The organism is Paenibacillus sp. FSL H8-0283, from assembly GCF_045040675.1.
GTDB lineage: Bacteria > Bacillota > Bacilli > Paenibacillales > Paenibacillaceae > Paenibacillus > Paenibacillus amylolyticus.
In genome coordinates this window covers 461,373-519,043 of record NZ_CP150295.1, presented here as the reverse complement: position 1 = coordinate 519,043, position 57,671 = coordinate 461,373, and the positions used below count along the sequence as shown (strand labels likewise).

At 47.1% G+C, this 57,671-nt stretch carries 57 protein-coding genes and 1 riboswitch (1 of these 58 only partly in view); of the genes, 23 read left to right on the top strand and 34 right to left on the bottom strand.

The window, feature by feature from the left end; genetic code table 11:
• From MHI52_RS02505 to serS, 3 genes are all read right to left on the bottom strand, one after another.
• A protein-coding gene (locus MHI52_RS02505) for a GrpB family protein (RefSeq protein ID WP_405158376.1) crosses the window boundary here: on the bottom strand, nt 1-230 show its 5' portion. It extends 322 nt beyond the left edge of the window; only the first 230 of its 552 coding nucleotides appear in the window; the start codon lies at nt 228-230; the stop codon falls past the left edge of the window.
• Nucleotides 231-616: 386 nt separating this feature from the next.
• Entirely contained in the window at nt 617-1,723 is a 1,107-nt protein-coding gene (locus tag MHI52_RS02500; RefSeq protein ID WP_405158375.1) for an Ig-like domain-containing protein, read from the bottom strand.
• Nucleotides 1,724-2,140: 417 nt separating this feature from the next.
• The gene (gene serS, locus MHI52_RS02495; RefSeq protein ID WP_405158374.1) at nt 2,141-3,439 is read right to left on the bottom strand and encodes a serine--tRNA ligase; all 1,299 of its coding nucleotides are present in this window, start codon (nt 3,437-3,439) and stop codon (nt 2,141-2,143) included.
• A 387-nt stretch (nt 3,440-3,826) separates the two neighbouring features.
• Between serS and MHI52_RS02490 the strand changes: the two genes are divergently transcribed.
• Nucleotides 3,827-5,062 (top strand): MFS transporter, encoded by a 1,236-nt coding sequence (locus MHI52_RS02490; RefSeq protein ID WP_405158373.1) that lies wholly within the window; start codon nt 3,827-3,829, stop codon nt 5,060-5,062.
• Between the two features lie 166 nt (nt 5,063-5,228).
• On the opposite strand, the gene MHI52_RS02485 is transcribed toward MHI52_RS02490, so the two are convergent.
• The 3 genes from MHI52_RS02485 to MHI52_RS02475 all read right to left on the bottom strand — a co-directional run bounded on the left by MHI52_RS02485 (nt 5,229) and on the right by MHI52_RS02475 (nt 7,294).
• Nucleotides 5,229-6,092 carry an IS3 family transposase gene (locus tag MHI52_RS02485; RefSeq protein ID WP_339189383.1) on the bottom strand — a complete coding sequence of 288 codons (864 nt, stop codon included), beginning with the start codon at nt 6,090-6,092 and terminating at the stop codon, nt 5,229-5,231.
• An 11-nt stretch (nt 6,093-6,103) separates the two neighbouring features.
• A complete protein-coding gene (locus MHI52_RS02480; protein ID WP_074094933.1) occupies nt 6,104-6,421 on the bottom strand; it encodes a transposase in 318 nt (105 codons plus the stop codon).
• Between the two features lie 363 nt (nt 6,422-6,784).
• Nucleotides 6,785-7,294 carry a hypothetical protein gene (locus MHI52_RS02475; RefSeq protein ID WP_405158372.1) on the bottom strand — a complete coding sequence of 170 codons (510 nt, stop codon included), beginning with the start codon at nt 7,292-7,294 and terminating at the stop codon, nt 6,785-6,787.
• A 174-nt stretch (nt 7,295-7,468) separates the two neighbouring features.
• Between MHI52_RS02475 and MHI52_RS02470 the strand changes: the two genes are divergently transcribed.
• From MHI52_RS02470 to MHI52_RS02440, 7 genes are all read left to right on the top strand, one after another.
• Entirely contained in the window at nt 7,469-7,855 is a 387-nt protein-coding gene (locus MHI52_RS02470; RefSeq protein WP_076319528.1) for a VOC family protein, read from the top strand.
• Between the two features lie 17 nt (nt 7,856-7,872).
• A complete protein-coding gene (locus tag MHI52_RS02465; RefSeq protein ID WP_339285226.1) occupies nt 7,873-8,628 on the top strand; it encodes an NAD(P)-dependent oxidoreductase in 756 nt (251 codons plus the stop codon).
• Nucleotides 8,629-8,771: 143 nt separating this feature from the next.
• Nucleotides 8,772-8,884, top strand: a riboswitch (TPP riboswitch).
• 307 nt (nt 8,885-9,191) lie between these two features.
• A complete protein-coding gene (locus MHI52_RS02460; RefSeq protein WP_405158371.1) occupies nt 9,192-10,232 on the top strand; it encodes an ABC transporter substrate-binding protein in 1,041 nt (346 codons plus the stop codon).
• Between the two features lie 224 nt (nt 10,233-10,456).
• Nucleotides 10,457-10,747: a thiamine-binding protein gene (locus tag MHI52_RS02455; RefSeq protein ID WP_017690996.1), complete on the top strand. Its 291-nt coding sequence runs from the start codon at nt 10,457-10,459 to the stop codon at nt 10,745-10,747.
• On the top strand, nt 10,747-11,505 hold the full coding sequence (locus MHI52_RS02450; RefSeq protein WP_036616724.1) for an ABC transporter permease: 759 nt from the start codon (nt 10,747-10,749) through the stop codon (nt 11,503-11,505). Before MHI52_RS02455 ends, MHI52_RS02450 begins: the two co-directional genes overlap by 1 nt.
• 37 nt (nt 11,506-11,542) lie before the next feature.
• Nucleotides 11,543-12,451: an ABC transporter ATP-binding protein gene (locus MHI52_RS02445; RefSeq protein ID WP_405158370.1), complete on the top strand. Its 909-nt coding sequence runs from the start codon at nt 11,543-11,545 to the stop codon at nt 12,449-12,451.
• A 105-nt stretch (nt 12,452-12,556) separates the two neighbouring features.
• Complete coding sequence (locus MHI52_RS02440; RefSeq protein ID WP_315370563.1) at nt 12,557-13,363, top strand: TatD family hydrolase; 807 nt, start codon at nt 12,557-12,559, stop codon at nt 13,361-13,363.
• 316 nt (nt 13,364-13,679) lie between these two features.
• Here MHI52_RS02440 and nfsA read toward each other — a convergent pair whose 3' ends face one another.
• The 15 genes from nfsA to MHI52_RS02365 form a co-directional block, all read right to left on the bottom strand.
• Entirely contained in the window at nt 13,680-14,423 is a 744-nt protein-coding gene (gene nfsA / locus MHI52_RS02435) for an oxygen-insensitive NADPH nitroreductase (protein WP_405158369.1), read from the bottom strand.
• On the bottom strand, nt 14,416-15,015 hold the full coding sequence (locus tag MHI52_RS02430; protein WP_076319536.1) for a TetR family transcriptional regulator: 600 nt from the start codon (nt 15,013-15,015) through the stop codon (nt 14,416-14,418). Before MHI52_RS02430 ends, nfsA begins: the two co-directional genes overlap by 8 nt.
• 155 nt (nt 15,016-15,170) lie before the next feature.
• Nucleotides 15,171-16,331, bottom strand: coding sequence for a YhgE/Pip domain-containing protein (locus MHI52_RS02425; RefSeq protein WP_036673157.1), 1,161 nt, complete (start codon nt 16,329-16,331; stop codon nt 15,171-15,173).
• A gap of 353 nt (nt 16,332-16,684) precedes the next feature.
• Complete coding sequence (locus MHI52_RS02420) at nt 16,685-19,198, bottom strand: heavy metal translocating P-type ATPase (RefSeq protein ID WP_405158368.1); 2,514 nt, start codon at nt 19,196-19,198, stop codon at nt 16,685-16,687.
• A 179-nt stretch (nt 19,199-19,377) separates the two neighbouring features.
• A complete protein-coding gene (locus tag MHI52_RS02415) occupies nt 19,378-19,578 on the bottom strand; it encodes a copper ion binding protein (protein WP_017691004.1) in 201 nt (66 codons plus the stop codon).
• Between the two features lie 59 nt (nt 19,579-19,637).
• The gene (locus tag MHI52_RS02410; RefSeq protein WP_256720182.1) at nt 19,638-20,036 is read right to left on the bottom strand and encodes a metal-sensitive transcriptional regulator; all 399 of its coding nucleotides are present in this window, start codon (nt 20,034-20,036) and stop codon (nt 19,638-19,640) included.
• 123 nt (nt 20,037-20,159) lie between these two features.
• The gene (locus MHI52_RS02405) at nt 20,160-20,648 is read right to left on the bottom strand and encodes a GNAT family N-acetyltransferase (RefSeq protein WP_076253884.1); all 489 of its coding nucleotides are present in this window, start codon (nt 20,646-20,648) and stop codon (nt 20,160-20,162) included.
• Nucleotides 20,649-20,771: 123 nt separating this feature from the next.
• Nucleotides 20,772-20,957, bottom strand: a complete 186-nt coding sequence (locus tag MHI52_RS02400; RefSeq protein WP_036616704.1) for a hypothetical protein — start codon at nt 20,955-20,957, stop codon at nt 20,772-20,774.
• Nucleotides 20,958-21,088: 131 nt separating this feature from the next.
• Nucleotides 21,089-21,700 carry a hypothetical protein gene (locus MHI52_RS02395; RefSeq protein WP_076253885.1) on the bottom strand — a complete coding sequence of 204 codons (612 nt, stop codon included), beginning with the start codon at nt 21,698-21,700 and terminating at the stop codon, nt 21,089-21,091.
• Between the two features lie 207 nt (nt 21,701-21,907).
• Entirely contained in the window at nt 21,908-22,666 is a 759-nt protein-coding gene (locus MHI52_RS02390; RefSeq protein ID WP_127551668.1) for a nucleoside phosphorylase, read from the bottom strand.
• 1 nt (nt 22,667) lies between these two features.
• Entirely contained in the window at nt 22,668-23,339 is a 672-nt protein-coding gene (locus MHI52_RS02385) for a sulfite oxidase-like oxidoreductase (RefSeq protein ID WP_017691010.1), read from the bottom strand.
• Between the two features lie 46 nt (nt 23,340-23,385).
• A complete protein-coding gene (locus MHI52_RS02380; protein WP_017691011.1) occupies nt 23,386-24,309 on the bottom strand; it encodes an ABC transporter permease in 924 nt (307 codons plus the stop codon).
• Nucleotides 24,293-25,360, bottom strand: coding sequence for an ABC transporter permease (locus MHI52_RS02375; protein WP_036616697.1), 1,068 nt, complete (start codon nt 25,358-25,360; stop codon nt 24,293-24,295). Before MHI52_RS02375 ends, MHI52_RS02380 begins: the two co-directional genes overlap by 17 nt.
• Nucleotides 25,357-26,856 (bottom strand): ABC transporter ATP-binding protein, encoded by a 1,500-nt coding sequence (locus MHI52_RS02370; RefSeq protein ID WP_076253887.1) that lies wholly within the window; start codon nt 26,854-26,856, stop codon nt 25,357-25,359. Before MHI52_RS02370 ends, MHI52_RS02375 begins: the two co-directional genes overlap by 4 nt.
• A 114-nt stretch (nt 26,857-26,970) precedes the next feature.
• Nucleotides 26,971-28,002 carry a BMP family protein gene (locus MHI52_RS02365; RefSeq protein ID WP_036616691.1) on the bottom strand — a complete coding sequence of 344 codons (1,032 nt, stop codon included), beginning with the start codon at nt 28,000-28,002 and terminating at the stop codon, nt 26,971-26,973.
• Nucleotides 28,003-28,278: 276 nt separating this feature from the next.
• Here MHI52_RS02365 and MHI52_RS02360 point away from each other — a divergent pair, with 276 nt between their 5' ends.
• The 3 genes from MHI52_RS02360 (at nt 28,279) to MHI52_RS02350 (ending at nt 32,675) form a co-directional block, all read left to right on the top strand.
• The gene (locus tag MHI52_RS02360) at nt 28,279-29,700 is read left to right on the top strand and encodes a hypothetical protein (RefSeq protein ID WP_083685038.1); all 1,422 of its coding nucleotides are present in this window, start codon (nt 28,279-28,281) and stop codon (nt 29,698-29,700) included.
• 241 nt (nt 29,701-29,941) lie between these two features.
• Entirely contained in the window at nt 29,942-30,532 is a 591-nt protein-coding gene (locus tag MHI52_RS02355) for a DUF5317 domain-containing protein (protein ID WP_036616686.1), read from the top strand.
• A 310-nt stretch (nt 30,533-30,842) separates the two neighbouring features.
• A complete protein-coding gene (locus MHI52_RS02350; RefSeq protein WP_051447443.1) occupies nt 30,843-32,675 on the top strand; it encodes a diguanylate cyclase in 1,833 nt (610 codons plus the stop codon).
• A 133-nt stretch (nt 32,676-32,808) separates the two neighbouring features.
• On the opposite strand, the gene MHI52_RS02345 is transcribed toward MHI52_RS02350, so the two are convergent.
• Nucleotides 32,809-32,976: a hypothetical protein gene (locus tag MHI52_RS02345; RefSeq protein ID WP_017691019.1), complete on the bottom strand. Its 168-nt coding sequence runs from the start codon at nt 32,974-32,976 to the stop codon at nt 32,809-32,811.
• Nucleotides 32,977-33,281: 305 nt separating this feature from the next.
• Between MHI52_RS02345 and MHI52_RS02340 the strand changes: the two genes are divergently transcribed.
• The 4 genes from MHI52_RS02340 to MHI52_RS02325 all read left to right on the top strand — a co-directional run bounded on the left by MHI52_RS02340 (nt 33,282) and on the right by MHI52_RS02325 (nt 37,893).
• On the top strand, nt 33,282-34,112 hold the full coding sequence (locus MHI52_RS02340; RefSeq protein ID WP_405158367.1) for a sensor histidine kinase: 831 nt from the start codon (nt 33,282-33,284) through the stop codon (nt 34,110-34,112).
• 1 nt (nt 34,113) lies between these two features.
• The gene (locus MHI52_RS02335; protein ID WP_405158366.1) at nt 34,114-34,770 is read left to right on the top strand and encodes a response regulator; all 657 of its coding nucleotides are present in this window, start codon (nt 34,114-34,116) and stop codon (nt 34,768-34,770) included.
• Between the two features lie 207 nt (nt 34,771-34,977).
• On the top strand, nt 34,978-36,693 hold the full coding sequence (locus MHI52_RS02330; RefSeq protein ID WP_340983648.1) for a copper resistance protein CopC: 1,716 nt from the start codon (nt 34,978-34,980) through the stop codon (nt 36,691-36,693).
• Between the two features lie 423 nt (nt 36,694-37,116).
• Nucleotides 37,117-37,893: a YcnI family protein gene (locus tag MHI52_RS02325; protein ID WP_340983649.1), complete on the top strand. Its 777-nt coding sequence runs from the start codon at nt 37,117-37,119 to the stop codon at nt 37,891-37,893.
• Nucleotides 37,894-38,120: 227 nt separating this feature from the next.
• Here MHI52_RS02325 and MHI52_RS02320 read toward each other — a convergent pair whose 3' ends face one another.
• The 9 genes from MHI52_RS02320 to MHI52_RS02280 all read right to left on the bottom strand — a co-directional run bounded on the left by MHI52_RS02320 (nt 38,121) and on the right by MHI52_RS02280 (nt 48,736).
• Nucleotides 38,121-38,393: a hypothetical protein gene (locus MHI52_RS02320; protein ID WP_017691024.1), complete on the bottom strand. Its 273-nt coding sequence runs from the start codon at nt 38,391-38,393 to the stop codon at nt 38,121-38,123.
• A 56-nt stretch (nt 38,394-38,449) separates the two neighbouring features.
• A complete protein-coding gene (locus MHI52_RS02315) occupies nt 38,450-39,739 on the bottom strand; it encodes a hypothetical protein (RefSeq protein WP_405158365.1) in 1,290 nt (429 codons plus the stop codon).
• A gap of 31 nt (nt 39,740-39,770) precedes the next feature.
• Entirely contained in the window at nt 39,771-40,052 is a 282-nt protein-coding gene (locus MHI52_RS02310) for a hypothetical protein (protein ID WP_036616676.1), read from the bottom strand.
• 397 nt (nt 40,053-40,449) lie between these two features.
• The gene (locus MHI52_RS02305; protein ID WP_405158364.1) at nt 40,450-42,666 is read right to left on the bottom strand and encodes a peptidase domain-containing ABC transporter; all 2,217 of its coding nucleotides are present in this window, start codon (nt 42,664-42,666) and stop codon (nt 40,450-40,452) included.
• A complete protein-coding gene (locus tag MHI52_RS02300; RefSeq protein ID WP_405158363.1) occupies nt 42,659-45,850 on the bottom strand; it encodes a type 2 lanthipeptide synthetase LanM family protein in 3,192 nt (1,063 codons plus the stop codon). Before MHI52_RS02300 ends, MHI52_RS02305 begins: the two co-directional genes overlap by 8 nt.
• A complete protein-coding gene (locus MHI52_RS02295) occupies nt 45,798-46,076 on the bottom strand; it encodes a hypothetical protein (protein WP_405158362.1) in 279 nt (92 codons plus the stop codon). Before MHI52_RS02295 ends, MHI52_RS02300 begins: the two co-directional genes overlap by 53 nt.
• A gap of 104 nt (nt 46,077-46,180) precedes the next feature.
• Nucleotides 46,181-46,363 (bottom strand): type A2 lanthipeptide, encoded by a 183-nt coding sequence (locus MHI52_RS02290; protein WP_036616672.1) that lies wholly within the window; start codon nt 46,361-46,363, stop codon nt 46,181-46,183.
• 277 nt (nt 46,364-46,640) lie between these two features.
• Nucleotides 46,641-48,023, bottom strand: coding sequence for a sensor histidine kinase (locus tag MHI52_RS02285; protein WP_405158361.1), 1,383 nt, complete (start codon nt 48,021-48,023; stop codon nt 46,641-46,643).
• Nucleotides 48,023-48,736 (bottom strand): response regulator transcription factor, encoded by a 714-nt coding sequence (locus MHI52_RS02280; RefSeq protein WP_036616668.1) that lies wholly within the window; start codon nt 48,734-48,736, stop codon nt 48,023-48,025. Before MHI52_RS02280 ends, MHI52_RS02285 begins: the two co-directional genes overlap by 1 nt.
• 138 nt (nt 48,737-48,874) lie before the next feature.
• Between MHI52_RS02280 and MHI52_RS02275 the strand changes: the two genes are divergently transcribed.
• Genes MHI52_RS02275 through MHI52_RS02260 form a run of 4 tightly spaced genes read left to right on the top strand, consistent with a single transcriptional unit; the run spans nt 48,875 to nt 51,686 of the window.
• Entirely contained in the window at nt 48,875-49,810 is a 936-nt protein-coding gene (locus MHI52_RS02275; RefSeq protein ID WP_405158360.1) for an ABC transporter ATP-binding protein, read from the top strand.
• Nucleotides 49,810-50,559 (top strand): ABC transporter permease, encoded by a 750-nt coding sequence (locus tag MHI52_RS02270; RefSeq protein ID WP_036673138.1) that lies wholly within the window; start codon nt 49,810-49,812, stop codon nt 50,557-50,559. Before MHI52_RS02275 ends, MHI52_RS02270 begins: the two co-directional genes overlap by 1 nt.
• A gap of 12 nt (nt 50,560-50,571) precedes the next feature.
• Complete coding sequence (locus MHI52_RS02265) at nt 50,572-51,303, top strand: ABC transporter permease (RefSeq protein ID WP_036673135.1); 732 nt, start codon at nt 50,572-50,574, stop codon at nt 51,301-51,303.
• A gap of 29 nt (nt 51,304-51,332) precedes the next feature.
• Entirely contained in the window at nt 51,333-51,686 is a 354-nt protein-coding gene (locus MHI52_RS02260; RefSeq protein WP_036616662.1) for a YxeA family protein, read from the top strand.
• Between the two features lie 85 nt (nt 51,687-51,771).
• On the opposite strand, the gene MHI52_RS02255 is transcribed toward MHI52_RS02260, so the two are convergent.
• Both MHI52_RS02255 and MHI52_RS02250 read right to left on the bottom strand, forming a co-directional pair.
• Nucleotides 51,772-53,028 carry a DUF445 domain-containing protein gene (locus tag MHI52_RS02255; RefSeq protein ID WP_076253896.1) on the bottom strand — a complete coding sequence of 419 codons (1,257 nt, stop codon included), beginning with the start codon at nt 53,026-53,028 and terminating at the stop codon, nt 51,772-51,774.
• Nucleotides 53,021-53,149: a hypothetical protein gene (locus tag MHI52_RS02250; protein ID WP_256720184.1), complete on the bottom strand. Its 129-nt coding sequence runs from the start codon at nt 53,147-53,149 to the stop codon at nt 53,021-53,023. The genes MHI52_RS02255 and MHI52_RS02250 overlap by 8 nt, the downstream gene beginning before the upstream one ends.
• A 211-nt stretch (nt 53,150-53,360) precedes the next feature.
• On the opposite strand from MHI52_RS02250, the gene MHI52_RS02245 reads away from it, so the two are divergent.
• The 3 genes from MHI52_RS02245 (at nt 53,361) to MHI52_RS02235 (ending at nt 55,828) form a co-directional block, all read left to right on the top strand.
• Nucleotides 53,361-54,188 (top strand): aldo/keto reductase, encoded by an 828-nt coding sequence (locus MHI52_RS02245; RefSeq protein WP_036616658.1) that lies wholly within the window; start codon nt 53,361-53,363, stop codon nt 54,186-54,188.
• A 273-nt stretch (nt 54,189-54,461) separates the two neighbouring features.
• On the top strand, nt 54,462-54,980 hold the full coding sequence (locus MHI52_RS02240) for a sigma-70 family RNA polymerase sigma factor (protein WP_127547996.1): 519 nt from the start codon (nt 54,462-54,464) through the stop codon (nt 54,978-54,980).
• Nucleotides 54,977-55,828 carry a hypothetical protein gene (locus tag MHI52_RS02235; RefSeq protein WP_405158359.1) on the top strand — a complete coding sequence of 284 codons (852 nt, stop codon included), beginning with the start codon at nt 54,977-54,979 and terminating at the stop codon, nt 55,826-55,828. Before MHI52_RS02240 ends, MHI52_RS02235 begins: the two co-directional genes overlap by 4 nt.
• Nucleotides 55,829-55,979: 151 nt before the next feature.
• Here the strand turns inward: MHI52_RS02235 and MHI52_RS02230 are convergent, their stop codons facing one another.
• On the bottom strand, nt 55,980-56,441 hold the full coding sequence (locus tag MHI52_RS02230) for a cupin domain-containing protein (protein ID WP_017691032.1): 462 nt from the start codon (nt 56,439-56,441) through the stop codon (nt 55,980-55,982).
• 257 nt (nt 56,442-56,698) lie between these two features.
• Between MHI52_RS02230 and MHI52_RS02225 the strand changes: the two genes are divergently transcribed.
• On the top strand, nt 56,699-57,550 hold the full coding sequence (locus MHI52_RS02225) for an AraC family transcriptional regulator (RefSeq protein WP_036616653.1): 852 nt from the start codon (nt 56,699-56,701) through the stop codon (nt 57,548-57,550).
• Nucleotides 57,551-57,671 lie beyond the last annotated feature (121 nt).

Here is a 57,671-nt window from a genome sequence, read left to right as displayed (position 1 = left end):
TCCCATGACTGTACCTCTGCCATCAGATCAATAATGGGCTTGGCGGGTAACCCTGGAATGGACGTGCTTCCGATATGTTCGAATTGATGAATATTAAACTGCTCTAGAAGACGTTTGAGTTGCCGGATTTCATCCTGAGCCTGCGCATCCCAATTGGGATTGGCCGGAGCAATCTCTACCGACTCTGTCGCCCAGGCAGGCCAATTTTCCGGTTGCATTGGATCTTTCATTCAGGTATCTCCTCTTCACCATGACATTTCAAATGGTAGCCTTCTCTGTATTTTTCATAGGTGCGTTGCTTCATGCGCTTAATCGTAGTACTCCGTTGAAATGTAAGTATGGAACTTAGGGATAGAAAAAGATATTTCAGGTAAGCCAGATCACTAGAGTTAGAGTCTGAGCTTATAATCGAAGCTTTCATATTCATCCCATCCAATCCCCTTATATAGTTGTTGAAGCAGAAGGCATTTCAGATACATATTTCTATATATCCAAAAAAGGAGCGTATGTCTACGCCCCTTGGTTGTCTGTTACCTTGATGATATTGATGATTTTAACGATGTCATGTACTGAAACTAATTTTTGGATCATGCAAGATGCTTTATTATATGAAGATTTATTTTACCGTAACAGGGATCGTCACTTTTTTATTGCCCCATTTGGCCGTGATGGACGTTTTCCCTTTGCCTACAGCCACAATCTTGCCATTTGTAACTGTCGCTACGCCCGGCTTTGTGCTGCTCCACACCGCACTGTTGGTCACAACAGTGGTTTTGCCCGTATCATACTGTGCCATCACACTCAGCGTTGTGCTTCCCTGTGGGGACAAAACCAGTTTTTTCTGGCCTGTAATCAACTTTTTGAGCAAAGGTACAACGGTAACCTCTGCCTTTATTGTCTGATTTTGATAAGTTCCTGTCAAGGTGGCTTGTCCCTCGGTCAGCGTCTTAACGGTTCCATTTTTCACGATAGCTACATTTGTATTGGAAGAGGTCCATACGATCTGTTTCGAAAGGTTGATCGTTTTGCCATTTGCGTAGGTCCCGATGACCTTCAACGCCTTGGACTTCTTGATGTTCAGCTGCATTGTGGCAGGAGTGACTTCAACTTTGGTAATCTCGTCCGTCACAGCAACGGGAACTTTCACAATCGTTGTTCCGTACTTGCCTTGCAGCAATACTCTGCCAGGTGTAACGCCTTTGATTTTACCGTTTTCCAGCACAGCCGAAGAAGTGGATACGGACCACACAATCTCAGACGTCACATCCTCTTCCTTACCATTCGCACGGGTAATGCTTACTTTCGGAAGGGTGCTTTCACTGCCTTTAACAAAACTGTAGGATTTCGGTGAAGCTTTGATGCTTTTGATCTTCTCCTGCACTTGGACAACCAACTGGGCTTTAGCCCCGTCTACTTCTGCAAAAATCGTTGCTTCGCCCGCGGCCACAGCCTTGACTTTGCCTTTCACCATCGTCGCAACCGCTGCATTACTGGTGGACCAAGTCACGCCTTCGGTAACATCCTGCTTGTTATCAAAACCTTCTACCGTTGCCATCACCTGAAGCGCAGCTGTTTCGGAAACACTCATCTTCTGCGGGCTGCTATTGGTTATTTCAATCGATTTCACGTCACCAGTAGCCGCCAAGGCCAACGAAGGGACCAGTACGGTTAATGCCATAATTAGAGCAAATGTGCCTCGAAGCGCCAGTTTGATTCTATTCATTTTTAATTCCCAACTCCCATAATCCAATATTTTACTTCTATTATATTATATCGGATACGAATTGCATAAAGTTGAATAACGTGAGTGAGAGTCTTGGAACAATTCATGATTTTCATTGTATAATATGGGAAGGCCGCGCCCTTGAATCTGGACAAATTGAAATCATTAACGAGCGTGAATGGAAGCTGCGTTAACATTTAAGAAATAATTTTATTTACTTACATAAACGAAGAAAATTCTGATTAAGAAAGCTATATCTTAGGTCCGAGCACTAACCATCAGTTATATTTGGCACAACATAGTAGGAGATCGGTTCGTTAAATAGTGTTATCGTTGAAAAGGGGATGTCCATCGTCACATACAACATGACGTGTGGAACATCCCCTTTTTGAATTACTAAAGCGTTACCTAACCTCTCTACTTCACTTCGTCCTGCTCTGGCAAAATCAAGCTCTCGGCCCCGCCCATATAGGGCCGCAGGGCTGCCGGAATGCGAATGCTTCCATCCTCCTGCTGATGATTCTCAAGCAAAGGTATCAGGATACGCGGCGATGCCACCGCCGTATTATTCAAGGTGTGACAGTAGACCAACTTGCCTTCGGCATCGAGGCAACGAATATTCGAACGGCGCGCCTGAAAATCATGCAGATTCGACGACGAATGCGTTTCTCCATATGCACCGCGGCTTGGCATCCAGGTCTCGATGTCATACTGTTTGTACGTTTTCTGCGACATATCTCCGGTACATACAGCGACAACACGATACGGCAGTTCCAGTAATTGCAGCAATTCTTCGGCGTGTCCCGTAATCTCTTGCAGCATGCGCTCCGATTCTTCTGCATCAGGGGCACAGAGAATGACCTGCTCAACTTTGGCAAATTGGTGCACACGATACAATCCGCGTACATCCCGTCCGCCGGAGCCAACTTCACTGCGGAAACACGTCGATACCGCAGCCAGCTTCACAGGCTCTTGAACATCAACAATCTCATCCGCATAATACGAGACCAGCGGCACTTCAGAAGTTCCCACCAGCCACTTGTTCTCCCCTTCGAGTTCATAGACCTGATCTCGACCGGTTGGGAAGAATCCGGTGTTCACCAGCGCATCCTCCCTGACCATCAGCGGAACCTCCATCGGTGTGAAGCCGTGCTTCAGCAGCAAATCAAGCGCAAGTTGCTGTACTGCTCGATGTAATAACAGGCCAGCGCCTTTTAATACATAACTTCGCGTACCGCCAATCTTAACTCCACGGGGAATATCGATGAGATCATGCAACTCCCCAAGTTCCACGTGATCTTTGATGTTATACTCGAACGTTGGCACCTCTCCCACACGTCGCAGCTCTACATTGTCTGCGTCCGACAAGCCATTGGGGGTATCCGGGGATACGATATTGGGTACCAGCCATTGCAGCTTGGTTACTTCCTCCTGCACAGGGGCGAGCCTCGCTTCCACCTGTTCCAACTGTTCATTGATCTGTTTCACCTGAGCCCGCAAACCCTCGGCCTGTTCCCGATTCCCGGCTTGCATGAGTCTGCCAATATCAGTAGATAACGTATTGCGCAACCTGCGACCTTCTTCAATTTCCCGCAAAAGTGTTCTACGTTCTTCATCCCGCTCTAACAATGTGCGAATGTTGATCTTGATTTTTTTCCCGTCTGCTGCGGCCTGAACCTCTTCTGCATGTGCACGAATCCACTTCATTTCTAACATGGTCACCGTCTCCTTTGGCTGTAAAAATACAAAGAGCGCCCTCATCCCTTGGGACGAGGAGCGCTCTGCTCGCGGTGCCACCCAACTTGCTGAATCAGGATATCCTGCTTCCAGCCTCTTGGTCCGCGATAACGGGCGGTTCCGGTTAACTTGGGGAAATATCGCTCCCCTGGCGAAAACGCCTCCGAGTTGGATGCTCTTCAACGGCATGGTCCGATCTGTAATTGTTGGTCTCAGTATATACGAACGCCGGACCAGATTGCAACCTTCTGTATCGATCAGGAATTCATGGCACAACTTAACATGTCCTGTTATGATAGACTTTGTCTTCAAGATTGCGCTTTATTGTGATCCTCAATTTATGTATATAAGTAGAAGGGGTTCTTTATGAAAAAATTACTTTGGATCGGATGTCTGTCCTATTTCCTGATTGGACTTGCCCACGTTGTGCTCGGTTCCATTCTACCGGTTGCACTTGAACATTACGGCAAAGATTATAGCCAAGGCGGAACGCTGATCTTTGCTCAATTTGCCGGATTCTTGGGTGGTGTATTGTTATCTCCATGGCTGAACAGACGCTTTGGTAAACGGGGAGGCCTGTTAATCGCCACAGCGTTGCTCTGTATTGCAGAATTATCCTACATGCTGCTGCCACCATGGGGCTGGATGTTCGTCATCGCACCTGCTGCCGGCTTTGGATTCGGAATGGTTGAAGCTGTTATTGGCACCATTATCATCGCTGCAATTAAAGACAATACAGCCGTTGCCATGAGTCGACTGGAAGTGTTATTCGGGATTGGAGCGATGGTCATGCCGCTCATTGCCAGCGGTCTGATTGCTGCCGGATACTGGCGCCTTTCCTTTCTCGTTGTTGCGATCTGCGCAGCGCTGACCTTTGTTTTCTGGGCGAAAGGATCATTCGGTGAACTCGATAAGTTTCTGGAGCGACAGAGTTCAAATCATGCTTCCGTAAATACGCACTCTGGTGGGACATCGGGTGAGATGCATCCCGCATCTGCAAGTACATCCAGTCCAACCTATCAAAGCCGTAACAGGACTCTTCTGGTATTATTCGTCCTGTTCTTCTTCCTATATGTTGGCACAGAGATGAGTCTTGCGAACTTCATGCCGGCGATTCTGATTGAGAAAATGAACATGAAGGAAGCCGGAGCAGCCCTTAGTGTCACCTGTTTCTGGATTGCCATGTCCGTGGGACGGCTCTTCGCCGGGTATATCGCAGAGAAATTCCAATACCGCGTATATGTCCTGTACAGTTGTCTTGCATCTGTTCTCTTGTTAATGGTATTTCCATTTACAAACCAAATCTGGTCTGCATTTCTCATCATCTTACTGCTTGGACTTGCGATGTCAGGGATATTCTCCATTGCCCTTGTCTTCGCCAGTAAACTGCTGCCCGGAACAGAGGAATCCACACCCAGCATTTTAATTGCCTCAGGTGGGGTTGGCGGTGCCATTCTGCCTTTGACTACGGGATGGAGTCTTGATCATCTGGCCGTTAATCAGTCTGCATGGATGCTTGCGATCTTTGCAGTTGGCCTGCTTGTCATTAGCGTAATCACGTATCAATGGCAGAACAAACATGTGGTGGATCCAGCGACTTAACAGTTATGTTTCGATGCAGTCCTGAGAATTAGAATCAGAAATAGAATACCTATTATAGAGATTGAGATGTCCACCGCCATGACCTGACGGTGGACATTTTGTTGTAGCGTTATTCTGTGCTAACGAACCTAGCACAGGCTATGGACCTATGTCAAAAAAGTAGACACTACGCTGCGGATTTGTCCGTAAAATTCATCGCAAAACGAGCAGGGGAAAGATACCCTAGTGCGCCATGCATTCGCTTGCGGTTGTAATAGAACTCAATGTACTGGTAGATGGCAGTATAAGCCTCTTCCGGCGTCTTAAAACGAGGGTTGCAGTAAATGAGTTCCTTCTTTAAAATACTGTGCCATGACTCAATACAGGCGTTATCATAACAGTTTCCTCGGCGGCTCATGCTTGATTCCATTCCGTATGATTTTAGTTGCTCCACGTATTCTTTTGACGTGTATTGAGAGCCGCGATCTGAGTGATGGAGTAATCCCCGAGCGGGGCGTTTGGCCTTATAAGCTTCCTCCAGTGCACCCATCACCAAACTGGTTTCCATATGGTTATATAGACGCCAGCCTACAATTTCACGTGTGCACAAATCCAGAACGCTGGCGAGATATAGACGACCTCCTCGGCAAGGAATGTAGGTGATGTCGGTAACCCATACCTTATTCGGTTTGGACGTTTTAAATTGCTGATTCAGCGTATTTGGCGCAAGGGGATGGTCGTGTTTGGAATCCGTCGTCTGAACGCGATATTTGGGCATGACCACAGAACGTAGATTCATTTGACGCATGTATATACTGACGGTACGTGAAGAGATTCGCAGCCCTTCTAAATGGAGCAGATACGTAATTTTAGGGCTTCCACACCGCATCTGGTGGTCGTAAAAATGATAGCGAATACGCTTCATGACCTCGTCTTTACGGTTCTGCCGCATGCTGGTTCGGTCCATTCGCCATTTGTAATATCCGCTCCGTGATACTTGAAAGGTTCTGCACATCTTCTCCAAAGAAAACTCGGAGCGATGATCTTCCACAAACTGAAATCTTAGCTCTTTGGTTTGCTGAAGATGTGCACTGCTTTTTTTACAATCGCCAGTTCTTCTTGTGTATCCGCAAGCGTGTGATCTTTCTCTTGAAGCAACCGGCGCATCTCTTGAAGCTCTGCTTCCAGTTCCTTCACTCGATCTACGCTGGCAACAGGCTCATGTTTTAGTTCGCGGTACTTACTCATCCATTGGTGCAACGTACTTTTTGGAATGTTGAGTTCTTCTGCCAAATCTCCAAGTGTCTTCGTCTGCTCTTGAATGAATTTGACCGTTTGTTTTTTGAATTCTTCGTTATATCGTTGCCGCTGTTCTCCCATGTGGACACCTCCGTTAGTCTTATTATCCTTCCGTCCGTTAACGGGTGTCCACTTTTTATTCTAGCTCCACTATCCCCCTCCATTTCCGCATGTTTGAAATCTAACGAATCCTAGAGACGTTATTATAGATAATTAGCTTCAATTAAATGTCTCGTTGGAGGTTTTTTGCATAATAACACCGCTGAGATTCGTTAGGTTTTCATTCCCTTAGAAACTGGCCTAATAAGGTGTCCTCGATTCGTTAGCGCTGTAATATGGCGGCAGTGCCCTATCTTTGCCTCTCTCATCACCTTTCATTAAAGGTGAGAATAATATCTATTCATTTGCACAAGATTGCCCAGGAAATACTTAGGGCCAGCCGAATCACACACTTTTGTTAACGACAGGCATTACGGGCCCGTTATCCTTGATGAATTTACCGAATACATATCGTACGATTGGCCCCAAAATAATCAACTGATATGGAAGCGCCAGGCTGAAGTTACGAGCGATTGTATGAAGGTACGTACGGAGTACGGATGCCCCACTTAATTGATCCGCGAGATATGCCGAGATCATTCCATACATGGACATGATCAGAACCATGCCAATCACCATGAAAAATGAAATGACGAGCACACCTAAAATCTTATTGGACTTGTCGAAGGGCAAGGAGAATGCAATCTTTCTCGCCACAGGTCCAACAATGAAAGACTCCACCAGAAACGCGATGACAAAACATAATATGAATTGAAGCAGTATCTCAAGCGGGGACATCTTGCCGAGTAACCCACTGTGCCATAGATTGAAGAACATCATGACCAAGACCATTCCTGTACACATCATTAATCCCAAAATAATCTGTTCCTTCTTGCTTGTTGGCAATTCTCTCATCCTCTCTGTTTACCTTCGTAATTATAGAGATGAGGAAACCCTTCACATAAGTGAACATTTTGTGAACAATTATGATTTTTCCAACTTAAAATTGGATTTGACAACCATGTAGTACAGCTCTATGCTATCCCTTAAAATGGTAGAAACATTCACTACATAAGGAGGTTTTTGATTGTGAGTTTTCAAAAGCGCATTGACCACGTCGGCATTGCCGTTCGTGATCTGGAGACCACGCTGCGTTTCTACACGGAGATCGTTGGTCTTGAATTGAAAGACCGGGTGACCCATACCAACGGTATCATTCAGCTCGCCTTCCTTGGCTTCAATGGAAGTAATGAGACTGAGATTGAGTTAATTCAAGGATACAGCGACAAGCTGCCTTCTGAAGGTACGGTGCACCATTTTGCGATCCACGTGGATGATCTTGATTCTGAGTACAAACGCATTCAATCCACCGAAGCCGAATTTATCGACGGAGAGATTATCACACTGCCTAACGGTTACCGCTATTTCTTCATCTATGGACCTGAAAAGGAATGGATTGAGTTCTTCCAGCGCTAAGAATTGGAGCTGATTTCATGAACATTTTAATTACTGGCGCAGCCGGAAAAATTGGACGTGACTTGTCCCAACACTTGTCAGAAGCATTTCGCCTGCGACTAACGGATTTAAATATCGACAGACTGCATACGTATCAAGGGACCAGCCATGAGATCATGACACTGGATGTGACAGACCCCGAAGCCTGTCAGCGTGCTTGCGAAGGCATGGATGTGGTTGTACATCTGGCTGGAGATCCTTCCCCGAATGCCGGATTTTATGAATCGTTGTTGGACATCAATATCAAAGGCACATTTAATGTATTCCGTGCAGCTAAAGACCAAAGTGTACGAAGAGTCATTCTTGCAAGCAGTGCACAGACGATTGAGGGGTATCCCATTGATGCTCAAGTCTATCCGGACATGCCCACACGCCCACGGAATTTGTACGGGGTTAGCAAATGTTTTGGAGAATCGCTCGCTTCCTATTTTGCGTATACCGAAGGTTTACAAAGTGTAGCAATACGTATAGGTGCATATGATGATTTTCAACCGGACGGACCCGTGCTGGAGGCAAGGGATATGAGCGCGTATATTAGTCCGGCTGACTTGTGTGATTTGATGTTCAAAGCAATTACAACTACCGATCTGGAACCCTTCACCATACTGCATGGGATCTCGAATAATCGGTTTAAACGATTAAATCTGGAAACCACTCAGAAACAGGTAGGTTATGACCCAAAATCCGATGCTTTTGCACTCAGTCAGATTGCCTTATATGATTCCCCACGATAATTATTGAAAATAACACATCCAAACAGGCTGTTATACATATGTATAACGGCCTGTTTATAACTTATACGTGTCCCTATCCAGTTCATGACTGGACAGGTCCTACCCTCTGGCCTATAATTACACCTAGTAATGCCCGTAACTTCATAGTTTCCCAGGGGAGTCGGAATTGGCCGGCTGAGAGTGTATCCCACCAAGATACTAACCCTTAGACCTGATCTGGATCATGCCAGCGTAGGAATCGGAGTATATCGAAATGGCACAGCCCTATGGCTGAACGCCACCTCTCTAACGCCTGCACGCGTCCCGGAATACGGGGCGCTTTTTTTGTTACTATCAGAAAGTATAAGTTTTGAAGCATCACCTTCCTGATATTGCAAGAAGAACTGCCGCTAAGCGCAGTCTGGCTTCCTTGAATGACATCGATGGACGTTTTACTTGTTCAAAAATAACGTCATCCGGATCTCAACTGGTATAAATCTGTCGATTTATGCAAGATGATTGGATATGAAGCCAAGGAGTACCCCGTGCCAACCGGCCGGACATACCGAAGGAGAGAACCACAGATGAAATGGCGTAAAACGATGGGATTGTTGCTCTTATGCGTGCTTATGGTGACTGTAGCCGCATGTGGTGGCAAAGAAGCTGCCCCAGCTGGGCAGAACGGCAACACAAATACGGAAAGCAGCAACGAAGGTGACACTGCCGCCCTGAAAGATATTAAAGTGGTGCTCGACTGGACACCAAATACGAATCATACAGGCCTGTATGCAGCTGTAGATCAAGGTTTTTATAAAGCCGAAGGCTTGAACGTGGAGATTGTACAACCAGGTGCCGGTGGCGCAGATACAATGGTTGCCTCAAATGAAGTGCCTTTTGGCGTAAGTTATCAGGAGAGTGTAACTCAAGCCCGCACACAGGGTGTTCCACTCGTCTCCATCGCAGCAGTTATTCAGCATAATACATCCGGGTTCGCTGCTCCGGCAGATCGGAATATCAAGTCACCGAAAGATTTTGAAGGTAAAACCTATGGCGGTTGGGGTTCCCCAGTCGAAGAAGCCGTGATGCAATCCATTATGGAAGGCGACGGAGCCGATGTATCCAAAGTGAAAAACATTAATATGGGTGACGCCGACTTTTTCACCGCAGTAAAACGGGACATTGATTTTGCGTGGATTTTCTACGCCTGGACAGGTATTGAAGCCGAACTGCGCGGGGAGCCCATCGACATGTTATATGTGAAGGATTATTCAGATGCATTGGATTACTACACACCTGTCCTTGTAACAAACGAGCAAACGATCCAAAACGACCCTGAGTTGGTGAAAGCATTCCTGAAAGCCACCTCCGAAGGGTATCAATACGCAATTGATCATCCCGAAGACGCAGCCAACATTCTGATCAAGGCCGTACCGGATCTGGATAAGGAATTGGTACTGGCAAGCCAGAAATGGCTTAGTCCAAAGTACACAGATGACGCCCCGCGCTGGGGTGAGCAAAAACAGGAAGTGTGGCAGAACTACACCGACTGGATGTTTAGCAAAAAACTGCTGGATGAACAGATCGATGTGAGCAAGGCATATACGAACGAGTTCTTACCCCAATAAAATTTCTCATATAAAACGAACTTAAATTTTACACGAGGACGGAGAGGACAGAAATAACGTAAAAAAGCGAAGCGGTCGCCTTTATCACCGGATTTTCCCTTTAGAGAAAGGGAATCAAAAAAATCTGGGGATAACAGCGATTGGAAGGTTATTCTGTCATCGAAGTGGCAAGTGTAACAGTCATTAGTTCATTTTATATATCACGAAAGGAGCCGTGATCTCTCATGGCAAGCACACTACTTAGCATTCAAGTTATTCCCAAAACGCCAAATGGCGAGAACTCTTATCCTTACGTTGATCGCGCCATTGAAGTTATTCAGCAATCTGGCCTGAAATATCAGGTGAACGCGCTCGACACCACAATGGAGGGGGAACTGGAGGAACTGTTGGAAGTTGTACGTAAAATGCACGAGGTACTTGTGGAGGCTGGCAGCCCAAGCATCATCTCCCAGATCAAAATCGCCCATAGCCCTACTGGCTTCAGCATGGATACCCTGACGGAGAAGTATCGCTAATGCCTGCCTATTTCAAAAGTGTATGGCCGCCCATTGTGGCGGTTATTCTCTTTATAGCGATATGGCAGGGAGCCGTCTCCCTCTTCCATATTGAGAAATGGATGCTGCCTGCACCGTCCGACATCGCCCGCGAAGCCGCAACCCAGGCCGAACGACTTGGCATGCATGCTTCCGCAACCATTCAGTTAACGCTGATTGGATTCGCCGCTGGAACAGCGGTTGGATTACTGATTGCGATGGTGCTGCATTTAGTCCCTTTTCTCAAGTCAGCCCTGTATCCTTTACTTATTCTTAGTCAAAATATCCCAACCATCGCGCTCGCGCCGCTCCTGTTAATCTGGTTTGGATTCGGGCTGTTGCCCAAGCTGATTACGATCATCCTGGTCTGCTTCTTCCCCGTTGCAGTGGCGGCCATGGACGGCTTGACCCGTACAGATGCAGCGATGATGAACTATATGCGCATGGCTGGTGCGAAACGTCATCAGATCTTCTGGAAGCTGGAGCTTCCCCATGCGCTGCCATCCGTGTTCTCCGGTGTCAAAATCGCCGCTACCTATAGCGTGATGGGCGCCATCATCGCCGAATGGATTGGTGCAGACAAGGGTATTGGTTATTATATGATGTTGCAAAAGTCGGCTTATCGTACGGATCGCCTATTCGTAGCGATCATGATTATTGTCGCGCTCAGCTTGCTGCTCTTCCTGTTCATTGCCCTGCTGGAGAAGCTGCTCGTGCGCTGGCGGCCACAGAAGCGGTAGTAAAGAAGTAATCTGTATATTAGGAAGTGATGACCATATGAATCTGCAACAGGATGAACAAGTCCAGCCTGGACGAGGAGCAAGTGTAATGGAGCCAACGCACGGTGAAAAGTTAAACTCGGCTACGCCTAATCGACCTGCCAATACGACTCCAGCTCCGGTTCCACCTGCACTGGACGTTGTTAATGTTCATGCATCATTCCGTGAACGGCGGAGCAGGTTACCGGTTCTGAACGGCCTGTCCCTGACTGTGGAGCAAGGCGAGTTTGTCGCTATCGTTGGACCATCCGGCTGTGGCAAAAGCACCCTGTTCCACATCATCGGCGGTCTGCTGAAGCCACAGGAAGGCCAAGTGCTTATGAACGGTCATGATGTGACAGGCCAACGTGGCAAGATCAGTTATATGCCACAACAGCCCGCTCTTTTCCCATGGCGTACCATTGAAGATAATGTACTACTTGCTGGTGAAGTAGCTTCAAGCGCTCCTCCTCGGGCTGAAGCACTTGCGGAAGCTCGTAAGTGGTTAAGCAGCGTGGGTCTTGCCGGGTTTGAGCAGGCCTACCCTCATATGCTGTCGGGCGGAATGCAGCAGCGTGCTGCATTTTTGCGTGCCCTGCTCAGTCCGCAGGAACTCATGCTGTTGGACGAACCTTTCAGCGCACTGGATGCACTGACACGTAGCGACATGCAACGCTGGCTGCTCGATATCTGGGAACAGAACCGCCGCTCGGTGCTGTTCATCACCCACAATATCGAAGAAGCATTGCTACTTGCAGATCGGGTCTATGTATTATCCAACCGACCTGCAACGGTGTTGCACGAGGTACATGTTCCTTTTGATCGCCCAAGACGAGAAGAAATTACGGAGGAATCCGCTTTTCTGGAGCGTAAACGGCAGATTGCTCAGTGGATGCGAGAAGAGCAGCAGAAAGCCCGCCTATCATAATAGCGCGGGTTTTTAAGTTATTATTTTCCTTTAATGGGTGATCCGCCTTAAGAAATTCTGCGTAACATAGTTAGAATATAACTGAACACAAGGAGGAATTCCCTCGTGCATTCTCAAGCTTTTGCACCATTAATTGATGCTCATATTCACTTCGATCAGTATACCCCTGACGAACAACGCGAGATGCTGCTATCGTTTCCGTCTCAGCAGGTCGAAGCAGTCATTGCCGTGTCCATGAATCTCGCTTCGGCCAAGACCAATCTGGAGCTTGCAAAACAACATCCACGTAACATCTATCCGGCCTTCGGTTTCCATCCGGAACAGGAACTGCCGTCCATTGCAGAAATGGACCTCTTCTTCCAATGGATCGAGAAGCATATGGGACAAGCCACAGCCATAGGAGAAGTTGGCCTTCCCTATTACAATCGTCAGGAAGCGGAGCAGGCAGGGCAACGCTTCGATCAGAGCGGGTACATTGAACTGCTTGAACGTTTCATCCAACTTGCCAAAAAGCATAACAAACCACTTGTCCTTCATGCGGTATACGATGATGCGGATATCGTCTGTGATTTGCTGGAGCAATATCAGTTCCGACGTGCTCATTTCCATTGGTTCAAAGGTTCTCGCCAAACCGTAAGGCGCATGGCGGACAACGGTTATTTCATTTCCTTCACGCCGGATATTCGGTATGAAGAAGAGATTCGTGAACTCGCCCGGCAATATCCATCGGAACAAGTGATGGCCGAGACCGACGGACCTTGGCCCTTCGAAGGACCGTTTCAGGGACGAATGACACACCCTGCCATGACCAGACAGGTCATCCAGGCATGGAGTGAGATCACTGGCATGGGAACCGAGCGGGCCGCCCGTCTTTTTTATCAGAACACAAAGCGTTTCTATGGCTTAACTTAAGTAAATAAGGTAACAGCAAGTACTCTCGCTTGCCCTGCCAGCACAACACAAAGAAGCCAGTCGGCTTCGCCCCGACTGACTTCTAGTCTACTATATATATCAGTTGAACTAAATTTTTAAACAGGAACGTAGAGGACAGAAATAACCTGAGGAAGCAGAGCGGTCGCCTAAAAGCTTTCTGAAAGAAAGCTACTTCGGAAGCATACGCTATCACTAGATTTTCACCTCACAAAAATTGGATCAAAAAATCTGGGGATAACAGCGATCAGAAGGTTGTTCTGTCATCGGAGTGGCAAGTGTAACACTTCAGTTCAACTTAACGCTTCAAGAATCCTTTGCCTTCCAGGAACGGTCTCACTTGCAACCGAGTCGGCTCAGTCAAGCGCTTCGCCATCAGTTCGGACCATGGAGTTGTTCGTTCACCGTTAGTCCGTGCTTTCATGTACGCCGTCGTTGTCTCATCATACTGCTCAACACCTTTGATGCTCTGCTCGGCATTATAACGATTACGATGCAGAACTGCATTAAGTGGCAGACGCGGGCGAATTCCCGTTTCCTGATCTGCAACACCAATACACATGCCATACACCGGATATACCCCTTCCGGCAATTCCAACAGCTCAGCAACTTCCTCAATCCGGGTACGAAGCCCGCCAATATATACGATTCCGAACCCTAGTGACTCCGCTGCAAGAGCGGCGTTCTGGGAAGCCAGAGCAGCATCAATCGTGGCTACCATAAAATTCTCGGTTGAATCGGCATACGATTCCTTCTTAGGAAGATGACGTTTCGCAGCATCACTCAGCCGATACAGATCAGCACACCATACGAGAAACACCGGACATTCATTGACATAGGCCTGGTTGCCTGCCAATTCAGCCAGCTTGGCTTTTTGCTCTAAGTCAGTCACAGCAATTACGGTATATGCTTGCACACTACTTGAAGAGGAAGCCATCTGCCCTGCAGATACAATGGCTGCAAGCTGCTCATCACTTACCGGGTCTGGCTTGAATTTGCGTACAGAGCGGTGTTTCATCATCAAATCAATGGTTTCATTCATGGCTGTTCACTCCCAATCCTCGTAGTACGAACTCAATTGTCTGCTCAGCAAGCTCGTCTGTATTCATATCCTGATAATCAAAGCCAAATCGTGAATTCTTGGCCCGTTTGTGCGCCAAAGCCACACCCATAACCTGAAGCATCGCATAAGATACGGACTCGACCTGGAACAATCCCTGGTCTTTTCCTTCTTGCAGCAGGTCCCTCACTCGGGTCCATACAGGGTCTAGAAAACGAAATACGGTTGCTGTACGATGTGTACGCAGTGTAATTTCAAGCTGCACAATATCGCTCATCTCCCGATCCGTCATCGTGAACTTCACAACTTCACCAATAATTCGTCGGATACCTTCCACAGGCGAGGACATGGACTCTTCAGCCAGCGCGTTCATCATATGCCCAGGGAAGAAATGCTCAAATAATGCTTCGAACACCTTTTCTTTGCCGCCAAAATGATAAGACACCAGCGACACATTGGCACCTGCCTCATCACATATTTGACGAACACTCGTCCCGTCATACCCCTGCTGTGCAAAAAGCTTCTTGGCTGCAAGCAATATCCTCGTTTTGATATCCAACTCCGGTTCAGTCATTCCGTCCCGCTCCCTCTTGTCCGTTCATCTCATTCGCTCCAGCTCAAGGACTGCAGCCAGCGAATCATCTGTCTATTATATTACACCAAGCACCCCGATGAAAATCATCGGGGTGCTTGTCCTATCCTATAAAGCAATGGTATACATCTGCTGTATTAGTTGTTTGCTTGAGCAGGGCTTGGAGCCATAGCTGGCATACGTTGTTTTTTCAACAACGTCACGACCAGTGACAACGCAACGGCAACCAACAGTACAATCACGATAGAGCCCGCAGCAGACTGAACTCCTGGGCCTCCCAACTGCACGCTCAGAATACCCTGAACGGCGTATGTTGCAGGCAGGTACTGCCCAATGCCGCTATAGAAGCTGTTCAGTAATTCACGCGGTACCATTGCGCCGGAGGATACCAGTTGCAAGGACAGTGAGATGATGTTGAACAGACTTCCTGCTGGTCCGAAGCAGATCAAGAAGAACTGGGAGAAGAACATGAACGTGCACAGGAAGAGCGCCTGGAACAACCAGAATGCAACGAATCCTTGTGCAATCTGTCCTCCCAGTGCCACGATCAATGATGATCCCAGCAAGGAAACAACCAATGCAGAACCCACGTTAATGACTACTCTCGCGCCAAACAAAGTCAAGCGGGAATAGGTAGATGACAGCATACCCATGGCTGTCTGGAGGTTCATCCCCATGATCATGGCACCTACATAGGAAGCCAGTACCATCATCATCGGCACCATCTGATTATTCATCCCGTTAACCGGGTTGATGGACGTTGTCGTTCCTTCCACTCGGGTAGTCAGGTTTGTAGCGGCTTCAGCAGCCTGATCGGCAGGCGCACCTGAAGCGGTTAACACCGTCTGTACTCCTTGTGCTGTAGCTTGTTTGTTAATCGTGTTTGTCACACTTTGTGATACACCTTGCATCATGCTTTTGATCGTAACCGGGTTCGCTTCATTAATGGTGTATTTAATCTCGGCGGTTGAGCCAGCCGTCTGAAGCAATTCGTTAAACCCAGCCGGGATATCCAGCACCATGTGTACTTGGTGATGATTCAGCTGATCCAAAGCTTCAGCCGCACTTAGATTGGATACGGTATGGAAAGGCAGTGTTCCTGCGAGCGAATCTGCGATTCCTTTGGACATTTCTCCGTCCTCGTTCACAATCGCAACCGTCAATTCTTTCGCACGGTCATTTACTCCAGAATATGCGGTCATCCAGATCACGCTAAAGATCACTTGGAACATAAGTGCTGTTACGATCCCTACAATCACTGGCGGTTTTTTAAACAATGTACGTAAAGCCTGTAACATAAAAGGTGTCCTCCATTACTCAAATAGTTCTAATTTGATTTAAACAGTTGTTTGAATCAAACGATCGTTTAAATTTTATGTGAATATGTCCATATTGTCAACTCATTTTTTGAAAAATTCAGAAAACGTAAGCTTTATTCATGAATACAATTGATCCATTTTCACAAAAGTGCATTATGCTTTCCTTTCTCCGTAGAAAAGAACATCTAATACCAACGATTCAGACTTACTTTCTGGCGTCTAAACTGTATTTTTCTCACCAAAAAACACGGTCCGCCGCAGCGAACCGCGTATTTATTCATGCTCACTTCGTTGACAATGAGGCGTTGAATATATCTCCAAACAAAGGTCGGTCAGTCATTTCTCTTCAGCTTCATGCGTTGCAGACGTAGCGAATTCAGGACAACCGACACGGAGCTGAACGCCATCGCCGCCCCTGCCAGCCATGGAGCCAAGAAGCCAACTGCCGCAATAGGAATACCAATAACGTTGTATCCGAGTGCCCAGAACAAGTTTTGTTTGATGTTCCCCATCGTGCGCCGGCTCATCTCAATGGCATCTGCAATACTGTTCAGATCACCACGCATCAACGTAATATCCGCCGCTTCCATCGCTACATCCGTTCCTGTTCCGATCGCCATCCCAATATCCGCTGTAGCGAGTGCCGGAGCATCATTAATGCCGTCACCTACCATCGCAACTTTCAGGCCACTCTCCTGAAGTTTCTTCACTTCCGCAGCTTTACCCTCCGGCAGAACCTCAGCCAGTACTTTACCGATCCCTGCCTGTTCAGCTACAGCGCGAGCTGTTCGCTCATTGTCTCCCGTAATCATGATGACATCGATCCCCATCGCCTGAAGACGACCGATGGCTTCACGAGAGGTATCCTTGATGGTGTCAGCCACAGCCACGATCCCTGCCCACTGACCATCTACCGCTACCAGCATCGCTGTACGCCCTTGTTCCTCCAGACGGTTCATCTGCTGAACGGTTTCCTCAGAGACATTCACCTGTGCATCTGCAAGCAAACGACGCGTGCCGACCAGAATCTCCTGCCCTTTTACTGAAGCTCGCACGCCGTATCCCGGTATGTTCTCGAACTTCTCTGTTGGGGTTAACTCCAGACCTTTGGCACGGATACCAGCAACAATCGCCTCTGCCAGTGGATGCTCTGAACTCTGTTCGGCCGCTCCCACTCGCTCAAGCAGATCAGATTCCGTCCAATTCGGAGCCGTGACAACATCCGTAAGCACCGGTTTACCTTGGGTTACTGTACCTGTTTTGTCGAGCACCACGGTCTGAATCTGTTGTGCCGACTCCAGATGTTCGCCGCCCTTGAACAGAATGCCATATTCAGCCGCACGTCCTGATCCAGCCATGACAGAAGTCGGCGTTGCCAGCCCTAGTGCACATGGACAAGCAATGACAAGCACGGCAATCGCTTTTTCAAGGGAACCGGCGAAGTCACCCGGACTTGCAAACAGATACCAAATCAGGAATGTCAGCGTAGCTATGCCGACAACAATCGGAACAAAAATGCCTGAAATGACATCTGCGATCCGCTGGATCGGTGCTTTGGAGCCCTGAGCTTGCTCGACTACTTTAATAATCTGGGACAAAGCCGTGTCCGAGCCCACTCGGGTCGCACGCAGTCGTAATACCCCGTTTTTGTTCAGCGTAGCACCTGTAACGGGATCTCCTGGCTTTTTATCCACGGGAAGGCTCTCTCCACTAAGCATGGATTCATCTACTGAGGATTGCCCTTCTTCAACGATACCATCCACCGGGATGCTATCACCCGGCTTCACCAGAACCAAGTCACCCACCGCAACATATGCGGCAGGAACCATAACTTCCTGTCCATCACGGATGACACGGGCTTCACGTGGAGCCAGTTCAATCAGGCTTTTGATCGCCTGTGAAGAGCGACCTTTCGCCACAGCTTCGAACCATTTTCCAAGTAGAATTAACGTAATCAGAATTGCACTTGTCTCATAATAGAGTTCTACCGAAGGCATGGCGGCTGTGCTCGTTCCCATTGCCCCATGATCCATGGTTGTAGAAGGTAAGTACCCACTGGATAACGTCAGATAGAGACTGTAAAAAAACGCTGCACTGGTACCCAATGCGACGAGAACGTCCATATTGGCACTGCGGTTACGTAAGGCTTTGTACGCCCCCACATAGAATTGCCATCCAATCACGAACTGTACCGGCGTTGCCAGCAGTAGCTGGAACCAAGGGTTCATGAATAGTTCGGGGACATAGATTCCGGATGTGAACGAGAAATGCCCCACCATTGCCCACAGCAAAGGAATCGATAACAACGCAGATATCATCCATTTCCACTTTTTGCGTTGCAGCTCACGTTCACGAACCGATGTGGTCTCTTCTTGTGTCAATTGTAGTTTAGCACCGTAGCCCATCTGCTTGATCTTGGCGGTAATATCCGAAGGTTTCAATGTACCAGCGGCATATTCGATATGCCCTGTTTCCAGCGCCAGATTCACATTCGCCTGAGATACCCCAGGTAGTCGGGAAAGACCTTTTTCAATCCGGGCAGAACAGGCAGCACACGTCATACCTGTGATGTTCAGATCAACCGATTCTGACACCGTACCGTAGCCCAATGCTTCCACCTTATCTCGCAACGCATTCACGTTGGTTGTCTTTGGATCATAAGATACGGTTGCCTGTTCGATGGCCAGATTCACATTGGCCTGCTGCACCCCTTCCATGCGGGACAATCCCTTCTCCACTCGTGTCGAACATGCAGCACAGGTCATCCCCGTGATGTGCAGTGTTGTCTTTAGTCCTGGTGCGTCTGCCATAGGTGGCATTGGTGTGGGTTCGGACGATCTATCCATTGGTTTATTCGTTGAGTTATCCATCATGTCAGCTCCTTTCATGTCAATTCAATTTATTGTTTTATACCCCCAAGGGGTATATACCAGACAGAAAATTAGGCTTAAACCTGACTCTTGGGAAAAGGTACTCTGACCTCTTTTTCGCCCATGAGCATGTTCGGTTTAAGCCTGTGATCCCTTTAGACTACATCGTATCCCTGATCTTCAATCGCAGCTTTGATCTGATCCACGTTCACCGTCTGCTCATCATATTCCACAGCTACTGTTCCCGCTGCCAGATCAACCTTACCACTCGCACCGGTATTCTTCACAGCTTCTTCAACTGATTTCACGCAGTGATTGCAAGACATTCCCGTAACGTTCAATGTAACATTAGACATTGTAAATTCCTCCTTGGGGTATATTAAAATGATAACTTTATTTGGTAAATAATTTCAGATTACTTCATTAACTTCCGCATCGTAACCAGCAGTTCATCCACAACCTCATGTTCACCAGCCTGAATACGCTCAACGATACAGCTCTTCATATGGCCTTCAAGCAAAAGTTTACCTACTGAATTAAGAGCAGACTGAGCCGCCGCAATCTGCGTCAGCACATCATCACAGTACGTATCCTTCTCGATCAATCCCTTGATCCCGCGAATCTGACCTTCCACACGGTTCAAACGAGAAACCAGGTTACTCTTCATCTCCTGCGAATGGTGACTCTTGCGCACATGCTTCCCATCACTGCCCTCGGCATGACAGGATACCTCTTCTTGGACTGTAGCCAAAGCTTCCGTTGAATCTGACTTGGAGGATTGCAAAGGTTCCTCGGGATGGCTCTGATGATCCATCATGAACACCCCTTTTCTTTCGTTCTTTTCTAAGAGTAACATACCCCATGGGGGTATTCAAGAGTATTCTGATATTTTGATAAAAATGGATGAATCCATCCTAATTAAATAGAGCGATGCATCTTACAAGGTATACTCCATCCTGCTACTGCGGACAACAAGACCCATCTGTTCATAGAAAGCCTGTGCCCCAGAGTTAAACGTCGACACGGACAATTCCACGCTATCTGCCTGAAGCTCTCTCCCTAACTCGATGAATGCTTGTAGTAACTGTTTACCTGTTCCTTGGCCCCGATGTTTGTTATCCACTACAAGTTCATGGATGTATAACATCTTGCGATCCACCATCAATGAGTTATCTTGAATGACACTTAACTGCGCACTCCCGTAACCCAGAATCAAACCCGTTTCGGAAGACTCGGCAACATATAGGTAACGCTTGTCCGTTTCCAGCAGTTCGATGAACTCCTTTTTCTCCATTCTAGTCTCCAACGCTCTGTATAGATCCGGCCGCGCCTCGACATGCATCTGGTGCAGCTCATCCATCAACAATGACACGCCAGAGTAGTCCCTCATTTCTGCCTTTCGGATGTTAATCGTACCTGTACTCATCCCAATCACTCTTTCGTCTACTGAATTTTACATTATTATACAACCAAAAAGCAGATACCATAAGGGTACCTGCTTCGCTTAATTTATTTTCATTCCACAAAGCGAATATGATGCTCATGTTGTTTATTTTTTCGAAGAAGTATTTCCTTCATTAAAAGCAACAGGTGATGGCTTCGCTGCCCATTCGTCCGCCTGCGGCTCAATGTCTACTCCGCTCAAAATCTTCTTTTTCTCCATCAAGGAATCCCCGTCTTCATCCAGCTTGTTGCGAATTTCCGCCTCGTCCTGAGGTTGATTGTTCTGTGTCATCATAGAGTCCTCCCTTTTTTCGTATTCATGTTGATGTTCCTTTATATAACGTGCCCACTTTCTGCATTATCATTCTCTTCGAGGATCAGGCCTTCCCCAAGTTAAGCTAAATCTATCTCTAAACCCTTTCGTTAATCGAAATCAACCTGTTTATCCAAAATGATTTCCTCTACTTTGTATTCCATCTCTGGTATTGAGGGAATCAAGGAGAATCGAACGTTTTCCAGAGAAGAAGGAAGAGCAGGAATCACTCGGAAACTAATTTGCGTCTCCCCACCTCCTCCACGACTGCCATGTCTCATGGTGATATGTCTCTGTTCGCTGAATATTTCCAGAGCCAAATGTGGAACCATTTGTATACGCTCAGCTTCATTCCCCTTATATTGAATCTCCACATAAACGAGGCTTTCGCCTTCATATTGCATCGAATGCGTGATCATATACTCACACGAATCTTTGATCATTTTCTTCATAATCGGCACCACACTCGTCAATTGAAGAGGTTCACTTGGAAAGTAGTGTCTTTGCGGCATCGGTTGCACGCTACGGAGAACATATCGGATATCTTCCTCCTTCATATCCAGTAAGCTCACCCATTCATCGATGGTATTTTGAGGGGGTTGGTATTGGACTGCTCCGGTTATGTCCTTTCTGGCTGCAACCAGTTTCAAAAGTTGCTCATCAATCCGCTGTACCTCATCGCTGTATTCATTAGGAATTTCACGTAATTCACTCCAGCCCATATTTAATCACTCTCCTAATTTAATGACATGCCATGCAAATACAATTCGCCACTGTACCTGCATCCCCCTCTTAAAAAGGAAAGGACGCCCCTTGGGTCATATTCATGACCTTACGGGACGCCCTTTTTATATTGTCCACCTCAAATGGACATCATCTACTGTTTTGCTTGTAACAATGAGCAAAAATGTATACTTGCCTTAACCAACCTACGCCTGATCTTGGCGAGCAAGCGCGGCTAGTGCGCGTAGCGCTGCATTAATCTCGCGCTCCACCGCTTGTCCAACCGCATCCGTATGCGGATCATACTCGGCTGCCAGGTCACTGTCCGCGAATCCATCGATCGCGACAATGGCTCCGGCGCGAGCGCCACGCAAGGTACTGACGATGTAGAGCGCCGCAATTTCCATCTCAGCCGCAAGTGCTCCAGCCTGCTTGTACTTGCGGTGTGGAATCTCTTCCACGCCTGCAAAGAATGCATCCAGTGTTACGGTAATACCAACGCCCACTTTGCCTGCAAAGGTTGCAGCATCCGCGCTTTCTTGCTCACGAGCAGCTTCGATCAACGCTTGTGTCACCCCAATGTCCGCTACCGCTGGAAAACCATCCGGCACCAGTTGGCGAGTCAACCCGTCCGTACGAACAGCGGCTGTACTCACAAGCACACTGCCTGCCGGATAATCCGCTGTATACGATCCCGCTGTACCTACACGAATCAGAGTTGTTACACCCGCCCGAATCAGTTCCTCGAAACACACAGCTGCTCCAGGCGAACCTACACCATGACTGACCACAGCGATCTGTACCCCTTCATACAATCCAACAAATGTACGATACTCCCGACTGAACGCCAGTTCTCTCGCCTGCTCCAGTTTACGGGAAATCTTCTCCGCACGTGCCGGATCACCACAGACGATGGCATATGCCGGCATGTCTTCCGAATGAATCTGCAAAATAGGCATCAACATATCAATCAAACTCCTTCTTCGTCCACTCGTCTTCCGGAATCGGCAGATCTTCACCCGAGAAGCGTTGTTCCTTGAACGGATCGGCAAAATGGTGGAAACCATTCACTTCCCAGAATCCGTTACGGTCTTCTGTCATAAACTCCAGACCACGTATCCACTTGGCACTCTTCCAGAAGTAAAGTTGTGGCACAACCATACGCAGTGGAAAACCATGCTTGGGAGTAAGTGGCTCACCGTTATATTTGAATGCAAGCAATACATCATCATGCATCAATTCTTCGAGCGGTACATTTGTTTCATAATCATGATCTGCATGGATCATGACGTATTTTGCCTCTGGCTTAACCCCCAGAAGTTTCACAAAATCGGAGAAGCGTATACCTTCCCAGGGCGTATCGAATTTCGACCAACGGGTAACACAGTGAATATCACTCACCGTGTTCACCTGTGGCATCGCCTGCAACTCAGCCAGGGAGAACACCTTTTCCTCTTCCACTTCGCCGAATACCTTCAGGTCCCAGGTGGACAGGTCATATTCCGGCACTTCCCCTTCATGCAGAATCGGGAATTTCTCCGTCAGCATCTGTCCTGGCGGCAGCCGATCTCCGTGATCGTTACCTGTTTTGGGTGCCGGGGTTTTACTTTTTTTCAAACGTTCAGCCTTGTTATGCAAGTGGAATTCCTCCTTCTTTTACTGTCTCTAACATAGACATTCAGAATTAACGCGAGCTTCCGCCCGCTTTCAGTGCATCCTGTGCATAGGTACGGTCTTTGAAAAAGAACATCGCGACCAGCGTCACAATATACGGCAGCATCAACGTGAAATGCGTTGGCAGGGAGAATCCTTGCAGACGAATACTCAATGCTTCCATGAAACCAAACAGTACACTGGAGCCCATCACGCCAAGCGGATTCGCTTGTCCTAACATTGTTGCCACCAGCGCTATAAAACCACGACCAGCAGTCATGCCTTCGGTAAACATCGTCACCTGACCGAGCGACAACTGTGCTCCAGCCAGAGCGCACAACACACCGCACATCAGAACGGCACCATACTGGATGCCACGTACCTTGATCCCGATGCTCTGTGCTGCAATCGGGTTCTCACCGACGGAGCGCAGGCGGAAGCCGGATACACTTTTGAACAGATAAAATTGTAGTGCAATCACGAGCACAATACCGAGGTAAACCAGCGGACTATGTCCCGATATTACATCGCCGACCCACGGAATGTCCTTAATCAGCGGAATATCCCACTTGGGAAGTCCCACCATGTCTTTGTCGTAGTATGCACCTTTTACATCAAAAATCGCACGCAATGCAAAGGTCGTCACCCCCGCAGCCAGGAAGTTAAGCGAGATCCCGACCACGATGGCGTTGGCTTTCAGATTAATGCTTATAAAGGCAAAGAGCGCCGAGAATAACATCACAATTATAATGGAAAAGAGTACCGCCAGCAGCACATTGCCAAACAGATAATTACCGACAATAGCGGAGAACGCACCGATCAACACCAGTCCTTCGAGACCCACGTTAAACAGACCGACACGAGAACATAAAGCCCCACCGAGCGCTGCAAGCAGGATTGGAGTCATAATCCGCAAGGTTGAGCCAAACATGGCTGCATCAAACAGTTGTTGCATTGGACTTTTTCTCCTTTCTCCGCTTCAGGAATGAATAACCGATCTGAGCTGATACAAATAACGTCAATACCGCCTGGATGACACTGCCAACCTCCAGCGGCACATCCGTGTTCCGTTCCATCCCCATGGCACCCGTCTGTAGCGCAGCCAGCAAAATAGCCGCTACAGCTGTACCGAGTGGATGCGAGCGGGCAAGCAACGTGGCCATAATGCCGCTCCATGCGTAACTTGCCGATGACAATGAGCCATCAAGGAAACGGTACTGTGTACCGAGCACTTCCCCCGCACCCGCGAGTCCAGCAAGTCCACCACTGATGACCATGGACAGCATCATCATGCGAATGCGGCGAACACCACCGTAGGTTGCAAAGGACGGGTTGCTGCCGAGCATGCGGATCTCGTAACCGGTCACCGTTTTATGCGTGAACCAGTAGATCAGAATGGCCGCTACAATGGCAATAATGAAGCCTGCATGCAGCCCCATGCCCTGGAACAACTTCGGCAACCAGATACTCTGGTCAATCATGGGTGTCTGAGCCATTGCTGCAGATCCTGTGCGGTCCTTAAATGGATAGGAGACCATGTAGCCCCCGAAATAAATGGCAATATAGTTAAGTAGTAAGGTTGTGATCAACAAGTTCATCCCGAAGCGTGCATCCAGCCAGCCTGCAAACAGGGACCAGATTCCCCCAGCAATAATACCTGCCACAATCGCAGCAATACACACAAACCAGCCTGGCCCTGGCAGATAGAGCGCCGTGAGCGCGGCACTAAGCCCGCCAAGAATCATCTGGCCTTCGGCTCCCATATTGAAGAATCCGGCACGGAATGCCAATGCTACGCCAAGCCCCGCCAAGATGATTGGTGTGGAACGAGCCAACGTATTGGTGAAGAAGTAGAAGTTGCCGAAGGCCCCTTTCCACATCTCCGCATACGTATCCACCACATTACCGCCAACGATCAGAATTGCCACAGCCCCTGCAATCAGACCGATGAATACGGCAAGCAGCGGCTGCACGAGTCCGCGAAGTGTTTCTTTTACCCGATTCATATCCGCTCTTTCCCTCCTGCCATTAACAAGCTGATCTGTTCCTCAGTTGCTTCCTCTGCTCTCAGTTCTCCGGCAATTTCGCCTTCATACATGACAATAATCCGATCAGATAATTGCAAAATTTCGGACAACTCCGATGAAATGAGCAGAATACCCGCGCCCTCGCTACGTTTGCGCAGCAATTCAGCATGGATTGTCTCCATCGCTCCGATATCCACACCACGAGTCGGTTCGGCTGCAATCAGAAACGGTGTATCCTGTGCAAATTCACGGGCAGCAATCAGCTTCTGCAAGTTTCCTCCAGACAGAAACTGTGCCTTGGTCTCCGCAGAACCCGTCTTGATGCTGAACTGTTGGATCCAACTCTCTACCATTATTCTTGCTGCTTTGGCTTTGATAATACCGCGTGACTGCAAGCGATGATGGTGTCCCATCAGCCCGTTCTCGCGAACACTCGCATCCTTGGCCGCTCCCCACATGTAACGATCTTCCGGGATATGAGCAAGTCCATGCTCCCGAATGCGCCGTACCGGCCAGTTGGTTGTATCCTGCCCGGAGAGTACAACGCGACCACTATCCGCCTTACGCAGTCCAGCAATGACCTGAATCAGTTCCGACTGGCCGTTACCTGAGATGCCTGCTATGCCAACGACCTCACCTTTACGAACTTCCATATGGATGTCCTTGAGCGCCGAACGATCCTTCGCTCCGGACAGATTAACCCCTTCCACCTGAAGCACCGCTTCCGCTGGTACCGATGGTTGCTTGTCCATACGCACAAGTTCACGACCAACCATCAGACGGGACAATTCCTCCACATGTGTATCTTTGGCTTCCAACGTACCTGTCACCTGACCATCCCGAAGCACCGTGATCCGGTCTGCTACATCCATGACTTCTTGCAGCTTGTGCGTGATCAGTACAAAGGTTTTGCCCAGCTTGGCGAGCGATTTCATGTTCGCCAGCAGTTCCTTCACTTCCAGCGGTGTCAGTACCGCCGAAGGTTCATCCAATATAATGATGTCTGCGCCCTGATGTAGCACCTTGAGAATTTCAACTCGCTGCTGCATGCCAAGTGGGCACTCGGACACTTTTTTCCATGGGTCAACCGGCATGCCATATTGTCTGCCAAGCTCGTTCACCTGAGCCGCTGCTTTTTTGCGGTCAAATGCGCATGCCTTAGCCGGTTCGCGTCCAATCACGATGTTCTCCGCCACCGTAAAGGAAGGGAACAGCATGAAATGCTGATGCACCATACCGATGCCACTTGCCATCGCCTGGGACGGCGTGGCAAAGCTCACCTCACGTCCACGGACTTTGATTGTGCCTGACGTGGGCTGTTCCATACCATACAGCATACGCATCAAGGTTGTTTTACCGGCCCCGTTCTCACCGACAAGGGCATGAATCTCTCCCTCACGCAAATTAAAACGGATGTCACGATTAGCGGTGAAGCTGCCGTATTTCTTCGTAATCTGCTCCATCTCCAACAGCATATCTTGCGTTCGCTCCTCTCGGTCTCGGTCATTTAATAGCAGCAAAACCGGCTGCCTGATCGGGCAGCCGGCTGATCATTTCCATCACTCATTCATTGAAAAGAACATTCAAAACTATTGTTGCAATGGATCTTTGACTACGATTTTGCCGGATACGATATCATCCTTGATTGCTTTAACCTTGTCGATCACTTCTTGTCCGACAAAAGCATTCAATGGAGATTCGCTGTCACGTGTAACGTACGTCAGGCCTACACCGTCTTCTTTCAAACCGTAGTTAACTGCGCCTGCTTTGAAGTTGCCTTCTACAAAATCTTTCACAGTCTCATAAGCAACCGTATCGGTTGACTTCAATTGAGACAATACGATATGTTCCGGGTCTTCAACAGTACGGTCCGTATCCTGACCGGAAGTGTAGAAGCCTTTTTCTTTGGCTGCTTCGAACACGCCGAGATCACCTACAGCGGATGCGCCAGCGATGAAGTCAGCGCCTTTGCCGAATTGTACCAGCGCCAATTCTTTTGCTTTGGCTGGGTCATTAAATCCACCTACATAGTTCACGAGGAATTCTGCACCCGGATTCACGGATTCCAATCCAGCTTTGAAACCTTCCGTATATTTCTTGATCAATGGTACATCCATTGCTGCGATCATGCCGACTTTGTCTGTTTTGGTGGACAATCCAGCAGCTGCACCGAGCAGGTACGCCCCTTCATATTCACGGAAACCAACGCTACGAACGTTAGGAAGATCAACGGTTGTATCTACAATCGCAAAGGACTTGTCCGGATTCTCTGCTGCGACTTTCTTCAATGCATCTTCTGCCTGGAAAGTTGCTGTAATAATCAGATCATAATTCTCGGCAACCGCAGCACGCAGATTTTGTTCAAATGCTGCCGGGTCTGTCGATTCAATCGTCTTGGTATCTACTTTGAATTCTTCGCCTGCTTTTTTGAAACCTTCATCCATCTGTACAAAGAAAGGGTTAACCCCTATTTTTTCGGGAAGTACGAGGGCCATCCGAAGAGATTTCTCCGAATCACTGCCTTGGGCGGATTGTTCGTCTTTGGAAGCCGAATTCCCACAAGCTGCCAACAAAATAGCCAACATGATGATCGATAAGACGAACGATAAACCTCTTTTCATTTTGAAAATACCCCTTTTCAACATTCTTTTTTCTTATCCTAGCGGATACTGTCGATCCTTGTCAATAAATCTTTGAGCGTATACACTCAAATAGAATATAATTGACAATTCGCTTTCTACCAAGCTTTGGAAACCGTTCTGTATCAAGCTTTTTTTCGTTGACATCCAGCGCGTCTCCGTGCTAAAGTCAATCCAATTATTCTATTCTTATAGGAATTGTCAGAATTATGACCCAAAGCTGATTATTTTCCAACCCATTTTAAGGAGGCTATTCATTTGAAAAAAATCACCCAAATCACTTTGGCGGCCCTACTCGCCGCTCCGGTAACACTCGGCAGCCTTAGCTTGCCCGCTTCCACTTCTGCAGCATCTGCAACTCCGGCTAAACCCGCCACCTCACAAAGTGTCAAAGGACCGGTAGCTCAGGCGCCAGTTGCCTATACGGAAAGCGCAGCGGATTTTGCTCAATTCTTGCAAGCGAAATACAACATTCAATTGCCGCAACAGATTACCAAAGGTGATTTCATTCAAGCCATTGCAGCCATCACGGAAGCAACTCAAGCAAGTGACAGTGAAGCCAAAGCTCCTGTCTTTACCGATCTGTCTTCTGGTGATTCTTCATATGATGCTGCCGTATCCTTATACAATAATGGGGTTCTTACGGGTACAGAAGTACGTGCCAAGGATCAACTGAGCACTTATGCAGCGGTCTTCATCGCGGTGAAAGCAGCCGGATTCAAGGAACTGGCTTATACTTATCCTGCAGAGAAAACAGCCAAAGCGCTTGCCAAAGCTGGCATTAGCCCAAACCGTGTTCAGGGACAAGCCGCACAGGAGCTGGCTGCTGCGATCGATACAGGCCTGATTCCTGAAAGCCTATACCCCGCTCTCCTTAAGGGTGGCGTAGCAAGTAAAGATTTCGCTAATACTTTGCTTGGACGTGTACTGGTCAGTCAAGGGAAATACAAACATGAGATTGGGCGTTCCGGCGATGCGGACATCTATTCCAAATTGTATGCTGCATATCGCACAGCGGATCTGATCGAATCACCTGAGCTGAGAAAGATTGTGGATCAGGCGCTGCGAGATGATCTCGTAACAGGTTACAATCTGAAGGATAGCCGCTTTGATTCCAACTTTATCGATGAACTGACACTTACCTACGGCCACGATAATATTCAACATGCTGTACAGTTGGTTGGTTTGCTGCGTAGCGAAGGTATTGATGCTGATGTGCAATTCCAGCCGAAGACATCTGCCTTCATTTATTTGAAGGAATGGGGCGAGCCGAAGGAAACGCCAGACTATAAAGTGACACAGATCGAGAACGGTAACTATATTGCTTCTGCGAAGGAATATGATATTCAGTTCGAGTTCAACAATGTGGCAGACAAAGTTCGCTTCAACGACATTGTGCTGAAATATGCCAAAAAGAATAGTGACAGTACATCTCCACTGATTCTCAGCTCCTGGTGGCAACCGCTGTATTATTCACCAACCGCATTGGCGAACTACCCTGTCATTTCCAATAATAAGATCGCGCTTGGCAATTACTATGCTCAGTCCTTCTCTCTGAAAGAAAATGCCAAATCCATTCGGGAAGGTTTCCTGAAACTGGCACCTGATGCGGACATTACGACGTATGACTTCTGGGTGGACCAGCCTTTCTTCAACTATCTGAACGGTGGATCTGAATAAAATAAATTCCGTCTTCAACCGAATTAAAGCTCGTATTTTGGCACCATAAGTAGCCGTCCTTACCGAATTTTACAGGGGTTCGACCCCTAGATTCGTAAAGGCGGTTTTTTGTTCAGCATTTTGCAAATTTCTTCTACAAAATCATTTTTCTCATGCAGGAATTACCAATATAAGGTCGAATCCTTTATGTACACAAACACGCAATCATATTGCATATCTCCGCACGAACAGGAGTTACTCCATGGTATATGACGGTATTCTACTAGGCTTGATCGTTGGATTTTTTCGGGGCGGGTTGCGGCATGGGCTCAACCAGTTTGCAGCACTCAAGCTGCGAAGTGGCTGGATTTTCCCTGTATTGCTACTAATCCAGTTCTTTATTTTCTATCTCCAGGAACGATTCGAATGGGTGGCATCCATTAATGGATATCTCTTTGCTGCCGTCTACATTACAGGGCTCGCTTTCCTGTGGCTCAACAGACACCATACCGGTTTCATGCTCATCTGGATTGGGGTATTTCTCAATTTTGCCGTTATGGCTGTAAACGGTGGGCGCATGCCTGTTTCTGTGGAAGCCTCCGCTGTACTGGGCCCCTACTATGTAGACATGCTCAGGGAAGGCGGCGCCGTATCAAAGCATTTTATGATGGATGCATCTACAAATCTGCCTTTTCTCGGTGATATCATCCCACTCTCCAGCCCTTATCCACGGACTCAGGTCATCAGCATCGGTGATGTGGTCATGAATATTGGCATATTCCTTTTTATTCAATACATGATGGTGAATCGGGACAAAAAGGCTGTGCAACCTGCTAAAACTCATCAGGCTTGAAGAAAACAGGTAGACTCCAAGGAAGGGAGGTCTTCTCCATGAAAAAATTTGAAGGTGTGAAATATTCCCGCATTGTCATCAACGCAATCATCGTGGCTTCTGTCGTTGTAGCATTAACTTCGGGATACAAGCTGGGCGGCTAGTATCCATACCGCCAAACAAGACAAACAGGCTGCCAGCGGCCTGTTTTTTCTGTCTGGATTTTTGGCAGGCAACTTGGTATGTTATACATCTATATAGTATATCCCTATAGAAGAAAACCAACTATATACACATCAAGAGTAGACTAAACTCAAGCAGGAGATTTTTTATGAACTTTATTCGTAACCTTATCCATAAGGCAGATCGAAGCAGTATGTATGTTATTTTGCTTAGTTGTACCGGGATCGGTGTTTTTTTATACATGAACAAGTGGTCTTACCTTCATCTAACCACGGCGGATTGGGTTATGGTCTACACCATGCTGGGTGCGGCGTTAATTCTGGATTATTTCACGTTCCAGATTCCACCCAAAGGTAATCAGCAATCCATGGATTCATCGGTATACCTTGCCTGTATATTCATGTTTGGCGGAGCTTTCAGTTTATCTGTACTGCTACCTGTCTCCATCATTTTGTTAATCAAAGAGCGCAAGCTCACCTGGTGGAAACATATTGTCAATTTCAGCATCTACAGTATCATGATTACGGGAGCAGCAGCCGTGTTTGAGTGGACTGGCGGGCAATCGGGAACTCTGGACGACTATAACTTGATTCCTTATTTTGCAGCACTCGCAGCCTACTTCATCATCAACACAATCACACTTGGCTTATTCTTTCATTTCTCAACAAAGGATGCATTACAGCAGATGAAGCGGGCATTCGTTACCGAATCCCTGCTGGTTTATCTGTGTACGCTGATTCTGGCGCTGGTCCTGACAATTCTGGTTGTGCACAATGGCGTACTTGGCCTGTTGTTGTATCTGAGTCTTAGCATTCTGCTCTCCCATGCATTCAGGCAGTTGTTCGTGATGTATCAGACGATTGAGGAAAAGGCCAACACGGATCAACGTACGGGTCTGTTCAACCATAGCTATTTCGAAAGCATGTTAGAAAGCGAACTGACTAACGCTCGAACGCAGGGCACACCGCTATGTCTGGGGCTTATTGATATTGATGATTTCAAAAAGTATAACGATCGGTTTGGCCACCTTCAAGGTGACAGTCTGCTAGCCCTGCTGGGGGATTTTCTAATGCGAAAGACGGAAGGCACACCTGTTACCGCCTTTCGTTATGGAGGAGAAGAGTTCACTTTGCTCATGCCAGGCATGGAGTTGGACGAATCCTACAGGTTCATGAACAAGCTGCGTAAACAACTGAACGACACGCCGTTTGAAGGCGTTGAAGTGTTTCCACACGGTTGTCTCTCCTTCTCTGCTGGCGTCGCGCCCTATCAGGTGGATATGTATAACAAATCCCAGCTTGTGGATCAGGCGGATAAAGCACTATATTATGCGAAGAAACAGGGCAAGAACAACGTGCACCGCCACGGCAGCAATGATGGCATGGAACACGAGATTGATCTGGTACAGGACGTTCGTGACATCGAACAGCAGCTCAATCTGTTCAGATACAAAGATATGGATACGTTTAAACATTCCAAACGGGTCTACAAATATGCACTGGATATCAGTGAATTGCTCGCACTGGACAATGCGGAAAAACGTCGCTTCGTGCTGGGAGCACTGATTCATGACATCGGCAAACTGGAGATTCCTTGGTCCATTTTGAACAAAAAGGACAAGCTCACCGCAGAAGAATGGGAAACGATCAAAGGACATGTCACCTGGGGCAAAAAAATGGTGATCACGAACGATCGCTTCGCCGATCTGATCCCGTATATTGAACTTCACCACGAGCGCTATGATGGCAAAGGCTATCCTTACGGCCTGAAGGGTAACGAGATTCCCCGGCTCTGCCGGATGCTGACCGTGATTGACTCCTTTGATGCCATGACGACAGAGCGGCCGTATCAGGAAACCAAGAACGTGGAAGAAGCCATTCGGGAGCTACGCTCATGTTCGGGTTCACAGTTTGATCCGGAGCTTGCCGAGTTGTTCATTCAATATATTGAGAAAAGAACCGCTCAGCAACAGTTGCAGTAAAATAAACAGAACTTCTTCTATAAGCCCAGAAAAAGTAAAAGCGCTATCCCCGGTCTGATCGGAGATAGCGCCATTTTCATTTTCATGGAATGAATCGTACACCAGACAACTTCATTCTCGTGCAGATTCTACATTAAGATTTGGTATTCAGCTCATGTGAGGTCTGATGCAGCTCTTTAATCATCTGCTGCAAAAACATGTTGTCTTGGCGACTGATACCGTGCTGATTGTCTTGAACAAGCATCTGATGAATGTTCTTTTTGAGCAATTCACTGCGACGTTCCAATACTTCTTGACTCATGTTGTTGCTTCACTCCTTAACATGTTTTGTAATGAATTCACGTTCTATATTAAGTATAGAGGACCTTCTCCGATAGGGAAAACGGACTCAGCCCCCCTCAGCTGGTCACACCAACCCTCACCTAGCGTGACAATATTTCACCCCTTGTCATTCTTAGATATCCTTCTAAATACTCCCTGATCCTCCCCAGCTTTCTCCAAAGACACAGACTAGGGTCTTGGACAAGCTTGCGTTATAATGGTCCCATCCCTGTATAAATAAAGTACCTAATTAAGCTAATCCTAGATCAAAGGAGTTCTGCATTCATGTCCTATAAACAAATTAAATGGATGATTCTGCTGATCCCCACATTCACGGTTGGCATCTGGGAATACATTCGCCATCAGTTTCTGATGCCATACCTTTCGATGGATGCTGGAAACTGGTTAACACCCGTCATCGTTTACCTCGTCAGCGTGACACTGCTCAGCCGATTGTTCCACATGCTCGAAGGTGCCAGGGCTGCTCTCGAGCAGGAACGTGCAGCGAAAGCAACACTGGAAGCTCGTGACCAATTGGCACGGGAACTTCACGACGGCATATCTCAGTCTCTTTTCCTTCTCTCCGTGAAGACCGATAAAGCAGGCCGTAGTCTAGCAGGGAGCGGACATGAGCATGAGATCCAGGAGATTCAAAAAACCGTGCATGAAGTCAATACATATGTAAGGCAAGCTATTGCCCAGTTGCGTTTTGTTCCTTCCTCTACGGTAACATCAGAAATTATTTCACTGCATGCGCAGGTCGAAGTGCTCGTCAAGGAAACGGTACCTGGTGCACAGATTCATTGGAACCTCAAGGGTGTAACGTTCTCTGCCAAGGAACAAGTGGAACTGCTCGCTTGTATCCGGGAGGGACTACTGAATGTACGCAAACATGCGCAGGCTACCCGCGTTCAGGTTCACGCGGAAGGTAACCCAATTGCCTGGTTCATTTATATTCAGGATAATGGGAATGGACTCAGTGGAGATCCTCTTCATCTGAAGGATCGGTACGGACTGCGAATTACGAAGGAGCGTGCTGCCGAGATGGGTTGGTCTTTCACCCTCGATTCAAGACCGGGGCATACACGAATGACGATAGGAAAGGAGCATGCTTAATATGGAACATGTACGTGTATTGGTTGTTGATGATCATGCGCATGCACGTGAAGCGATCTGTAGCATTTTATCCGAGGACAGCCTGTTTGAAGTGATTGGTACAGCTTCGAATGGACAGGAAGCGCTGGAGCTCACCGGACAATGGATGCCCGACCTGATCCTGATGGACGTGCAGATGCCGGGCATGGATGGGCTGGAAGCCACCCGTCAGATCAAGCTGCGATTCCCTTATGTTATTGTTGTTATGGTCACGGTATCGGATGATGTGACGTTTCTGTTCGAAGCACTGAAACAAGGCGCTCAAGGCTATTTGCTCAAAAATCTAACGCCTTCCACCTGGCTTGAATACCTGCGCGCCATCGTCAGTGACGACTCACCGCTCAGTAAGGAACTGGCCTACCGGATTTTGCAGGAGTTCCCCGCACCACGCAGTGAAGATGTGCAAGATAACCCGCTAACGGCGCGGGAACTTGAGATTCTGCAATGGGTATCCGCGGGATATACCAATCGGGAGATTGCCGATCAACTCGGTATTTCAGACCAGACGGTGAAGAATCATCTCAAAAACATTTTGCAGAAGCTCCAGCTTGAAAACCGGGTACAACTCACCCGCTACGCACTAGAGAGCGGGCTTGCAGGACGTAAACTTCGCAAATAAACATTGTTAATTCGGAGTCAATGATGCTTCCGACATAGGTGAGAAATGACATAGCATTCATGCTTTTGTCACAATTATGTAGACCAAACCGTTTTTTTATAGCCCAATGTAGTCATACGCAGTCATTTTGGACAAAGTTATAATGGTTTAGATTGTGTTTAAGGACCATGAATGACTACAAATCTATAACCTGAGGGTGATGATTTTTTGATTTTTACACGCTTTACCCTGAAATGGGGCAAACGGCACTGGGCATTGGTCACCTGTCTGTTGCTCGTATGTTGCCTTGTTATGCCACAGTGGGCATCTGCCCATGCTTATATTGTTAAGGCTTCGCCAGGAGAAAATGAGATCCTCGTAGCTGCTCCGGAGCGGCTGACGCTGGAGTTCAACGAATCCTTGCAGACGGCCTTTTATGATATCAAAATAACCGGCCCTGACGGCAATCAGGCAGACGATGGAAATGTAAAGATTGATGTGGATCGCCCTCATATTCTGGAGACTGGCCTGCAAGCTGGACTCGGGAACGGGACTTATGCCGTTAACTGGAAAGCTGTATCTGCCGATGGACACCCAATTCAAGGGGCGTATGTTTTCCATATCGGTGAACCATCCGGTTCTCCTGCCGGACTGAGTGATCTTACATCCGGTTCCGGTTCAACAGGTGGGCCGCTGAAATGGATTGTATCCCTGACAGACTGGATTCAGTATCTCGGATTGTCTGTCATTCTGGGGACACTTGCATTCTTACTGCTGCGAATCGCACCGACATCCATGACAAGAGAACCTATGGACGTTCCGGGCAGCTACAGATTGTTATGGATCAGTTATGCTGCTGCTTCCTTTGCCGCTCTGGTCAGCCTGCCACTGAATACGTTATATGAATCTGGTGTGGCTCTGAACGAACTAAGCTGGGCACTGATCGGAAGTGCGCTCAAGCTGACATCCTTTGGTCAGATCTGGATGTTACAGATACTCATTGTAATGCTGCTGGCCGTCACGATTCTCTCCGGATATGATCGCGATCGATCCATCCGTGCTCGCATCTGGTCTTCCTATGGCTCACTTGTGCTCGTGCTTGGATGGCTGTTCACGCATGCCATGACGGGACATCCGGCTGCGGCGGATCAACGTGCTCTCGCGATTGCCATGGACTTCGTGCATCTGATCGGTGCCGCTTTCTGGATTGGCGCACTAACCGCCATGGCGATATGTTTGCCTCCACTGGCGGATAAGCTACCATCGAAGGTGCGAGGAGAGGTCTACTGGGTTGCTATTCGCAGGTTTACCGCCTGGGGAATTGGCGCCGTAGCCGCTCTGGTTGCTACAGGGATATACAGCAGTCTGATTATTCTACCAGCACCTGTGCTGACTTCCCTGTTCACTACAGCTTATGGCCTTGTCCTGATCGGCAAGATCGTCCTGCTTATTGTAATGCTTGTCTTCGCCTGGCGTCATGCCAGATTGGCAAGAGCAGCAACAGGAAGCAGATTATCCGGTAGCCTGAAAGCGGAACTTGCCACCGGTGCTGTCATTCTCGCTCTTGCTGCCGTACTGACACACCTGTCTCCAGGACAACCCGCTGCGGTCGGACCGTATCAGGAGACAAAGACTACAGAAGACGGCTCGGCGATCACACTTCAGGTGAGTCCCAATATAACGGGAGAGAACCAATTCGAAGTTGATGTGAAACGGGCAGATGGAAGTATCGTTAATGATCTGGAACAGATCACACTGTCACTCACACATCTGGACATGGATATGGGGATCTATGAGATTACCATTCCGAAAAACGACACCGGTGTGTACAAGGCTGAAGATTACATCTCCATGCCTGGACGTTGGAATATCAAGGTACATCTCCTGACCAAGACGTTGGATGCACTGGATGCCGAATTTGAGATCGACACCGCCAAGCCATAGTTACACAAAGATCAAATTGAAAAGTGGCCCAATCTAAAATTAGTGTTTCTACAAACTGCAAATGTAGTGAAGGGAAAGAAATTGATTCTGGAGAAGCGAAGCTAAAAGCTTTCTGATCTACACGAGAACGGAGAGGACAGAAATAGCGTGAAGAAGCGAAGCGTTCGCCTAAAAGCTTTCTGAAAGAAAGCTGCTTCGGAAGCATATGCTATCCCCGGATTTTACCCTTTAAGAAAAGGGAATCAAAAAATCTGGGGATAACAGCGATCGGAAGGTTATTCTGTCATCGAAGTAGCAAGTGTAACCTGCTTTTAATCACTCGAAAGAACAATTCGTAACCGAAACGGCCTTTGCAGAACGTAGACACTCATTTAAGAAAATGGGCCGAATCTATATGATAAGAACTGAGAGGGGTTATTTATTTTGAAGAACACATCATGGATTTCCAAACTAACATCCACTATCGCAACAGGTACCGCAGCATTCATGTTATTCGCCGGATTCGCTAGCGCTCACGTTACCGTTAGCCCATCCGTTGCACAGACAAGTGCATGGCAGACGTACACCATTAAGATTCCATCCGAGAAAGAACTGCCTACAACCAAAATCACGATGAAAGTTCCAGAAGGTGTTGCATTCAAGCAATATCAACCACTGGCAGGCTGGAAAATCACTACAGAGAAGAACGATTCCAATGAAGTAACATCGATTACGTGGGAGATTGACGGCGATAACGAAGGCATTCTGGCAGGACAATTCCAGCAGTTCAACTTCGTTGCACAGAACCCTAAGGCGGAAGCTGAAGTAGCTTGGGATGCATTCCAATACTACAGCGATGGCAGCATCGTAGAATGGACAGGCCAACCAAGTGATGCCAACCCGCACAGTATCACAACGATTAGCGAAGATCCGGCTGCTGCTGGTAATGCTGCGGCAGGTGGAGGTCATGCCAACGATGGACATGATAGTGCAGGTACAGAAGGCGCCACTGGAGATAATGCAGCTACCGACGATAGCAAAGCAAACGATGACACCACGCTGGGCGATGCACTCAATGACACCGTTACAGGTGAACCAAACAACACGGATACAGACCCGGGTACGCTGAAGCTTCAACAAGCAACATTGATCGTATCCATTCTGGCCCTGATCCTGTCCTTCTTGGGGATTGCATTGGCTACGCGTCGCAAAAAACGTTAAGAACTAACTTACAGTTTTACGATAACTTGAGACAATTTCAGATAACAAAAAGCCTATGGCATACGGGTTCAAACCCGATATGCCGTAGGCTTTTTAGCTATCATCATTTTGATTGGCTACCCATGTTCTTTACAATCCGTGGTTAAGGCACTAATCATGCCGCTCCACGGTCACACTCTTATCCACGCTGATTACCATCCGCAATTTGGCATCAGCCTTACCACCCTTTAGCGTTCCTGATCCGTCTGGATCATGATCTCAATGTATTGCAGCAAACTTTTCTTCTGCTGTTCAATGGATTGAATACGTCTGGACAGGCCCGCAAAAAACTCTTCAATCTGCTGTCTTGTATGATCTGCGGACTGGCCTTTCCAATCGTTCAGGCGACTATATAGCGCCCGCGCTTCCTGTTCATCGGCTTGCAGACGGGCAAGCAGCTGTGTCAGTTCTTTTTCCGCAATCCGAAGATCATTCAATTCCACCAGCAATTGTCCACCCACTCGTGTTCCCCTCCCCTATGTACGTGATATCAACGCTAGCCACCCAGAAATCCTAATTAAAAATGAACCGGACTCTCGTCAGCCTGCCGGAAAGCATCCGCCTTCTCATCAATAAAGTTCAGGAACTGGCTGGTATGTTTCATATGCCATGTGCTAAGTTCTTGAATCGACGCGTCCAGTTGGGTGACAATGGGCTCCAGCCTGCGACTGCGACTTGTATGCAGGTATTGAGCCATGCGGGTTCGCACCTGATTCAGCTCCGCATTGCACTGTTGTGCATTTTGCTTCCACCGTGAAGCGACACTTTTCAGTTCTTCCGGCGTTACCTGAATTAGTCCGGAAGCTCCCCCCACTGAGCCAACACCTGCAACCATCTTGCTAGTCTGCACACCAAAGCTACGCATAACATCCGCAAGCTCCGTCATGATATTGGAAGGTTCACGGGGAGTTTTATTGATTTTCTCACCAGTGGTAGGGTCGTATAGATCATTGGAAATATAACCATTCTCGAACTGATACTGCTTCAGGTCGTGGTATTCCTTCCCACCAAAGGTGTTACCCATCTTATCTCCCATGCTCATGTTGTCATTCATGTCCTTGTAATTAGAGTTGATGTAATACATGGAACCCACATGACGATCATAGCCACCAAAGAATCCACTGGCGACAAAGTCACCCGGGTGACCAAAGTTTACGATCTGATTATCGAATCCACCCTCTTCTGCCTTACGTTTCAGTGATGGAGTCAAGCTGGATATTACAGATGGCGCACTAAAGGTTACTGCCATCATTCCCGTATGCGCTGCTGCATACTGAGCATTTCCGCCGCCTAATGAATGCCCTGTCAGAGAGAAGTCCAAATTCTTGTACTTGTTCTGCATATCCTTCGCGTAGTCTTCTGCTTCGTACATTTGATTTGGAAAAGGATTCAGCTTTTTATCAATCTGTCTATCCAGCTCACCCACCGCATTATCCAAATGAGTCAGCCCGGTGACGTCTTTTACCTTTTGAATTCCACCTGATAACCAATCGGGTGTGAAATCGGTAGATTGTTCAATTTTTCTGCCCAGTTCGGGGATCGCAATCTGACCATCCGCCAGAAAATCAGGCCCTTTACGATCCCATCCGGCACTTCCTTCTGTTCCTCGGTAAGAAATGACCGCCTGCCCCGTTTCCGGATTGTAAAAAGTCACTGCGTCAAACCCGGAATAACCGTTGCCATGCGTATCCTCAAGCACTTGCCAGCCTGGTAGATTCGCATATTCAGTACCTGCTTTGGCATTTTCATAAGCCAGTTCCGACATCAGACGGTATGTTTCATCATCAATTCTTGGTGTATCCCCCATGTTATGTTCACCTCCCAAAATTCAATACAATCTACTTGGCAAAAGGATCGTAGCCTTTCTCAATGATGGCTGCCTTGATGGCAGGGCTCATTCCAAAATTTTTGATTTTTTTATCACTATAGTCATAGGAAATAGTGAACTCCTGATCCTCCTGCTCTACCACATGCCCTTCCATTGCAATCGAGTCCAGTGCCATTTCGGGTAGCAACTCCTTGCTGGTAATAACAACGTTCATCTCATACTTGTCTTTGAAATATTTGACCGCTTTTGCTTCTGCTTCTTGAAAAAGTGCCTGTTTCTCACTTTCTTTCATGTTCTGACAGCCTCCCAAAATAAAGATAGATAGCACAATTAGTAAGAATACACATACCTTTTTTTGTATTGGCCTCATACCAATCACCTTCTTCTTATGATTTCAATGTATATGTGCACCCAATGAATCAGGATCATTCACCCATGCCTTCTGCTTCTGTTAACTGAATCATAGTACAAAATCAACATGACCACATCGGCTGAGAGCATCGTTTTTATGTATCTTTCTTCCTAATATGATTCATACGCGTGTTCGCGTGTATATTACCCGATTTCCTGAATTTTGCATCAGTTTAGCTTCTCGGATTTTCCATATATAACAAAAAAGCATTCTCTTCAACACATATTGTGTAGAAAAGAAAGCCTTTTGTCTTCCGTCAACATCATCCTTACTAGCCTCATCCATACTGTCTGGCCCCGGTTTCGTCCAGTTGTTCACACACGAGATCATTGTAGGATTTACACCGTCCAATCAATTCATCATGTGTTCCAGCATCCACGAGTACACCCTGATCCAGTACATATATGGTGTCCGCGCTTCGAATGGTACTGAGTCTGTGAGCAATGATAATCTGGGTGCATTTCAACATATTCAGATTATGGGCAATCGTCGCTTCTGTAACAGTATCCAGAGCACTAGTTGCCTCATCCAACAGAAGAACTTTGGGTCTGCTTACCAATGCTCGCGCGAGAGCAACACGTTGCTTCTGCCCTCCAGACAGATTCGAACCCGCTTCAGAGATCAGTGTGTTATACTTCATTGGCATCTTCTCAATATCGTCATGAATATCCGCCAGCTTCGCTGCGAACATTACATCCTCCAGCGTTGAACCCTCTGCATGTAGCCTGATGTTGTCATACACGGTGTTGTTAAACACAAAGTTATCCTGAAGCACGATACTGATCTGGCTGCGAATATCCTGCTGCTCCAGTTCTTCTACAACCACGCCGTCAAAATAGATATTACCCTGTGTGGGCGTATACAGCCCTACCAGCAATTTCGCCAAGGTACTCTTTCCTGAGCCTGATTTTCCAACCAGAGCGACCCTTTGCCCTGCTTTAATCGTAATATTAATATTTTTCAGCACATCTTCCCCGTAATCGGTATACCTGAAACTGACCTGATCAATTGTAATATCCCCATTCAGCTTTACATCTCGGAGGGTCGGTGTTTTCTTCTTGAATTTATTACTTTCCTCGGCTTGAATGACATCATAGATACGATCCAGCAGCGCATCCGCCATCACGAACTCGTTCAGCATCAAAGCAAGCGAGTTCAGCGGCCCCAGAAACAGCGCGGCCAGGGACTGGAATGAAACGAGCATACCAAGTGTCATATTCCCCTGCATAATCTGATATAGTCCCACCAGCAGAATGAGCATCGGAGTCATAAAACTCAGCGTATTCGTCACGGTATTTACTCTTGTCTGAAAAATAGCTTTTTCCTTGACCGTTGCGAGCTGACGCATGAATAGTGCTCTCCATTTTTCCCCGGTACGCTCTTCAATCCCAAGTGATTTGATGGTCGAGATGCCTTCCAACACTTCCGTCATGAATGATCCAGCCAAACTTTGGGCAACAATTTGGGTCTGTGTCAGTTTCTTGAATCTGCTACGTGTGTATACAAAAACAAGAATTTGAACCAGTCCAACACCAAGCAGTGTAAAAGCGATCAAACGGGACTGGATTACAATGTACGTGAAGGTCACAACAATTAAAAATAGATTGATCAGCGTAGAGATCATCTTCTGGGACAAAATCTCTCGAATGGTCGTATTGCTATTAATCCGCAGCATCAAATCCCCGCGCGAACGAATTTCAAAATATTGATAAGGCAGTTTGAGCATATGAGAGACAAAGTTTGTCGTCAGTTGGGAATCCAACAATTCCTGAAGCCGTACGATGCACATATCCTTCATATAACTGAAACCGATCTGAAATAGGGTTAACAGCACAATGCTGGTGATCAGGACAGGAAATAACGAGTAGCCCTCACCGCTAGTGGCCGCATCAATCGAAACCTGCATCAAGAACGGAAAGGCCACCGAAACCAATTGCAGCCCCAGAGCAAGTAGAACGGTCCAACCAAAATATTTTTTGTTACTGCGAATCAAATCCTTGAAGTACGCCACTTTACTAATCTTTTTCTCGGACAAGGGTACAAAGCCCTCATCCGGATATACGAGCAAAAAAATACCTGAATATTTCTCCGCAAACTCCTGCGTACTGATAACCTGCCTTCCCAAAGCCGGATCAACAATAATGAAGTGCCCACTCGTCTTGATCCGCTCAAGCACGACAAAATGATTGTCCTCCCAGAAACAAATGACTGGCAGAAAATCATTGTTAAGTGATTCAACAGGCGCTTTTTTGGCTATCCCTTTCAAGTGATAGGTCTGAGCAACCTCTTTCATTTTGAGCATGGAGCTACCATCCCTGCCGTTTCCCATCATTGCAAAACGTTCCCTCAGATCGGTGAAATCAGCTTCATAGCCATGATATGCGAGTAACATGTGCAAGCAACTGGGACCACAATCATATTGATTCATTTGCAGTTTGACAGGGATTTTGCGTTGTCTCTTCCGGCGCAGACGGAATACAGGCCGTTCAGGCATGATGCTGCCCCATATGGGATGACTGCTCCATAGTAGTCATCTGCTGCTGAGCGGACGCCGTTTCCATAGCGTATGTCTGAGCCATATCCCTTATCCCCTTGCCCTTTGGTCCTTCCATCATCAGTACTGAAGGCAGGTCACGATTGTACAGTCGGAGCAATTGATATCCAATTCCGGCAAGCCCTAGCATCAGTCCTGGGATTTGCTGACGACCCGGAATGCCGCATCTCCAATGATGGTTATCACGTCTCACCTGTGTCACAATGTAATTTGCCATCTGAACCGAGAACTCCTTCAACTCTTCATCCTGCAAGTAATCGGCTGCGAGAAGGAACAGCTCCAGATTGCCCATATCCCCATGGCAGAGCGAATAGCTAACTTCTGTAAACCCTTCTTCCATCGTCTTGGCTAACGCCCTGCGGATATCTGTCTCTATCGTATCCATAGCTCCCAATGACCTCAATTGCTGCGCTATCCCTACGCGGGCGATCCCTAGACCGGGTGCGCCATTACACCAGTACATAACATAGTGTTCTTCCGGCATATTGCCATCGGTGAACCGCAGATCTTTCCAATTGTTTACTTCAGGGCTGTAGAGGGCTTCCTCATACTTCAGTCCTTCCATACAAGTTTTAAGATAGGCTTTGTTGCCTGTAGTACTGTATAGACGAGCCAGACTAAGACAGATACCTGCGTTGCCATGTGCAATACCGCTAAGTGGCGTTTTATTGATCGCTGACGTCACCCAAGCCATACCTTGATCCATCGGCTGGGCAAGATCCAGCAATCGGTCTGCGCATCGCACAGCCACATCCAGCGCTTTTTGCGATTGGAAGCTCGTATACATGTCCACACATGCCATCAATGTGCCCGCACAACCTGAGATCACATCCAATTGCTGATCACTATCAATCATATCGTCCAAGATATCGAGTAATTCCAGCGTATCCGGGTTGATCCCCGGCTCGGAACATACGTTAGCTTTATGCACCAGCAGATAGAGAAGCGACCCGTAGCCAGTGAACAATGAGATGTTTTTGTCGATGTTTTTGCGAATCATTTCCCAGGCAGTCTGAATGCACAGATTAACCATCTGCATATATTTGTGGTCACCTGTCTCCTGACTCAGATACAGATAGAAATAGGCAATACCGGTTACCCCGTTATATAACCCCAACTCGGAAGATTTGTAGATCAGCTTCTCGTCTGCATCCATACCCATACTGATCCATGACACCGAAAGACCTTCATCTCCCATAATAGCAATATCTTTTATGTACTCCCCAATCCTCACGGCTTCTTGCAAATATTCTTCTTTGGTCATGTATATTTGAGTTTCATTCAATATTTCCGGTCGGACGCTTTCCGTGCTTTTCTCCATGGCGAATGAGCGTTCCAGGACATATTTAGTCTGGATTGTACGCTCGGTAAACTCCCATTGCATATCCATGTCTTTGGGATTCATCGCCCGCACTTTATCCGCGGTCTGCGTTAAAATATCGGAGGAAAACACGCCGTCAATCGCTTGGTTGTCGTAGTGGTGGAACAACATTTGCTCACCGATAAACGTCTGGAACATGGGTACATCGCCATGCAATAGATCATGGCACTCATATCTCACCAGTTTTTCACGATCACGATCCTGCCGCACAATCATCCACATCATGTCGAACAACAGATTCTTATCCAACCCGTCTCTGAGATATTTCGGATGGGAACTGGCTTCAATCAGCGTAAAATACGTAACGGTCGGACGAACAATGGTACGTACAGCACAACCATGGAAGTCATTGCGGACTGTTGAGATAAATGACTCCTTTTGCTCCATAATAGCACTGTATATGCGATAGAAACCCTCCTTCAAACTTTGGATATATCGCTCAGGTTTAATGGGTGTATGTTCATATGAAGGCAAATGACTAAATCGACTCACACTCACCTTGCTTCGTTGGATTCTCATGGTATCGGTGTTTTTATAATGAATCTCATACGTATTGAGTACCTGATCCACATCCCCTGCAAGTCCGCTCAGATCACTGTGATACAAAGCGTTGGAATCCAACGTTGGTAACATGCTCGTTTTTAACACGGAATCATTCAATATCGAAAGGGTCTTCTCCAGTGCTGTATAGTGTGCCTTCTCCTCCTCATATTTGAAAGGTTGATTATGCAACAGTGATTCCAGATCGACGAAGAAGGGATGCTCGCCCTGAGCAACAATGTTCTCCATATGCATGTCTGTTGCATTAACGGCATACAAAATAGCGAGATACTGCCCCTGCCGTTCAAAAAAGCGTTCCGCTCCCTCCAGACTGGTGACTTCCTCATAGGGAATGAATTGCTGCCAGCCATATTCGGTGCGATCCAGCGATTTGGCAATACGGAAGGGTAATCCTATTCGCTGATCGTTAAACCATTGCAACAGACTGGCAAAAGCGGTGTCGATGGCCATGTTCCTAGGTTTGTACATGACATTGACCCCTTCGGCAAATGCCAACCGCAATACACTAGCTCCACCGTTATGGGAATCCCCGAGAAATACGATATCCTCCAGCTTATCCAGCTTGAAATCAAAAAAAGATTCCAGTTCACGACGATCTCTTGTCAGCCGCTCCAGAACACGCATCATATTCAGACTGATCCGAAGAGTGTGCTCGACAAGTCCTCGTGCAAGAACAGGATATTCCAGTAGTAAGGAGAGAATCTGATCCCTGGACTGCATGTTCTGGTTCACAAAGTGCAGATACCGCTGCCGGGAATCCTCACCTCTCAATTCATCTTGCAATCTCGCTTTATTTAATTCATAGATTAGTGTCTTGGCAGACATGTGGAACACTTTATCCGAGACGGTCTTCAGAACAAGCCCAGTAACACGTCGTTTGTCCAGCCATTCATATCCATCATTCAAGCCGTCCGTCATGATCTGAATGGATCGTTGCAGGAAGGGTCTAGAAAACTCAAAGAACGGGATTTCTTCCGTATTCCCCTCAATAAAATATTCGATCTCCAAATGCTCATTCTCCAGAAATGTGCTGCAGAGTTCCTGATGCCAAGGCATCTGCACAAAGTCGTACATGAAGCCTGTATCGTTAAACATAGCCTGCACCTGCACCGTCTCCATATTCATGGATTCAGCCCGGAAGCGATTGGACAATAGCTCCTGGTCCTGAAAAAAACTTTTCAAGCCATTTCTGCATCCTTTCCGACTCGGAAGTGTGCTCCACAGGCATGTCCCCATGCTGAACGTCAGCAGTTATTTTTTTTTCATTTATATCAACAGCAATTTCCTCGCTAAATAAGAGATCATTGGGAACTTGGGCAGCATATCGCTGCACAAACTGCTTGTATTTCTCCGTTAAGTAGAGTGCATCACTCCACCGGGAGTCATGTAACCGCTCCTGTATGTTCATCGTTTTATCTCCCCTTCTATTGGATGGTTCGTGCCCAAAACCTCATATAACAAAATCAAGCACATAACTGAAATCAGCTATGTGCCCGAAGATAAGAGTAAAAATTAACAACAAGTCAGCCAAGAAGAAGGTGAAACCGAATTATAATGACATTCATGACTCACCGTACAGAATACACCGCCGCTTGCTTCAACATCAATTACAGATACCGCACCTGTAATGACCATCAGCTCATCATCACTGATGTCCTCGATTGCTCCCAATGCTTCGAGATTGAATTGTTTCATTGAAAAAACCTCCATTCAATTTTTTTTATATGTATAGCTTAAAAAAAGCTAAACACCAAGGTTGAATTCAAGTCTTTACAATCCCAAAATATTTAATTTATGTAATTATTTCCTATATTCATCCTAGCACAATTTGCTATTTTTTTGTAAATCCATTCTTTGGATTTTCGCGTCATTTTGACAAGAAACATTACTTTTACTATGACGATGACAAAATTGCGATAGTTCGTTGTTATATGTATAAAGTTTTAAACACCTGTCCAAGGCAGGTGTTTTTCTAAGTAGCAGGCAACTGCAATACAGCTCTAAACCCTTCCCCACTGTCACTCGTGAGAATAAGCCTTCCCCGATGAGCCTTTGCAATCCTTGATACCATTGGAAGCCCCAAGCCATGTCCCTGGCGGGAGGGCCGTACACGTCCTGCGGCATAAGGGAGTACCACCACATCGTCCAGATACTCTTTTGGAATTCCTATCCCATCATCAGATACCACAAACTCACAACATAAATTCTCCGCTGAACGGCTCGTTTCCAGCACAATTGCACATCCATCCGGGTTATGCCTGATACTGTTATGTATCAGGTTCGTTACTGCACGATACAGTAATCGCTCATCCCCCATAACCTGAAGACTTTCGTCCTGAACATGAAGCGAGATCGGATAACGTTCATCCAGGCCATTGTTCAAAAAATCTGACACGACCTGTCTTGCCAGAACAGAGAGTCGAATCGACTTCAACTGTAAGGGCTGCATCTCATACTCCAGCATGGACACCAAATTCAGATCACTGACCAGTGACCGCAGACGTTCACCCTGGCGACGAATAATGGATGCCTGCTGTTTTTGCTCAGCTGGCAAATCCACTTGCTCTTCCAACTCGCTCGCGTAACCCAGAATCATGGACAATGGCGTCCGTATATCGTGAGAAATGCCTGCGATCCAGTTGGATCGAGCTTCATCTCTCGCTTTAAGAGCATCATCCTTATCCTGAAGCATGCGAGATGTTGAATTGATGCTTTGAGACAGATCATTAAATATACCCTTGGTCTCGACATGAACAGGCTCTTCCTTTGCCAGCGCATGAATGCCATTGATCAACGGTCGAATACTACGGATTACCCGTGTTCCAATTAATACGGAGACTAGAAGAGCAAGAGCCACATTACACACCAATAATAGGATGATCCGAACAGGTAATGACTTAAGCCACTCTGCCAAAAAGTCGAACTGGTATTTTCCGTACGTATTCTTGGGGTAGCCTACGACCAATAATCCGTCGTTACGCTCCCACACATACACTGGGTATTCCATAAGATAATATCGGGAGAACTTCGCAACATCCGTCACGTTATAAGAGCGCGGGATTTCAGCCGGAAGCTGTTCGCTCCACTGTACCTTGCCCTGGGGATCAAGTAGCATAGCCCAAGCCTGATATGTATCCAGCAATTGCATTCCATCGCTGTCCAGCGCATATTCCCCCTGCTCTCCCTTGCTCAGGCCACTAGCCATCTGCTTCACAACCGCACCAGGGGAAGGCCCTTCATGAATTTCCTTGAAGATCAGCGAACCTAGCAGAATCAGATTGAATAGTAATAGCACCACAGATACCAGAATGGTTGATCCGACGAACCTTCTTAAAATTCGAACAACGCCATCCATTACCTAGACTCCTGAACCATCAATTTATAACCAAGTCCCCGTACCGTCAGCAGAAATATCGGTTTGGATGGATCTTCCTCAATCTTCTCCCGGATTCGCCGAACATGCACCATCAGGGTATTCTCATACCCATAACTCTCGTCTCCCCAGACGGCTTGACACAGGGCATCACTGGTTACAATTCGGCCCTGATTCTCATACAACTTGATCAGTATGGCATGCTCCTTAGCTGTCAATGGAAGCTCCCTGTCTGTCCTCTGTACAACAGCGCTCTCCAGATCAATAGTTTGTCCACCCAAACGGAATACAGGCAATCTCTCCACCGTATTGGAGGCATATACCCGCTTCAGAATAGCCATAAGCCGGAGAATCAACTCTCTTGGCAGAAAGGGCTTGACCATATAATCATCTGCTCCAAGCCCCAGACCGAGCAGTCGATCCTCATCTTCACCACGTGCAGACAGGAACAGAACAGGCATGTCCGAGAATGACCGGATCGAAGAGAGCAAAGAGAACCCATCTCCATCCGGAAGCATCACATCCAGAATAGCTGCATCCGGCTTTTCAAGTCTGCATACCGCCAAAGCATTCACGAAGTTACCAGCCGTATAGATCCGGAAAAAACCTTCTTTCCGTAAAAAACGTTCAATCATTTCCCGTATTTCGGGCTCATCATCTACGATCAATATTTTCTTATTCTTCAATAATTCCATTGATATCACCCTTTTTATTATACATCATAAAGGCATTAATCCTATATTTTCCATTTCCATTTAAGGTAATTGTAAGGTTATCTTCAGCTACGAGCAAGAAGCCTGATCTATATTTAGAGCAACAGAGACATTAGTGAAATGGAGTTGAGATCAATGATAAACAGTTCCCCCATCGTGGAAACGCATAACCTGTCTAAATCTTATGGCGGTACTAACCGCGTACATCAGGTCAATCTGGCAGTTGAGACGGGACAGATTTTTGGCTTCCTGGGTCCGAACGGAGCAGGCAAAACAACCACATTAAAAATGCTGTTGGGTTTGATCAAACCTACCGAAGGCACTGTAAAGGTGTTTGGCAAAGATCTGAATAAACATCGCCCTTCCATTCTGAATCAGACAGGTTCACTGATCGAATCTCCATCTTATTACGGCCACTTGACTGGACTTGAGAATATGAAAGTCATGCAGCGACTACGGAACGTACCGAACAAAAATATTGATGAAGCTCTCAAAATTGTTCGACTTGAAAATCAAAAACATAAACAGGCCGATCAGTATTCCCTAGGGATGAAACAAAGACTCGGTATTGCCATGGCCCTGCTTGCCTTCCCAAGCCTGCTTATTCTGGATGAACCTACGAACGGACTTGATCCGTCCGGGATCGGTGAGATCAGGGAATTGATCAAGTCCCTTCCTGGTCAATACGGCATAACAGTCCTGCTATCCAGCCACCTGTTATCAGAGATCGAACAGATTGCTACCTCAGTCGGCATTATCAGTGATGGCAAACTTCTGTTTCAGGGAAGCATGCAGAGTCTTCAGGCCAATAACAAGGCTACCATACGTTTTCAGACGACGGATACGGCAAGAGCAGAGAAAATCCTTTTGACTCAAGGCTACATGCCTACAGTCCAGGGCAAACAACTGGTGTTCGACTACCTTCGTGACGAAGAAGTCTCGCAGATGAATAAAGTGCTGGTACAACACGATATTCCTGTGATTCGTATCGAGGAATACAAGAAAAGTTTGGAAGGTATATTCCTGGATCTGACCGGAAAGGAGCGGAGCCTGTAATGAAAGCTCTATCCCTAGAGTATTTTAAAATCCGCCGCAAAAAGATCTGGGTCATGCTATCTCTTTTTCTAGCCGCTGAGATGATCTGGGCCTCCATGTCCATGAGTATCTCCATCTCCCGAAGTGCAACCAATGCGAGCTGGGAAGCCTTGATCTTCAGCATCGCTTCCATGAACGGTCTGTTTCTGCCCATTATATCGGCTATCGTTGTATCCCGCATCTGTGATATGGAGCATAAGGGGAACACCTGGAAGATGCTAATGACGACCAACACCGGACGTAATCATGTCTACACAGCCAAATACATATGTGCGAACAGCCTGATCCTTTATGGTATCCTTGCGCAAGCTGTGTTCATTGTCGGTTTCGGTTTATCCAAAAATATTTCTGGTCCGCTGCCACTTTCCCTGCTTGTGCAGTTCGCTATAGGCACAATGCTAACTACACTCGCCATCACCGCTCTTCAGCAATGGTTGTCTCTTACAGTACGCAATCAGGCTTTTGCATTATGTCTGGGTATGCTGGGCGGATTCATCGGAACAACATCGGGGTTGTTTCCAGCAGGTGTACGTCACCTTTTCATCTGGTCTTACTACATGGATCTGAATCCAGTCACTTATATTTACAGCGCATCTTCGGGTACCTATGTATCGGGTATGCTGCCTGTCGGTCTTTTCTTAGCCGCCTTGTTGATGGCTGCCATCTTCTATTTTGCAGGGAATATTCATGCTTCAAGACAAGAGATTTGAGGAGGGGAACACATGCTGAGGAGCATTTCCGCAGAATGGCTTAAACTTCGGCATTCCCGGATCAGCCTGGTACTGGCCATTCTGCCTATTATCAGTCTGCTTATCGGATGCTTTAACTTTTATTTCAATCAAGCGGCTTTACAAAACGGGTGGTACAGCCTGTGGACACAGGTCAGTTTGTTTTACGGAGAATTCTTCCTGCCCATCCTGATCGCTATCTGTTGTGCCTTTGTATGCCGCCTGGAACACAGCAATCGCAACTGGAATATGATTCTGGCTTCTCCAGTGTCAGTCACCAGCCTATTTGTTGCCAAGTTGGTCATTGTTGGCATATTGATCTTCTCGGCTCAAGCCTTCTTCATGCTCATGTACTGGGCAGCAGGCAAACTGTTCGTCATTCCGGGTCCGTTCCCGATGGAGACCGTCGTATGGAGCCTGCGAGGATGGTTTGCCTCTATCTCTATTGCTGCACTGCAACTAGGGTTGTCGATCCGGATAAGAAGCTTTGCGACGCCAATTGGCATCAGCCTTTGTGCAGTCTTTCTGGGACTAGGCATGTATGTGCTGAAAATCGGCATGTTATTCCCCTACTCCTTGTTAACTATAGGTATGGGCGTTCTGAGTCAAAAGGGACTGACATCCTCGGAGAATATCGTCTTTCTTTTCATGAACAGTCTCTTTATCCTTCTGTTTGCTACCTGGTCGATCCGCCGCCTGAAATATAAAGACATCGCATCGTCCTAAATTTACCGAGATTAAAGGAGGACAAGAACATGAAAAAAGCATTCACTATTCTCGCATTGGTACTCGTTATTCTGACTTGCCTGTGGCTCTTCTTCATGGACCCTGCTAAATTGACTCCCGATAACCCTGCCGGCAAAACAACCTACTATACCACTGTGAATCAGACTACAGTCAACAAGGATGACAATGGCAGATATGCTTATGAACTGATTGGCTATACAGACGAAGGAAAATCAAAAACACTAAGCTTCTCCACCAGTAAGCTACTCAAAAATGGGGCCTATCTGAAACTATATGTATCCACGCTGCGTGGTGTTACACACTGGGAAGAGGTCACAGCGGACGATCTGCCGGGGCAAGCCAAGCAGTTAACCTCTAAATAGAAAAAAGATGCGTATCTATATCTCCATTGATATTTGCATAACAAAAAGAGCCTTGCCCCATTACTTCAAGGGTGGCTCTTTTAGGTTATGCCAATGCCATCTGCAGCGCAGTCAGCGCAATCCCGATAACAAATCCGGTAACGGCTCCGTTGATCCGAATCCATTGCAGATCCTGTCCAACCTTATCCTCAATCATCGAAACCAAAGTGGCATTGTCCATTTTGTCCACATTTTCGCGTACCAGTTTACCGATTTTGGAATGATTTTTCTCCAGCAGTGTTGTGACGCCATTTACGATCTTGGCATTCATGCCTGTCATCAACTCGTCATCTGCCCGCAGATCAACCAATACCCGCTCAATGGCAGGCAGTGCATACGTATCTACATACTGTCCATCTTCCATCGCGGCGAGCGCCTTGTCTCTCAGGTCGGTGAGTTTGTTCAGCACCGTTTCCTCTGCGTTCCAGCCCTCCAACATATTGTTCTTCCAGCTGTTGATTCCATCTTGCATAGCCTCACTCATTGCCAAACGCACCGTCTGGGTACGTACCATATCAAGCACCTTGTATCTTAGAGCGCTGCCTTCACGTTTCATATCCTCTACCCGATCGAAGAGATATCCTTGTAAAATGCCACCCAGACGCTCCTCGTTCATATAACCCAGGAACGCATTCATCGCAAACTGCATCAATCCGTTCATCTGAATGCCGCTGATGGCTTTCATGCCGCTTTCACCCAAAAACATGATCGTCTCGGGTTTAACCAGCCACTCCTCGGCTTGCTTCAGTCCATAGTCCAGCGCTTTGGCGTCGTAGCCCCGCTCTGTCATCTGGTGGGCAGCCCGTTCCAGAATTGGACCCAGATCAAAGGCGCCCGCTTGTGACTTGATCTCACGTGCCACGAGCGGAGCAATCTGCTCTAACGGCAGACCAGCCAGAATTCGTTTGCAGAGCGTATCAATCATGATCTTGATCCCGTCACTGTGAAGCTCACGGGTCAACGTATCGAGCACCGTTTCTGCTGCTTTGAAATCTGCAATTTTCTCGGTAATGCTGTCTTTGTTGAGCAAGTTATTCTCTACTGCGGAGACCAGACCTTCCGTCATTTTATCGCGATTTTTCGGCAGCAATGCTGTGTGTGGAATGGGAATGCCGAGCGGGTGACGGAATAGTGCGGTAACGGCGAACCAGTCCGCAAGTCCACCCACGAGTCCCGCTTCAAATGATCCTACCAGCAACTTGCCAACCGGAACACCCTGGAACGGCAAGGATGCAGCAAATCCCGCTCCCATCACCACGAGAGACCAGGCAGCTGCTTTTTTGGTTTGTTTAGGTTTAGCCATTGTATTCTTGCTCCTTTATCGTTAATCGTACGGTCCGATCTGTACCCGATTCCGCACTTCTTCGTTTCTTATGTAAATTCTCCATAGCAAAGTCTCGACTTCCATGTTTCGTATACTTCATCTTATCACCCACAAGCGTCAAAACCAAACCTCTGGTTGAAGAAAAAGGATAATAGCGGCGTTTACTTCGTAAAATGGATCGCTCCCTTTTCCAAGACCAGGCAGATTTTAGTATAATCAATCAAGACGGCCCTTCGATATCGATTGGCTGCTGAACAGCAGGGTAATTACATAGTGGAACAATGAATCAATAAGAGGAGGAATTTCGGACCATGAAACACGTGCAGGACACAACCACGCTCTATAACGGAGTCAAAATGCCATGGCTGGGTTTTGGGGTATTCAAAGTTAAAGACGGAGACGAAGTCGTTCATGCTGTCAAAACAGCCATTCAAGCTGGTTATCGCAGCATCGACACAGCCAAAGCGTATAACAACGAAACAGGTGTCGCTCAGGGTATTCGTGAATCTGGAGTAGCTCGTGAGGATCTGTTCATTACCACTAAAGTATGGAATAGTGATCAGGGATATGAATCCACGCTGGCTGCCTTCGAAGCAAGCATGGAACGACTCGAACTGGAGTACCTGGATCTCTATCTTATCCACTGGCCGGTTAAGGGCAAGTACAAAGACACATGGCGAGCGCTGGAGAAACTCCATAAAGAAGGACGCATCCGAGCGATCGGTGTGAGCAACTTCCAGATTCACCATCTGGAAGACTTGATGATCGATGCCACGATCAAACCAGCAGTTAATCAGGTGGAGCTTCACCCACTATTGATTCAGTCAGAGCTTCGTGAGTACTGCAACAAACATCAGATTCAGATCGAAGCCTGGTCTCCGCTCGGACAAGGTCATCTGATGGATCATCCGTTGCTGAAGGATATCGCCGCCAAATACAGCAAGTCCCCCGCACAAGTAATTCTGCGCTGGGATCTGCAGAACGGCATCGTGACCATACCGAAATCCGTTACGCCTGAGCGTATTCACGCGAATGCTGATCTCTATGATTTTGAGTTAACTTCGGAAGAAATAGAGCAGATTAACAGTCTGAACGAGAATAAACGATTTGGTTCTGATCCAGACAACTTTAACTTCTAATATAAGCAAATAAATTCGATTACACCCGCCTTCGATCTTAGAAGAGCGGGTGTTTTGGCATGTGATGTTATAGGCAAATTATTCTATGTTAAGAATTGAGGCGAGGCTCGTTATCCTATTCAGGGCCGAAAGAAAAAAATTTTTTGACCGTTTAGAACTATTTCTTCTCCTCACCAGTCTAACGAGTGTCAAGCGAACTCAAGCACTTCTATAGAATCCAGGCCTGGAACGAGCGGTGACTTGAATATTTAGGTTGATCAGGGGGGATCAGGAGTGATTAGACTGAACCATAAAAAGACAAAAGAAGAACAGTTCAGCGAAAAAATAACAGAGATTCAAAATAAATTATATCGACTGGCATACTGCTATGTTAAAAATGAACAAGAAGCGCTGGATATCGTATCCGAAGCGGTCTATAAAGGGTTCATCGCTTATGGAAAGATGGAGTCCATGACTTATTTTGATTCATGGATGTCACGAATTGTGATTAACACAGCGATAGACCATATTCGACGCAACCAGCGAGTGACCTATATGGAGGATCATGTGCAGGAGTTTGTGGCTCCAGAGCGAGGGGCGTCACTGGAAGAAAAAATGGATCTATATGACGCACTGGACCGGCTTATCCCCGAGGAAAGAGCCTATATTATATTAAAATTCTTTGTGAATCTGCCTTTTCGAGAGATGGCTGAAGTGCTCTCCATACCGGAAAATACAGTTAAATCCAAATTCTATCGTATTATCAGAAAATTAAAATTATATTTGATTGAAGGAGAGGTTGAGAACGTATGACAGGAAAAGATCGTTACGAAGATATTGAAATCCCTGCTCAACTTACTGACGTTATTCATCATGCACAGAAAAGAGCCACTGCTCGCAAGAATTCATCTCGAATGATTCATTATGCCTCAGTCATAGCGGCATGTGCTGCTTTTCTCTTTGTGGTAAACATCCCTTCCGTAGCAAACGCCATGTCCAAAATACCTGTGGTCGGATCTATTGTTCAGGTGTTGCAATTTGGCGATGGAGGCAAAGTTACAGATGGTGTAACTGTGGGATCGGAAGCAACCGAAAATACGCTTAAAATCAATTTTAGTACCGACGAGCAAGATCAGACTAATGATGCACCCCATTATAATGTGGTACACAAAGAAGCACCGAATCGTATCCTCTTCACTTTTAGCGGTGCACGTTACATGGATATAGAGAAAGTCAAAGCCGACTTCATGACCCAGCCTTTAGTGAAAGATGTTTATGGTTCCATGATTTTAGACGACTCTTCCGTCGGATTCGTAGTTGTTTTAAAAGAAGGGGTACAGTATGCCGTAACGGAATTCAAGAACCCTGGATACCTGGAAGTGAAACTGACTTCCGACGGCAAACCGGTCACACCTCGGAAGGTATACTCTCTCCGCACAGAATCAATGCCTTTTGGAGAATCGATGGGTATAATTAAAGAATCCTATCCGGATGAGGACATCTCTTTCCTCAAAACGTCCACTGGTGAGTTTACAGCAGTTATTGGAGAATATCTTACCGCTGAAGAAGCTGAACAGAAGCTCAAAGAACTCGCTCAGCAACCGAATTATCATGAGGAGTTTTATGTGGACAGCTGGATGAGTAACGAGAATCCGAAGTGATTAGTCATTGCCAAAAGTGATGCTTATTCAAAAGGGAATGATCTATCCCTGAACTAGGCATAGACCTCAGCATACTTTATACGCTCAATCCAAAAAAATCCCGATTCGGATGCCCTGAGCATCTCGGATCGGGATTTTCACATATCAAAACCTATTCGCTTTTGGATACCAGCTTGAAATCATCAAAGTGGAAACCTGGCGCTACTACGCAAGTTACCAGTACAGGCTCATCGCCCAGCGGACGCGCTGTCTGCCATACGCCGGCAGGAACGAGCACCTGTGGTGATTGCCCCGCAGCAATATCCATCCCCAGAACAAGAACTTCCTCGTTCTCCGGGTTCTCCCCGTTGCCGCCCAGCTTCAGTTCAACCGGACTGCCGCTGTGCCACAGCCAAAGTTCATCGGACAGAACCGTATGCCACTCGGAGATTTCATGTGCGTGCAGCAGGAAATACGTGGAACTTGCCGAGAATCGTGGGCCGGAGTATGTATCCGGCAGAACGGACTGTGGAATCTGATAAGATGCCTTCCATTCTTCCTTATACCAACCGCCTTCAACGTGAGGTTGCATATTGAGCGCAGCAACCAATGGCGATAATTCATGTGTCGTCATAACCTGTTTCCTTCCTTCCAAATCATATTGGAGACACTCCTTAACCAGAGTTTCGCCTCTCTCTCCCTACTCTAAAACATCATTCAAGTTTTGTCACCTTGACAGCACATAAGTGCCATGCCGAATTCATTCTCTCGGTATTTAACGATAGGATTAAAGAAATATTTCATTTCCAATGATAGCGTTTACAAAAAGATGGATGTTCCGTTATGATATGGATATCGTTGTTAATCCGTGAAGCAGAGGGGAGCTGTACCATGAGTCTCATAGAGGACCGGATTGGACCCAAATACCGAATCGGTGAACATTCATTTACCATTGAACATATGCGCAGACATGATGGGAATGGTATGCCACAACCTCACGCTCATCCATTCTACGAACTGTATTACTTACTTGAAGGTGAACGAGTGTATTCCATGAATGGTCAGATTCTGTCCGCCCGCAAGGGTGATTTTATTCTGATTAATCCACACGATGTACATACCACCTCCAAAGGAAGTATTCCCGGCTTCGAACGGATATTAATCGGTTTTTCTCCTGCTTTTGCAACGGGGATGGAACTTGGCATATGTGGTCTGCTGCCTTTTAATTGTTCAAGACTCCTTCGCCTGCCTGAAGCGGAACAGCCCGAGATGGAGCGTATATTGTGGCAGATGCTACAAGAATGCAAAGAGCGACGCCCTCACTATGAGATCGCCGTAAGAAGTCTGCTTGCCCAACTTTTGATCCGTATTCATCGGGTAGAGGAGGACATCCGGCAGTCATGCCCCGGTCCCTTGCATCCAATGCAGGACAAAATCAGTGAAATTGTCACTTATGTGAATAAAAACTATACCGAACCACTTACACTGGAGGGTGCAGCCAATCGTTTTTATATCAGTCCATCCTATCTGAGCCGAATGTTCAGCCGGTTTACCGGGTTTCGATTTAGCGAATATTTGCGTGTTGTTCGTGTCCGGGAAGCACAACGAAGATTACTGTCCACACAAGAGCGTGTCCAGATGATCGCTGAGAAGGTAGGATTTGAACATACGGCTCATTTTAACAAAACATTCAAACAGGTTACCGGTACAACACCGCTACGCTATCGCAAGGAACACCGGTAGATCATCAGATAACTTCATATAAAAGCCGAGTGGGTAGCCTCGCTCCAGAGATTACGTACTCCTTATATCAAAAGGTATCACGATTACTGGATCTATGGCTACGCCACTACGGCTGAATTGG

Excerpts from the sequence above, each read along its gene's own strand:
- MHI52_RS02245 (WP_036616658.1), top strand. The coding sequence starts at position 53,361 with ATGAAACACGTGCAGGACACAACCACGCTCTATAACGGAGTCAAAATG.
- MHI52_RS02345 (WP_017691019.1), bottom strand. The coding sequence starts at position 32,976 with ATGAGTCAAGAAGTATTGGAACGTCGCAGTGAATTGCTCAAAAAGAAC.
- MHI52_RS02415 (WP_017691004.1), bottom strand. The coding sequence starts at position 19,578 with ATGTCTAATGTTACATTGAACGTTACGGGAATGTCTTGCAATCACTGC.
- MHI52_RS02460 (WP_405158371.1), top strand. The coding sequence starts at position 9,192 with ATGAAATGGCGTAAAACGATGGGATTGTTGCTCTTATGCGTGCTTATG.
- MHI52_RS02335 (WP_405158366.1), top strand. The coding sequence starts at position 34,114 with ATGGAACATGTACGTGTATTGGTTGTTGATGATCATGCGCATGCACGT.
- MHI52_RS02400 (WP_036616704.1), bottom strand. The coding sequence starts at position 20,957 with ATGACACAGAACAATCAACCTCAGGACGAGGCGGAAATTCGCAACAAG.
- MHI52_RS02260 (WP_036616662.1), top strand. The coding sequence starts at position 51,333 with ATGAAAAAAGCATTCACTATTCTCGCATTGGTACTCGTTATTCTGACT.
- nfsA (WP_405158369.1), bottom strand. The coding sequence starts at position 14,423 with ATGAATGAAACCATTGATTTGATGATGAAACACCGCTCTGTACGCAAA.
- MHI52_RS02290 (WP_036616672.1), bottom strand. The coding sequence starts at position 46,363 with ATGAAACAATTCAATCTCGAAGCATTGGGAGCAATCGAGGACATCAGT.
- MHI52_RS02235 (WP_405158359.1), top strand. The coding sequence starts at position 54,977 with ATGACAGGAAAAGATCGTTACGAAGATATTGAAATCCCTGCTCAACTT.
- MHI52_RS02315 (WP_405158365.1), bottom strand. The coding sequence starts at position 39,739 with ATGGGGGATACACCAAGAATTGATGATGAAACATACCGTCTGATGTCG.
- MHI52_RS02405 (WP_076253884.1), bottom strand. The coding sequence starts at position 20,648 with ATGAGTACAGGTACGATTAACATCCGAAAGGCAGAAATGAGGGACTAC.
- MHI52_RS02230 (WP_017691032.1), bottom strand. The coding sequence starts at position 56,441 with ATGACGACACATGAATTATCGCCATTGGTTGCTGCGCTCAATATGCAA.
- MHI52_RS02225 (WP_036616653.1), top strand. The coding sequence starts at position 56,699 with ATGAGTCTCATAGAGGACCGGATTGGACCCAAATACCGAATCGGTGAA.
- MHI52_RS02430 (WP_076319536.1), bottom strand. The coding sequence starts at position 15,015 with ATGACTGAACCGGAGTTGGATATCAAAACGAGGATATTGCTTGCAGCC.
- MHI52_RS02305 (WP_405158364.1), bottom strand. The coding sequence starts at position 42,666 with ATGCCTGAACGGCCTGTATTCCGTCTGCGCCGGAAGAGACAACGCAAA.
- MHI52_RS02395 (WP_076253885.1), bottom strand. The coding sequence starts at position 21,700 with ATGGGCTGGAGTGAATTACGTGAAATTCCTAATGAATACAGCGATGAG.
- MHI52_RS02280 (WP_036616668.1), bottom strand. The coding sequence starts at position 48,736 with ATGGAATTATTGAAGAATAAGAAAATATTGATCGTAGATGATGAGCCC.
- MHI52_RS02380 (WP_017691011.1), bottom strand. The coding sequence starts at position 24,309 with ATGCAACAACTGTTTGATGCAGCCATGTTTGGCTCAACCTTGCGGATT.
- MHI52_RS02355 (WP_036616686.1), top strand. The coding sequence starts at position 29,942 with ATGGTATATGACGGTATTCTACTAGGCTTGATCGTTGGATTTTTTCGG.
- MHI52_RS02310 (WP_036616676.1), bottom strand. The coding sequence starts at position 40,052 with ATGAAAGAAAGTGAGAAACAGGCACTTTTTCAAGAAGCAGAAGCAAAA.
- MHI52_RS02265 (WP_036673135.1), top strand. The coding sequence starts at position 50,572 with ATGCTGAGGAGCATTTCCGCAGAATGGCTTAAACTTCGGCATTCCCGG.
- MHI52_RS02390 (WP_127551668.1), bottom strand. The coding sequence starts at position 22,666 with ATGTTGATGCCTATTTTGCAGATTCATTCGGAAGACATGCCGGCATAT.
- MHI52_RS02250 (WP_256720184.1), bottom strand. The coding sequence starts at position 53,149 with ATGAAGTATACGAAACATGGAAGTCGAGACTTTGCTATGGAGAATTTA.
- MHI52_RS02270 (WP_036673138.1), top strand. The coding sequence starts at position 49,810 with ATGAAAGCTCTATCCCTAGAGTATTTTAAAATCCGCCGCAAAAAGATC.
- MHI52_RS02295 (WP_405158362.1), bottom strand. The coding sequence starts at position 46,076 with ATGAACATACAGGAGCGGTTACATGACTCCCGGTGGAGTGATGCACTC.
- MHI52_RS02455 (WP_017690996.1), top strand. The coding sequence starts at position 10,457 with ATGGCAAGCACACTACTTAGCATTCAAGTTATTCCCAAAACGCCAAAT.
- MHI52_RS02275 (WP_405158360.1), top strand. The coding sequence starts at position 48,875 with ATGGAGTTGAGATCAATGATAAACAGTTCCCCCATCGTGGAAACGCAT.
- MHI52_RS02490 (WP_405158373.1), top strand. The coding sequence starts at position 3,827 with ATGAAAAAATTACTTTGGATCGGATGTCTGTCCTATTTCCTGATTGGA.
- MHI52_RS02420 (WP_405158368.1), bottom strand. The coding sequence starts at position 19,198 with ATGGATAGATCGTCCGAACCCACACCAATGCCACCTATGGCAGACGCA.
- MHI52_RS02425 (WP_036673157.1), bottom strand. The coding sequence starts at position 16,331 with ATGTTACAGGCTTTACGTACATTGTTTAAAAAACCGCCAGTGATTGTA.
- MHI52_RS02350 (WP_051447443.1), top strand. The coding sequence starts at position 30,843 with ATGAACTTTATTCGTAACCTTATCCATAAGGCAGATCGAAGCAGTATG.
- MHI52_RS02465 (WP_339285226.1), top strand. The coding sequence starts at position 7,873 with ATGAACATTTTAATTACTGGCGCAGCCGGAAAAATTGGACGTGACTTG.
- MHI52_RS02445 (WP_405158370.1), top strand. The coding sequence starts at position 11,543 with ATGAATCTGCAACAGGATGAACAAGTCCAGCCTGGACGAGGAGCAAGT.
- MHI52_RS02480 (WP_074094933.1), bottom strand. The coding sequence starts at position 6,421 with ATGGGAGAACAGCGGCAACGATATAACGAAGAATTCAAAAAACAAACG.
- MHI52_RS02340 (WP_405158367.1), top strand. The coding sequence starts at position 33,282 with ATGTCCTATAAACAAATTAAATGGATGATTCTGCTGATCCCCACATTC.
- MHI52_RS02410 (WP_256720182.1), bottom strand. The coding sequence starts at position 20,036 with ATGGATCATCAGAGCCATCCCGAGGAACCTTTGCAATCCTCCAAGTCA.
- MHI52_RS02500 (WP_405158375.1), bottom strand. The coding sequence starts at position 1,723 with ATGAATAGAATCAAACTGGCGCTTCGAGGCACATTTGCTCTAATTATG.
- MHI52_RS02255 (WP_076253896.1), bottom strand. The coding sequence starts at position 53,028 with ATGGCTAAACCTAAACAAACCAAAAAAGCAGCTGCCTGGTCTCTCGTG.
- MHI52_RS02475 (WP_405158372.1), bottom strand. The coding sequence starts at position 7,294 with ATGAGAGAATTGCCAACAAGCAAGAAGGAACAGATTATTTTGGGATTA.
- MHI52_RS02450 (WP_036616724.1), top strand. The coding sequence starts at position 10,747 with ATGCCTGCCTATTTCAAAAGTGTATGGCCGCCCATTGTGGCGGTTATT.
- serS (WP_405158374.1), bottom strand. The coding sequence starts at position 3,439 with ATGTTAGAAATGAAGTGGATTCGTGCACATGCAGAAGAGGTTCAGGCC.
- MHI52_RS02370 (WP_076253887.1), bottom strand. The coding sequence starts at position 26,856 with ATGCTGTTGGAGATGGAGCAGATTACGAAGAAATACGGCAGCTTCACC.
- MHI52_RS02365 (WP_036616691.1), bottom strand. The coding sequence starts at position 28,002 with ATGAAAAGAGGTTTATCGTTCGTCTTATCGATCATCATGTTGGCTATT.
- MHI52_RS02285 (WP_405158361.1), bottom strand. The coding sequence starts at position 48,023 with ATGGATGGCGTTGTTCGAATTTTAAGAAGGTTCGTCGGATCAACCATT.
- MHI52_RS02375 (WP_036616697.1), bottom strand. The coding sequence starts at position 25,360 with ATGAATCGGGTAAAAGAAACACTTCGCGGACTCGTGCAGCCGCTGCTT.